Raw genomic sequence first — 57,671 nt, forward strand, 5'->3', positions numbered from 1 at the left:
AGTCTTGGGATTTTTGCACCAGAACCCTTTTTCCTTTGTGACCTAACTAACACTTGATTTTCGTCTCCCATATTCCTACACTTCCTTTTCGTTTTATAAAACATTTTTTTATTCTAATAATGCGTTTTTGTATATAATAACCATTATACGACTATCATCTATTTATTTCGATATACTCATGAAATTGACACATTTCATTTCTATACTAGAATTATAATATAGCAACGTGAGGAGGATTCCTATGGAACATAATATTTTACAGGTCATTGCATTAGCAGAAAAACTAAAATACGAAATGCGACACAGCTGGCTCTCTAACGGACGTCAAGAAAGTGTTGCAGAACATACATGGCGTATGTCGCTAATGGCCATCTTAGTTGAACCTTATTTAGATCAAAAAGTAAATATAGAAAAATTACTTAAAATGGTCATTATTCACGACCTTGTTGAAGCTGAAGCAGGTGACATCCCCGCCTTTGACACGATGAATAGCCGTGAATTACAATTACAAAAACAAAAAAATGAGCAAGAGGCCATTTTAAATATTAAACGTACATTAGAAGGTCCTCTTGGGGAAGAATTATACGATTTATGGATGGAATTCGAAGCGAAAGAAACGTATGAAGCAAAAGTTGCTAACGCACTTGATAAACTTGAAGTGAAAATTCAGCATAACGAAGCTGACATTGATACGTGGCTACCAATTGAGCATAAGATGACTTTCCAAGTTGGTAAACATACAGATTTTGACTCTTTCTTATCCAAGTTACAAAAACTCATTGAACAAGAAGGAGAAAAAAAATTACTCGCTGCTGGCATTGACGTCGAAGCTTGCAAACAGTAACCGTTTAATTATGAAATAAGACACTCAACATGAGTGTCTTATTTCATAATTGTTGATACTGCCTGTTTGTAAATAAGTTGTTGCTTCCCATCTACTAACATTAAAATTGTAAATTTATCTACCCCAACTACTTCTCCTACAATTCTTACTCCGCTCTTTAAAAATATAGTAACTGTACCTTTTTCTTCTTTTATTTGTTTATACAATTCTTCTTGTAAACGTTCCAATAACTGTTCTCTCCTCCTTAAGTAAATAATCCTAATATAAAGAACTAAAGATTATTCACTTATACACTTTGTCTTTTATATTCATAAACTTGTTAATTAATATATCTAAATCTCGACTAAATAACAAAACTTTATTATGTCCTAATCCATAAGTTGCAACTAGTCGAATTAATTCTTGCTTATTATTTTCTATAGTATCCTGTAGATTTCTCATCTCCATCTCTTTACAAGCTCCCTTTTCCCATAATATTACTTGTAAAATTATAGTACATTTTTACACATAAAAAAATATAAAAATGGTTTTTTTACAAATTTTATATTTATGAAGAGAAAGTTTAACGTAATTGTAAGTTACATCACAATTTATTTAACAATTCGTTCACTTATTATACACTTCCATGTCATCTTACCACTTATCCCACTATTTGCAATCAGTAATACTCCCTATTCAAAATACGATATGACGTATATTGAACATCAGACCTAGATGAACTCACAGGCTTTTGTCTAATTAGAAGTAAGACTTGTTCCTTTTCCATATAAAAAACATACTGTATACAGTAATCCATTAATTATATAGATTAATTTACTAAAAAGGAGAAAAAAACATGAGCTATGGTGGTAGCTGCGCTGGTTTCGGCGGTGGATTTGCTTTACTCATCGTACTATTCATCCTTCTAATCATTATCGGATGTAGCTGTTGGGGTGGAGGCGGAGGCGGATATTAATATAAAATATCCTTTCCATTAAGCTCAAAATGAATGAATGCGTTAGCTAAAAACAAAACATCGTTTAATATGGAATAAGAAACATTTTTACTAAGGAGGATTATAATGATTGAAGGTCTTTATGAAGCACATTTACCTGTCCGTAATTTAGAAAATCCGATACCTTTTTATGAATTACTGGGGCTAAAATTATATAAAAGAGACAAGGATATCGCCTTCTTTTTGGATTGTAGAAAATGAAAGTTAGCTTGGGCTTTGGAAAGGAAAAGAATACAAAGTTAATTATCATCCTTCTTTACGGCATATCGATTTCTAAGTAAACTTATACGATTTAGAAAACGCGATACACTGGCTCAAACAGAAAGGAATTCCAGCGTGAAAAGACTTCGGAATGGGGCCACTTGAGCCAATCGTTTTTCCTGAACTAGCACACGCCCCTGTATATTTTAACGATTTTGATGGAAATAGTTTAGAATTTATTGCAAAATTACCTATTGGACTGCCCAAGGCAGAAAAATGTATTTAAGCGAATAGAAAAAGCATGTACAAACATCACCAATAGGTAGGGATTAGTTTTTATGTCAGCGCAATCAGTTTCTTATTCCACACTGCTTAAAACAAATAAAAACTTCAAAAAACTATTTTATGGTCAAACGTTAAGCGTACTTGGAGATTGGTTTCATACTGTAGCTTTATTAACATTCGTCTATAGCATAACAGAATCTCCATTACGGATTTCTTATTCAATTATCTATGTTTATTACCGGATGACTTTTCTTATTTTATCGAGGGGAACTAAGTGAAGAATCTAAAATAGCTTAATAGCATGTTTATGTACATGCTATTTTTATTTATGTCGAAATCCACAGGAAAAAGGCGATTTATTTCTCTTACGTTCCAACTTTTTAGAATATACAATAAATTTAGATTATAAGAAAGGAGCTGACATAATGTTTAAGGATCGACTTACCATTTCAGCTGAACAGCAAAAACTAATTTCCAATGCAACTCGCATTCAAATTCTTCATCTATTAAAAGACGAAACACTTACAGCAAAACAAGTAGCTACTAAACTAAATAAATCTGCCGGTAGCGTTCACTATCACATTCAAATTTTATATGACGGAGGGTTACTTGAATTAGTAGATACAAAGGAGAAACGAGGAATTATCGAAAAATATTATAAAGCAAAATCTGCTCATTTTTATATTGAAGAAGCGGGCACGGAAGGAACAAATACAGGGAGTCATATTATATCTCATTTATTTTTAACTCCAGAGGAATTACAACAACTCACCTGGGAGATTTCACAAGTTTTATTACGATGGGAAAACAAAACCGCTCGTCAATCAAACTCTGAAAAGGAATACACTATTTCCTGCCGTATAAAAAAACAATGAAAGAAAGGTCCATATGCCCATGAAAAATAAACTATTATTATTGTCGGGAACAGGCATTTCTCGTTTAGGTGATTTTATGTACCTCATAGCTCTAAACTTAATGGTGTTAAATAGTACAAACTCTCCCGCTGCTGTAGCAGGATTATGGATCGTTGGTCCAATTGCCACCGTTGTTACAAAAATATGGTCTGGTAGTATAGTAGATCGTTTAAACAAACGGTCAATTATGCTTATCACAGATATTATTCGAGCAGTGTTCATCGGCTGTATTCCACTATTTGATTCTATTTGGGCAATTTATATTTTTATCTTTTTGACTCGTATTGCTACATCATTTTTCGATCCAGCTTCATTCACTTATAAAACCATGCTCATACCAGCTGAAGAACGTGCTCAATTTAATGCTTGGAATAGCCTGTGTACAAATGGGGCTTTTATTATTGGTCCGGCTCTTGCTGGAATACTTCTCACTACATACTCGGCAGCCTTTGTTATTTACTGCAACTCAATTTCATTTCTACTTTCTACCATTCTCATATACTTCTTGCCAAACATCACATTACAAACAAAGCAAAACAAAGAAGTTACAAACACTTTCGTACAAACATTACGAAGCGATTGGAAACAAGTCTTTTCATTCGCACGGACTGAAACATACATTATTCTCGTATTCGTTCTATTCCAAGCCACAATGCTTGTCTCAATGGCACTGGATTCACAAGAAGTTGTTTTTACAAGACAAGTACTGTTTTTATCAGATGTAGAATATAGCATACTCGTTAGTATAACCGGGGCAGCTTACGTTTGCGGTTCATTTCTTGTCTCTCTCTTTGTAAAACGATTACCGATTAAATATTGCATCGGCTATGGTATGATTTTTACAGCAGTAGGCTATGTGATTTTCGCCTTTTCAAATTCATTTATGATCGCAGCAAGTGGTTTTATTTTACTTGGAATCTCTTCATCATTTGCCGGTACTGGATTTATAACATTTTATCAAAATAACATCCCAGTACATATGATAGGACGTATCGATAGCGTATTTGACTCAATAAAAAACTTTATCCAAATCTTTTTCATTTTAGCAATTGGAGCATCTGCACAGTTTCTTTCCGTTCAAATTACTGTGATAAGTAGCTCTTTACTCATCCTTCTCCTTTCCTGTTTATTAGCAATCCGGGTAATGACTCCTTCAAAAGAAAAATATTTTAAACCTACAGGATCATCATTAGAATACTAACTAAACGGAAAAAGCGGCTATTATGCCGCTTTTCACATTAAATATTTTATAAATAAAAGACCGCATGGTACTATGACATACATATTGAAAAATATAAAAAAACCTTTTTCAAAATCCTTATATTTTTCTTCTTTTACTCCACGCTACTTTAATTTCATAATAATCATAGTGATTTCGTTTTCGTGCTCTATACTTCCAAATTGTATATATTTTTTACTATATTTAACCCCGTATACGTTTTTCATTTTTTTATGTTGCGAGATTGCTTGAATATCTTCTATTAATATACTGTATTCATTTACCTTTTTAAAATAACAATCTAATCCTTTCATCAGCAACCTTTTATTTGTTAAAACAATATAATAGTAAAATCAAAGCTTTCTTCATGCTATCTCCCCCTCTACAACTATTCGAAAACAATCACACTTCTCCTCTAAAAAAAGACAAACCCACGTCTCAGGTTTGTCCTTTTTACTTATTTCTTATTAAATCCTTTCTCACTCAAAAACTCTTTCATATGCATTCTCTTCTCTTTGGCCATAAATGAACTCATTGATTCCGTCCATGTTACGTTTTTTTGATTTGACGATCTTTCTTTATAATACGCGCTCATCGTTTCATCGTATTCGTTTAACAATTCATCATATTTCTTTTCATCATATCCATTTTCATGAAGAATAGCTGCTACTGGTAACCGCGGTTTAACTCCATGATCTTCATCTGGTACACCGACTGTCATTCCGAACACAGGATATACTTTATCCGGTAAATGAAGCAATTCGCTCACTTCTTTCGGATTGTTACGAATTCCACCGATATAGCAAATGCCGTATCCTAATGATTCTGCTGTAAGTGCTAAGTTTTGTGCAAATAATGAGGCATCTACTGTTGCCACGATGAAGTCCTCTACTCCCTCATGCTTAATCTCTGTACCGTGTTTTTCGCATGCAATTTCGAGACGCTTTAAATCCGCACAACAAATAAAGAACGCCGCGCAATCTTTCACATGACGATTTCCAGATAGCTCTGCTAATTTAACTTTTAGTTCCTTATCTGTTACATAAATAACCGAATACGCCTGGACAAAATGTGAAGAAGCAGCATGCTGAGCAGCTTGCACCATTCTTTCCACTACATCTTTTGAAATTGGTTCTTCTTTATATTTACGAACTGAAACGTGTTGCTCCATTTTATGTATAATCTCATTCATGAAAATCACTCCTTTTTTCTCTTCATAATGAAAAATTAACACATCTTTTTTAATATTCACAACTTATAAGCACAAAAAGAGCAATTCTTTGCGAATTGCTCTTTTTTTTAATACAAATAAATACGGTAAATGAAATTACATTGACGTTTCGACAAGGACTCTCGAATTACCGAAAAATAACGGCAGGTTTAAATGATGTTAATGCCTGTTATGTAATTCTTGTTACGCCGCTTTCAAAACTTTAATTCCTTTAACGATATTCCAAATGAAGTAGTAAATTCCTACAAGAATAAACACTGCATACGTTATAACCATCCCAATTCCAACGCCCTCAGACTGATTGAAACTTAAACCGTATACCCCGGATACAGCTAATCCTCCAAATAAAATTGCGTATGGGAAAACGTGTGACCAAAATGCTTTTTTTGCATGATGTTTTACTTCATCTTCCGCAACGAAGTAAACGATAATTGGCAGTAAAAATGGTGCAAAAAAGATACTAAAGTAGCATAGTGAAGATAATATATTATTCCCTTTCATACGATTCACCTCTAAAGTTTTTTGTTACCTTCATTATGTCAGGAAACCACTTTAGAAACTATCGCTTTACCTTTCATTAAGATGACATATTTGTAAGATTTACATTAAGGTAAATCCCACCTGAAATTTCAGGTGGGATTCAAGTTGATTATATTCGATTTAATAACCAATATTGTGTGATCGCTAAATATTCTCTAACGTTCGATTGGATGATAATTGGTTTCGGTGTTTTTGCCGAGAGACCTTCTAATGTTAATCCTTGTTTTTCCGCAATCTTTTTCGCTCGAAACATATGAAAATCGTTCGTTACAATCATCCCTTTTTTCATATGTTCAGAGATAAGAGGTTTTGAGAATTTAATATTTTCATCCGTACTCGTCGAACGGTCCTCCATTATTATTCGGTCTTCTGCAATATTTTGTTTCATTAATCCTTGTTTCATCGCTAAAGCTTCTGAAATATCTTCGCCTTTTCCTCGCCCTCCAGATACGATAGCAATTGTTTTCTCATGTGATTTTAAATACTCTGCAGCTTTATCTATACGATATTGCAGTGAATAAGACGGTTTCGTCCCATTTACTTTCGAGCCTAGTACAATCATGTAATCCGCTTCATCTGGTGCTGTCATATGACCATGCTTATAAATGTTATATTGTAAAAATCCCACATAAACAGCGCAAATCATCAACATAACTAAACTATACTTAATAATTTTTTTCTTTAGCATTCGCATATACTCCTATTTTCTCTATTTGTTCATCATAATATCCACTAAGTCGTTTGTATACAGATAAATTCCAATTAAGTCTAAATTCCCCTCTAAAAGTAATATTTATCATATCTTTGGGAATAGTAAGTACAACTTCACACGAAGGAGTGTACATATTGCTCGTCTTTTTATGTAATGTATCGTTCTTTTTTATTTTATTTTTAATATCACTTAAGTTATTAGGGAAATCCGCACTAGCGCAACTAACTCCTCATGATTTTGGCGCAATTATCTTTTTATCTTATTTGGCCTTTCAAGCGATACCAGTCGACGGTGCTTTGCAAGCTTTTTCCGGCATGGTTGCCATTACATGCTTACATCTACTACTTACAAAGCTAAGCTTATTAAATAAATTGAATCGCTTCATTCTCGGGCATCCCATTATTCTAATAAAACATGGAGATATTATTTTTGAAAACCTAAAGAAGAGTAGATATCCAATTGCCGAATTACTATCCAACCTCCGTGTTGCAGGCTATCCGAGTGTTCATGAAATTGAATATGCAATTTTAGAAGCAAATGGATCTATAAGTATTTTGCCAAAAAGAGAACTCATACCATTGACTCCGAAAGATATGAATATAGATGTTAAGTATTCCGGATTACCAATTGCTCTTATCGTTGATTCACAAATTCAATACGATAACTTAAAGTTAATCCATAAAAATGAAAAGTGGTTACATGCAGAGTTACAGGAGAAAGGCGTTACAAATATTAAAAACGTTGCTTTCGCTTCTGTGCAGGAAACAGATGGATCTTTTGCCATTAGTTTAAAGGAATGAAAAAATCCCCTTAATTGTTTTCAAGGAGATTTTTTCATTATATTGCTTCTTTCTTTCCTGCCAAGTTTAATGGAACAGGATGTTTCATACGATTCATCGTAAATACAATGATTGCTGTCAATATTTCTGCTACTGGCATAACGAGCCAAATTCCATTTACACCAAATAATTTCGGCATAATCCATAACAATGGGATAATAAATAGTAAACCACGGCTCAAAATAATAAGAACTGATTTTGTCGTTTGTCGCACGGATTGGAAATACTCTCCATACACAATGTTATAGCCTAAAAATACATATTGGATAAAGAATAAACTAATACCTGTTAACGTTAACTCCAATAGTTCTGGCGATTGAACATCAAATAAACCAATTATATATTTCCCGAAGAATAAACCGACAACAATTGCTACGCCTCCGAGTACAACTGCAATTTTTACAGCTAACCGTAATCCTTCACGCAGTCTTTCTGATAAATTTGCACCATAATGGAAACTAGCAATAGGTTGTAATGCGGCACCAACACCGAAGAATAATAGTAATGTCATTGCATGAATACTATTGACCATCGCATAAGAAGCGACACCTACTTCTCCTGCATATTGAACAAAAGCGATATTAAAACCAACCGTTACAATCGCTACTGTAATTTCAGTTGTAAAACTTGGGAAACCTATCACCATAATTTGTTTAACCGTATCCCATTCAAAATGGAATTTCGTCCACTTTAAAACACTACTTTTTCTAAAGAAGTGTTTTAATAATACTAGGAAACCAATTGCTGCTGAAAGAATAGTCGCTGACGCAGCACCTGTTACGCCCCATCCAAAGATGAAAATAAAGATATAGTCAAAGATAATGTTCAATACAGCTGTTACGACAAGACCTGCCATTGCTAAGTTAGGATTTCCATCGTTACGTATAAATGTACTTAAAATATTTTCTAAAACGTATATCATTCCAAATGTTAATAGTACGTGTAAATAGTCTAACGCATATGGTAAAACCACTTCATTTGCACCGAACAGATATGCTAAATCTTCTATTCTCCATAAGCAAATAGCCGCTAAAACACCTACGATAATAACCGCCACTGTCATAGATTGAGTAAAAATAGATCTTGCTCTTTCTAATTTATTTTCACCTAGTGCAATGGAATATAGCGTTGCTCCGCCCATTCCAATCCATAATGAAATTGAGAAGAAAATTGAAAACGCTGGAATAGCTACGTTTACTCCTGCTAAGCCGTTCGCTCCAACTCCTCTACTAATCATGACCGCATCAATCATAATATTCACTGACATTAATACCATCCCAAGAACAGCTGGTATTAAATACGAAATAAATAAATTTTTTATCGGTTTTTCTCTTAATTTTTCTGTTGCTTCCATACTAATATGCTCCTTTTTCTCAACGCTCTGTTCACAGTTTAAACCTTCAAGCAACTTGAAGGTCAATAGAGAATTGAAAAATATATACGCCTATTTTTTAGCAACTGGTATTTGAATTTCCGTTACTTGCTCCTTCGGATTTTCTGTTACAGACCAATCAATTAACGCAAGCTCAAGCGCATCTCCGCACACTTCGTATCCTTCGTTATCAATGTGCTTTAATAATTCCGTATACGTTTCATCTGTTTCTTCATATGGTCCATGATGATAAGAACAAGCAAAAATCCCTTCTTTTATTTCATCTGAAGTATGCACTTGAAAAGGCATGTAATCCAATAGAATGAACACACTGTTATACGCTTGAAACTTATTTTGAAGTAATGCTTTTTTTGAAACTGTTACACCGATATCTCCTGAAAATAAACTATTATCAATTTGCTTTATATTTTTTTGCAGCGAATGGATATAATACTCAAACATATCATCCGTTGTATTAGGTGCAACTGCAATTGCTGTGATTTTTCGTTTCGGTATCTTTTTATAAATAATTTGATTCGCTTCTGATTTCGTCGCTTTCTTCATTAAATTGATTTTATGTTCCATTTTTGCTAAAGCATACTCGATTTCTCTTTGCTTTTTCAGCATCATTTCTTGTTGTTTTTCAAGTAAATTCAGCGCATAAGACGGGTTTCGTTCATCAATATATTTCTTGATTTCCTTTAATGGGATATTCAATTGGCGTAAAAATTTAATCGTATCTAATAGTGAAAACTGATCAATTGTGTAGTAGCGATAATTGGTTTGAGGGTCAACAGTTGACGGATGAAAAATTCCTTTCTCATCATAATAACGTAATGTAGATTCCGCTATATTATGCATTTTCGCCATTTCTCCAATTGTAAAACGTTGATTTAATAACATTTTTATTTCTCCATTCATTATATGTAAACTTTATTACTTCTTATTATATAGCTATATCCCCTGTTTCTAAAACGAATCCTCTCATGAAAATCTGCTATTTTTTCGTTGATTTTTTATAAAATATATTATATATTAATTACAGGTTCAAATTACAAGTTCAAAAGAACTTGTAAAGAGACCCTTTGTTTAATGTAATTTTACATATCATCATTAAGCAAATTCCGAGAAATCGTTTAATAAAAATACAAAGTGATAAGGAGCGGATCCGATGGAATTCGAATTTTTCTTTCAAATCGCACTTATTTTATTAAGTACAAAACTTGCTGGCGATCTTAGCGTAAGATTAGGTCAACCTTCTGTACTTGGTAAATTAATTGTCGGTATCGTTATCGGTCCAGCTGTATTAGGTTGGATTGAGAACTCAGAACTTCTAACGCAATTAAGTAATGTCGGGGTTATTCTTTTAATGTTTATGGCAGGACTTGAAACAGACTTAAAAGAATTAAATGAAAACCGCAATTCTTCTTTAGCAGTTGCAGTCGGAGGTATCGTTCTTCCATTCGTAGGTGGCTACGTTGCCGGTCTTGTTATGGGAATGGAACAAGGGAACGCTGTCTTTTTAGGATTACTTCTATGTGCGACAAGTGTTAGTATTTCCGTTCAAACACTTCGCGATTTAGGTAAGATGAAAACACGTGAAAGTACAACAATGCTTGGAGCAGCTGTATTTGATGACATTCTTGTTGTTATTTTATTAGCATTTGCAATGAGTTTCTTAGGTACAGATGATGTTAATTTAACAATGATTATCTTGAAGAAAGTAGTATTCTTCGCTTCTATTATTTTCATCGGATGGAAAGGTGTTCCAGCGATTATGCGTTGGTTATCACCACTTCGCGTATCTGAGTCTATCGTAAGTGCAGCACTTATCATCTGTTTCTCATTCGCATATTTCGGCGAACTATTAGGAATTGCTGGTATTATCGGTGCTTTCGCGGCTGGTATCGCTATTTCTCAAACGAACTACAAACATGAAGTAGAAAAGAAAGTAGAACCAATCGCTTACGCTATGTTCGTACCAGTCTTCTTCGTTAGTATCGGTATGAATATTACATTTGACGGTATTGGTGATCAAATTTGGTTCATCTTAGCATTAACAGTAATTGCTGTATTAACGAAACTAATCGGTTGTGGATTCGGTGCACGAATGACTGGATTTGATGCAAAGTCTTCTGCAATTATCGGTGCTGGAATGGTTTCTCGTGGTGAAGTTGCTCTTATCATCGCAGGAACAGGACTTTCTTCTGGACTATTAGCACAAGATTACTTTACAGCTATCGTTATTGTCGTTATTTTAACTACAATGATTACACCACCAATGTTAAAATACACTTTTGGTGCAAAAGATAAAGCAATGAAAGCAAGTAAATAAGTTTAATATAATAAAAGGAGATTCCTATCTTATAAAATAGGAATTTCCTTTTTCATTTCATCTTTAAACAATCGCATTCGTTTTTAACCATTTTTCAAAAATAGTTCGTGCTTCCTCATCATCAATATCATCACGAAATGAATATACTTTTATACCATAGTCATCTATATATTCACCTAGCTTCATTTTCTCCACCTTTTTATAAAAATCGTCTGCCTCATATTGTGGAATATAAGCACCCCAAATTGGTTCATTTATTCTTTTGTATGCGGTCACTTCTAAGTCATGCCCATCTTCATAATAGCCAATGTGATAATGTTGGTTAAAATCATACTTATCTATTAATACACCCCCTAATCAAAATAATAAACAAAAGCGAGCCTTATATTACAGCTCGCTTTTCTCGTCCCAGTTATTAAATACGTTCCATAGCTGTCTTCAACGTTCCAACAACAAAGGCAATTTCTTCACTTGAAATAATTAGCGGTGGTGCTAACGTTAAGACGTTATTATAACCTGCTGTTGTCATACCGTTTCTTCCTATAATTAAACCTTTTTCTTTACAAGCATTTACAACACTTGCGATTTTATCATTATCAATTGGCTCTCTCGTTTCTTTATCATTTACTAGTTCGATTCCAACTAATAGACCTTTTCCTCTAACATTTCCAACAAGTGGATGTTCTCCGATTTCTTCTTTTAATTGATCTAATAAAAGTGAACCCATTTGTGCAGAGCGCTCAATTAAATTTTCATTTTCCATAATCTCTAAATTTTTAAGCGCTAATGCACAAGCAGCTGGATTTCCACCAAATGTATTTATATGTCTGAAGAATTCATATTCTCCCGTTCCTTTAAATGCTTCATAAATTTCTTTTTTCACAGCTGTTGCTGATAATGGTAAGTACGCGCTCGTAATACCTTTTGCCATTGTAACGATATCCGGCTTAACGTCATAATTCATAAATCCAAATGCCTTTCCTGTACGGCCGAAACCACAAATAACTTCATCACTAATAAGTAGTGCACCGTGTTTTTGACACGTTTCATGAATTGCTTTCATATAGTCTTGTGGCGGCATTAAAATACCTCCACCTGTAATAATCGGCTCCATTATAAATCCGGCTATCGTTTCGCTTAATTCCCACGTCATAACACGATCTACTTCTTTCACACACTCTACATCATAAATATTTTGCGATTCCATTTCTGGCATACGGTAACAATCCGGAGGCGTTACATGTAAAAACCCTGATGCAAATGGCTCATATTGGTATCTGCGCTGCGCTTGTCCAGTCGCCGCCATCGTTGCCATTGTATTTCCGTGATAACCACGATAACGTGACATAAATTTATAACGATGTGGTTCACCTTTTTGAGCATAATATTGCCTTGCTATTTTAAAAGCTGTTTCATTCGCTTCTGATCCACTATTAGAGAAGAATATAACATACTCTCCACCAAGCCACTCGTTTAACTTTTCAGCGAGCTTAATTGCTGGTTCATGTGATTGTGACATCGGAAAGTATGACAATGTTTGCAATTGCTTATAAGCTGCCTCTGCGAGCTCTTTTCGCCCATATCCGCTATTTACACACCAAAGACCACTCATACCATCTAAATATCTTTTTCCTTGTATATCTTCAACCCAGCACCCTTCTGCTTTTGCTCCTACCATTGTACTAGTCGGGCTAAAGGGACGCATTCCGTGCCAAACATATTGCTCATCTTTTTCTAATAATTCATCTGTTTGTTTTGTTTTCATCCTTTCTTCCACCTTCCATAACAACTTATTTTCACAAAGCTGCGCTGGTCCCATGATGAGTTAAATTTCTCCCTGCCTATTTTCATTCCACAAAACCAAGACAAATCCTACCAAAAATAAAGTAATATTTATAAGAAAATGACAAAAGAAAAAGGAGCTTTTCTTATAATTCGAAAAGCTCCTCTTTTTTAATGTGTAGATGCATCACTAATACCATGACCAGTATTAGATTTCACAAGAATTTCATCAAATTTCGCGGCATCTTCTTTCTTGCTAGAGAAAATTGTTCCTAAATATGCGGCAAGGAATCCAAGCGGAATAGAAATAATTCCAGGTGTCGTATATGGGAATATCGCCTCTCCAACAAAAATAGCTTTCCCTGCTACCGGATTCCAAACGTTTGGACTTAACACTACAAGAACAATTGCTGAGATAAGACCAACGACCATGCCACAAATAGCACCCGTTGTATTAAAGCGCTTCCAATATATCGTAAATAATATAACTGGTAAATTAGCACTCGCTGCAACTGCAAATGCAAGCGATACTAGAAATGCTACGTTCAATGTTTGAGCAAACAAAGCGAGTATAATAGATACTATCGCTACTCCAATAGACGCATAGCGGGCCATTGACACTTGCTCTTTTTCCGTTGATTTTCCTTTGCGAATAATCTCGTTATAAAAATCATGAGCAAATGCTGAAGCTGCTGTTAATACAAGACCTGCTACCACAGCTAAAATGGTTGCAAAAGCAATCGCCGATACGAACGCGAATAAGAAATCTCCGCCTAACGCTTTCGCTAACAAAGGTGCTGCCATATTACCGGCTGGATTTGCTTTAATAATTGCCTCATTTCCTACAAACGCCGCCGCACCAAATCCTAAGAAAATTGTCATAATATAAAATGCCCCAATTAACCACGTAGCATATACAACAGATTGACGCGCAGTTTTTGCATCACGTACTGTAAAAAAGCGGACAAGAATATGTGGTAATCCCGCTGTACCAAGAACCAGTCCTAAATTTAAAGAAAGTGTATCAAGACCATTTTTATACTTCACTCCCGGATTTAAAAACGAATCTTTTAATGGAGTAGCTGTTTTCATTTGAGCGAACATTTCTGTCACACTAAAATTAAATTTTGCAAAAACGATAACAGAAATAATAAAAGTACCAGCCATTAGTAGTAAAGCCTTTACAATTTGCACCCAACTTGTAGCCGTCATACCACCAAAAATAACGTATACTGTCATAAGTGTACCAACGATTAATACGGCTGTCGTATATTCAATTCCTAATAATAATTTAATAAGTGCACCCGCACCAACTAATTGTGCAATCATATAAAAAATTGAAATCGTCATCGTATTTAATGCTGCAATCCCGCGAACCTTCTTTGCATCAAAACGCGCCGCAATCATATCAGCTAACGTATACTTCCCTAAATTTCTAAGTGGTTCTGCAACTAGGTACAATACAACTAAGTAAGCAACTAAGAAACCTATACTATAAAAGAACCCATCAAATCCTGTTAATGCTATCGCTCCGGCGATGCCAAGAAATGACGCAGCAGACATGTAATCACCAGCAATGGCCAGACCATTTTGCCAACCAGTTAATCCCCCTCCAGCCGTATAAAATTCACTCGCATTTTTCGTTTTTTTCGATGCGAAATAAGTTATAACGAGTGTACCAAGGACGATAATTAAAAATAGTGCAAAAGCAGTTGTATTCAAATTCAGCCCCTCCCTTTTTGCATATCTTGCAGAATTTTTTGCGAGATTTCATCAAAGGATTCTGCTTTTTTGCTATAAATCATACATAATGCCCATGTCATTATAAATTGCGCAACAGCAAATACCCACGCCCAAGTAATATCACCAAATGCCGGTGTATTGAGCACCTTTGAATACGATGTTAAAATAGGTAGTGCAATAAAAAAACTTAAAAAGAAAATACTCATTGGAACGATAAACTTCTTTTTCCTATTTAATAACAATTGAAATTCTTCTGACTGAACAACCTCTGTATAATTCACCTCATTTTGCAACTTACGTGCTGACGTATCATCTCGTTTCATTCTCCGATCCCCTCTCTTACTTGAAATACAATTCCCCCTTGCACACCTAAAGACTAAATTTTATAAATATTCAGAAACTTATATTTATTTTAGACAATCCTTACGTTCCTGCAAAGATTTTTCGATAGACATTTTTCGTCATTTCTCCCTAAATTTTTAATATACTTTTTCAAAATAAGGTGAAACCTAAATCAATCTTTTCCCTCATTAAGACGCAAAAAAGTAGTGCTATTGCACTACTTCTGTCTCTTTCTTCTTTTCTAAATTACGAGCCGTTTCACTAAGTTCAACATCTTTCCCATCTTTATACGTACCGAATAAAAAATCATACACTGGATTAGAAACACCAAACCAATACTTTTCATTTTTGTAATGATGTAATATATGCTGTTTTTTAAGCCATCTTCCAAACTTAGTAAAGGGACGAATCGGCTTATGTGCAATATAATGTTTCCATTCATAAACGAGAAGCATTATGATCATTCCAATTCCAAAGGAGAGTGTAACTGTAACACTCTTTGTAAATCCGTATAAAACGAATAAATAAATTGCAAAACCAGGTAAACTATACCAAACAGGTAAAAATAATAATTTCAAATCGTCTGGATACACGTGATGATCATAATGTAATCTGCGAAGCATTTTTAATAAAAAACGATTCTTTGGTGGCTTAATGTGAAATAAAAAACGGTGAGTTACATATTCGTTAAGCGTATAAAAAACGACTCCAGCAAGACACGATAAAATACCGATCCATGTGAAAAATTGCATTTTTAAAATAATGATAAAAATTAATAGGACACTATACATAATAACAATATCATGTTGTAAAAAGAACTCCTTTACCACTCTCTTCATCTTTCTTCCCCCTTCTCCAAAAAAACAGCCGCAACCTATCGTTACGACTATTTCTATTTTATTCTTATTATATTCACTTTACAAATTTGCCTGCTGCTCTATTGTCGAGAAAAAAGTGTTCGGACCAAATATATTTTGCTTCGGAATAATGTGTTCCACTGCAAATACTGTTACTTCTCCCCTTTGTACTTCTCCAATAATAAGCCCAAATACTTCATGATTTACCGCAAACGTTGGTTGTTTCGTTTGCAGCAACCTTGCTGCATTGTTAAATACCGCTTCATATAGTGGATTTCTATCAGTAATTTCTTTTCGAATTTTTGGTGCTAAAGTAATGATAATTTCTTTTCCGTCAATAGTGGTTCGATACATAAAAATCTCCCCTTCAATCTTATGTGAACAACTGTAAAGCTTTGTATGCAAAATGGATAGAATATCCCACTAAAATAATACCTGCTCCTGCTGTAATATAGCCAAGTGCTTTTTTCTTTAATAAAGTTCTTCCAAAATGAACAGAAAAAGCAATATTTAAATTCCATAAAATAATACCAACAATAATACAAAGACTGTATAAAAAAGCTTCTTGTTTCGTTACCTTCGTAAGCAATGAGCTAAGTGTACTTCCGTATATACCAAACCAAAAAACAAGATTTAACGGATTGGATATCGCGATTAAAAATCCCGCCATAAAAGATTGTTTAAGTCCACCTACCTCTTCTTGTTTATATTCCATATTCGCGTGAGAAATCCCTTGTTTTACACTTTGAAATCCTAAATAAAACAATAAGAAAAACCCAGTGCAATACATAAAAGCTTGTACATATGTATACATAAACACAGAAGATAAACCGAAATAAATAAGAAGCATAAACAAAATATCTGCAGTCATTCCCCCAATTCCAACAATCCAAGCATGCCAAAATCCGCGTTCAATTCCTCTTTTTAACATCTCAATATTAATCGGACCTACCGGTGCAGCTAATGAAATACCTAATACTATTTGCTGTATAATCGCTCCAAACATCGCTCTATCCTTTCTACTTCCTTTACTACTAAGTAATGATGCAAATATGAAAAATAGACTCGCTTCATAAGAAATATCCACTATTAAAATACCCTTTTTTATCCAAAATATGCAAAAGAGCCATCCAGTTGATGGCCCTCATTTCTCTACCTTATCCCGCTATTTGCGGGATAATAATCAGTGGGGGATGAACCCTCCCCGTTGATTAAAGTTTCACTTTATGATGAAAAGGACATTTACCTTTAATCAGCTCAATATCATCCCCAATAAAATACTGTTTCCATTCACGATGATCTATATCACCATAGTGGCTAATGTTAGGATGCTTCGGCAACTGATCCCATCTTTCAACTCGCTCACGGACCATTTGTCTGGAATATGCACCTTTAGGACGATCTCCTTCTAATCCATCGAAAATAGTGCGTGGCTGGAATCCAATAACAAGGGAATTTCCTAAATGCCTAGTCTTTCGCTGTTTATAAGCCGGCGCATTCCCAAACGCAAATATCGGTTCACCCCCAAATGAAAATTCCCACAAATAATGGTCTGGATCTTTCGGAATTTGCTTCGGCCATGTTTGATTATCTTTTTCATGTAAATACTGTAGTACTTTCCAAAAATAATCACGATAATATTCGAGTGGCTGCTCTTCACGTTCAGGTTCTACAAAAAGAAAAAATCCTCTTCTTACAATTGGTCGCTCTTTCATTAACTCTAAGAAAGATAACATTGTATTCGGCAAATGACTCCAATCATTACGAGAGAGAAATGAATAACGAAGCTCATTCTTTTTTAAAGCTGTCAAACCGAAATAACATGGAAAAGTGGGTTCTAGCACGACATTCGAAAAATTATTAAATTCTTTCGCAACCCAATTCGGTATATCGTCTCTATTTTTCATTCCTTCATTATCTAATAAATAAGACTCACCCATTCTTTCACCTCATTATGTACAGCATTCATTTAAGAATATTACATAATCAGCTTGTCCTATACCTTTTTATAAATTTGAACGAAAAATTATTTAAAAATACAAAAATTTAAAACCGCTTACTTGACTAAATTCTACCAATTCGTGTATATTTAAATTAATCATTTAGCAGAATATTCGAGAATATAGCATTTTTAATTTATATTATCTTTTCAAATGAATTTCACTAAATGAAAAAAGTAATCGTTTTTTAGGAGGAATTGTAACATGCAAGGAAAAGTAAAATGGTTTAACAATGAAAAAGGTTTTGGATTTATCGAAATGGAAGGCTCTGATGATGTATTCGTACATTTCTCTGCTATTCAAGGCGACGGCTACAAAGCTTTAGAGGAAGGTCAAGAAGTATCTTTCGACATTACTGAAGGAAACCGTGGACCTCAAGCTGCTAACGTAGTAAAACTTTAATCCAACATATGACAGGAGGTTACCTTACTTGGTAACCTCCTTTGTTATTCCTTTGTATATTTCCGTTTTACAGAGCAAAAACTATGTGAAATGCGCAAAATACAAAGGAGGCAATAACAATGGGTTCACATGTAAATGATTTTGAAGAAGTAAAATTCCGTGTAGAAACAGCACAAAAAATGGTCGGTTCTGCAACAATTTCAATGGATCCAGACACATTAGAACATGCCACTACTGCAGTAGAAGCGGCTCGTTCTCAGCTGGAAATTATGAAATCCGTTGCGACGGATTTAGATGATCCATTTCTAATGAATGAAGAAAAAAAATTAAGTAAATGCGAGCGTCAATTACACGAAGCGAAGCACTAAAAAACATCCAGAGAAAATTCTCTGGATGTTTTTTCATGACAATTGCTCCCCATACTTTTTCAATTTCTCTCCAACCGTACATTGCCGTATACAAAAAGAATGGGCATAGTATTTACTATGATTTCTCCGATTATGTTCCTGCAAGAAACACCCTTCGCAATACGTTTCTAATAAGTCATTTACCTCTGTAATGAGTTGCTTTTTATTCACGTGTGCACCTCTCTATTCGGTTATTTCTTTATGACTATCAATTGTCGTCCCTTCTAATGCTTGCGCTGCTAATTGATGTGCCTCTTTATTTTGTTTTCTAGATATCGGTTCACAAACAAACTTTAATTTCATTTGCTTCGCTTTTTGTTCAATTTGATCTAAGTAATGATTTAAATGTTCATCATAGCAAGGCCATTCACCAGCTAATTGCTGCAGTACAACTTGGGAATCTCCACGAAGTGTAACTGCTTCATATTTAATTCCTAATTCCTCAAGTATATTTATCCCGTATAATAATGCTGCATACTCCGCTTCGTTATTATCATATATGCCTTCTATGTATGCATTGCGACGAATTCGATAATTTGTATTTCCTTTTTTATAGTATACACATATGCCAACCCCAGCTTCTTTCGTCTGCACATCATAGCCACCATCAAAATAAACTTGAATTTCTTGAATCTCTTCCTCCACTTGCTTACTCAATTTTTTCATTTCTTTTAATGACCATTCCGCGTCCATTTCATCGTAAAATAAAAGCTCTTTTACCCTTCCTGTTTTCTCAAAATCCTCCGCAAATTGAAGCACTTCTTCTATGTTCATATAGTCTGTTGTTAATTCAGTTTGTAAACCGCGCTTCGTTTTATACAACCAATGCATTTTATATTTCATACTAGATTCCCCTTATATAAGACTTCTTATATTTATTTTATTATATTTTATCAAGAGTGACTGTATTATATTCAATATAATCACATACAAAAAGAGCCATCCTATATAAGGAACGGCTCTTTCACCTATTACATAAATCTTTCAAATTGTACTCGCTTATTAATCCAGTACATTACAGGCATACCAATCGCCATTACAACAAATTCACCAACTGCACACGTTAGCCATGTTAATAAAAATGGCAGATCAAATGCAAGATGAAGTTCGATTGCTATCATAAACATTGTGACTGTAAAGATCACTGTATTAAAAATCATACGAGCCCAAACACCTTTAATGAAGCGCATAGAAATAATAGTTGCAAGTAATGCAAGAATTGATTGCCCTACTCCAAATACTAAATCGTAAGCGATCATTGGTGAGAAAAAGAGATTCGTTAAAAATACACCTAATACAATCCCGTAAATTGCTTTCTTATTGAATACAACGAGATGGTTAAACATCTCTGAAATACGAAACTGTACATTCGTAAAGCCAAATGGCTGAATAAGCATAGAAACAGCAATATATAATGCCGCTAAAATACCATTACCGACTAATGTTCTTATATTCATGACAAAATCTCCTTAGTTTTTTTACGTGGGATGGTTTCGAACCACGTTATTCGTTTTTAGGCAACAAGATTACATTTTACGCAATATGCACTCTTTCGTCAATAGATTCCTATCATTAACTACCCTTTTTCTTATAGAAGACGTATAATATAACGTATGAAAGATTTAGGAGGTTCCATTTCATGACAGTAACAATTCAAAATGAAAAAGTGATCGTTTCCATTTCTGACAAAGGTGCAGAATTACAAAGCGTTCGCTTAAAAGAAGACAACACAGAATATTTATGGCAAGGTGATTCTACTTATTGGGGACGTCGTGCACCAATTTTATTCCCAATCGTCGGTCGATTAGTAGAAAATACATACTACGTAGACGATAAACCTTATTCATTAACACAACACGGTTTTGCTCGTGATATAATGTTCTCTGTACAAGAACAAAGTGAAACAAAAATTACTTATATCGTTACTAGTAATGAAGAGACATTAAAAAACTATCCATATGAATTTGAATTACTCGTTTCTTATGAAGTAGACGAACAAAATATACATGTTAAATATGAAGTAAACAACCCCGCTTCAAAAGAGATGTTCTTTTCAATCGGAGCACACCCTGGATTCAACTGTCCTTTATTAGACGGCGAATCATTTGCAGATTATCATCTATCATTTAATGGATCTGAACGTTTAGAAACTAGTATATTAGAAGGCCCTTTTCTTTCAAATGAAAAGCAACTAATCGCTGAAAATACAAGAGAATTGCCACTTACATATGATTTATTCAAAAATGACGCACTTATTTTTGAAAATATGAATACGAATGAAATTTCAATTCGTTCTCATAAACATAATAAATTTGTAAAAGTAGCATTCGATGGTTTCCCATTTGTCGGCGTTTGGACACCAGGAGATAACGCACCTTTCTTATGTATTGAACCTTGGTACGGAATTGCTGATGAAATAAAGCAAGCAAAAGATTTTAAAGAAAAAAAAGGAATTCAATCGTTACAAGCGAATGAAACATTTACATGTCGTTATAGCATTACAATTGGATAAGTACTCTATTCCCTACTTCTAAAAAGTTTTCACGTAGGGGATAACCTTATAAATGGAGGTTTCTCATTTTGATTGAAGTATATATCGATGGTGCATCAAAAGGAAATCCTGGACCTTCTGGAGCGGGAGTTTTTATTAAAGGCATACAGCCACCTGTACAATTATCATTACCACTTGGGACAATGTCCAACCATGAAGCTGAATACCACGCTTTACTTGCAGCATTAAAATATTGTGCAGAGCATAATTATAGCATTGTATCTTTTCGCACAGATTCCCAACTTGTTGAGCGAGCTGTTGAAAAAGAATACGCAAAAAATAAAATGTTTGCACCACTTCTAGAAGAAGCACTGCAATACATAAAAAATTTCGATCTCTTTTTTATAAAGTGGATTCCAAGTAGTCAAAATAAAGTCGCTGATGCGTTAGCTAGAAAAGCTATTTTACAAAATTAACGGGGGTATGATTGTGAAAAAAGAGTGGATTGCTCCTCTCGCTTTATTATTTGTCTCTTTCATTTGGGGAGCTACGTTTGTTGTCGTTCAAAGTGCTATGTCTTTTGTTGGGCCATTTACTTTTAATGGAATTCGCTTTTTATTCGCTGGAATTATTTTATTATTCGTTCAAATTATTTTCTCCCAAAAACCTTCAAAACAAGATATAAAACAGAGTGGTCTCGCCGGATTGATTGTTGGATTCTTTTTATGTGTTGGCTATTTATTACAAACATTCGGTTTACTCTATACAACCTCTTCAAAAGCTGGTTTCTTAACAGGACTTAGTATCGTTATGGTTCCAATCCTGTCTTTTATCTTTTTAAAACAGCGAGCTACAATTTTCATCGTACTTGGTATTACTGTGGCAACAGCAGGTTTATACTTATTAACAGCTGGTGATTCTTTTCAATTAAACATTGGAGATATACTCGTTCTCGGTTGTGCTGTCGCTTTCGCTGCCCATATTCTTGTTAACGGTTTCTTTTCTAAGAAAATATCACCATTATTACTAAGTACCTCTCAAGTATTAGCTGTCGGTATGTTTTCTTCTATTTGCGCTTTTTTGTTTGAAGATTGGGAAAAATTATTTTCAGTATCACTATGGACGAATCATTCCTTTTTATTCGCTCTATTTCTCACTTCCCTGTTTGCGACATCAATTGCTTTTTTCATTCAAACATCTGCACAAAAACACACTTCTCCAACGCGAGTAGCAATTATTTTCGCAATGGAGCCTGTTTTTGCAGCATTAACAGGCATTCTAGTTGCAAACGAACAACTTTCTATTTCTGCCATTATCGGGTGTCTATGCATTTTCCTAGGTATGGTTTTTGTTGAACTGCCTTCAAATGCCAAAAAAGAAGCGCGGGCTGCGTGAAGTTACGCTTGTAACTTCTGCATAAAAGCCTTAGCGCTTTTTTTATCTGTAATTTCTTCTTCTTTCAATCGTTCTAATAACGCAACAAAATAACTGCCATCAAACTGTAGTTGATGTTTGATCGTCGCTTCTATTGCCGCATTCACAATTCCATCAGATGCGCCAGTATATCCTTGTCCAAACATAATAAACCCTTGCGCTTCCTCTGATAACTTAAATCCTTTCGTATGTAAGAATGAAAGATAATCTTCTACTGTTTGCATGATATTCCCACCTACTCAAAAATTCTCCACCTCCTATCATACATGTTTTTACACTCTATGAGAATGGAGTTTCTTTGACAACTTTGTAAACAGCTCGCCTACTCCTATAGCAAAAGAGGATTCTTCTACAATATTACGGAATATGTAAAGTGATAATTATTTTGTATTAAAGGAGAGACATAATGAAACAAGTACTATTAATTATTGATGCTCAACAAGAATTAATTGATGGGAACGAACAAGAAAATGAAGTTTTCCGTAAAACCGAGCTATTAGCTACACTAAATACCGCTGTACAGCAAGCAATAGATTCAAATGCCCTTATTGTGTTCGTAAGAGATACTGATGTTGCTTCTGGTACAGGAGAAGGATTTGAAGTACATAATCAAATTAAAATGCCTCAATCTGCAATACTTATTAATAAACAAGCAACAAATGCATTCTACGGCACCTCTTTATATGAACTTTTAAAAGAAGAGAAGATAAATCATCTCGTTATAGGTGGATGTAAAACAGAACATTGCATCGATACTGCTGTTAGGACAGCAACTGTACAAGGATTTGATGTTACATTAATTAAAAATGGTCATTCAACAACTGATTCTAACGTATTGTCTGCACAGCAAATTATCGAGCACCATAATAAAACATTACACGGTCATTATAACGTTGATCATTTTTCCGTTGTTAGAGATATTGAGGAAGACCTCTTTCAACCTACTCATGGCCAATATCGTGACTAAATTAACTATAAAAAAGAATCCTTTCGTGAAAAGGATTCTTTTTTATCCAAAAATTTGCGCTGCAATACTATATGGCTCATTATTCCTTTTTAATAATTGATCACTATTTTTCATCATAATTGGTGGTTTATTAACCTTTTGAAAACCAGTAATCTCCAATTCTTTCATGAAATTCCCCTTTCCTTCTGGTACATCAATTCTTAATTTACCATTATGCTCTCTTGCTAAATAATGAACAATTCTCATTGCCATCGCATCATTTTTAGCAAAGACTGGTCCTATTATTTTATTTTCTGGCGTTTGTATACTCATACCATATCCTAATACATTTTGTTGTATATCCTTTATAACAATACATTGTTCACTTTGTATAATTCGACACTTTAAAAACTCTTCTCTATTTGTTCCAAATGCATCTTCATCTATTTGTATTATTTCTTCTAAATCACATTCTTCATAATTCACAATATACTCTTCATTTCCTACACATTTATAATTCTTATTGTACGAGTTACATATGTATTTAGAAACATAGCTCACAGTCCTGAATCCTAGTTTTTCATATAAAGGCTTCCCCTCATCCGTAGCAATAAGCACTATTGGAGTTTGAGTTGATACGCTTTTAACGCATAAATCCGTTATCGCCTTTCCAATCCCTCTTCCTTTATAATCTGGATGTACAATTACCATTCCGATAGACGCTAACGTCTCTCCGTATAATATAATTGCCGCGCTTGCAATAAGCTCTTCCTTCTCATTTACCACACCATATACTATACCTGTATTCAAAATTGTTTCAATCTCTTCTCTATTATAATCCCAGCCAATATAAGAAGATAATGCTACAATATCCTCTATTTTTTCTCTCCTAAGACGCTCCACTCTAATTTCCAATTCAATCATTCCCCTATTCCTACAATAAGTACTTCCATTTTAGATATGATTCCAGCAAGTTTACAATTTGTTAACGATACTGTCTTCATTAATGGGAAACGCTTTATACACATCACTCCTCGACATATACAAAATTACTTTTGGACCTATATTTGGTAGTAGTATTCCAAAAAAATAAAAAGCTTGTAGTTTGATAATATCAAACTACAAGCTTTTTTTCATTCCATGGACTACACTCCCTCTTTTAAATCGAATTCATTACATCACCTAATACTTGTACAAAGCTTTGCAAAGAATAGAATATCTCAAGTTATTTTACTCGTAATAAGCTGACCAGCTTCATTTATAGTAACTTTCCATTTCACTCCACCAGAAGTCTTCATAATCACACCTTTACTCGCTTCTAGTTCAATATCTCCAAACATTCTTCCACCAGTTGTCGCCAACCAAGCATTCCCATTTTCCATAGAAGACCTTGCAAAAATACGATTAATTCGAAAACGCTTATGGTCTTGAGCATAACCGCTTAATGTAATTCTTACTTTATACAGCTGACTCGCCTTCATATTCGATATAATTGTATCCCCAACATTTAACGGGACATCCGATGCAATAACCCAACTTCCATTTGCACTTAATACATATTCAATTTTAATTTTCTTAGGACTCTCTCCCCATCCAAAATACATCCCAAAACAATTCAACATTTTTATCGGATTTTTTGTAAAGTCCAGTTCAATAACAACTGGATTACTATACGGAACATCAATATAATTTACACTTTGTTCATCTATTAAATTAAAACAATTAGCGATACTTCCTCCGTACGGTAATTTCCCACTTACTTGCTTAACACTATACTTCTGCTGGGCATTTACTAAAATATCATCTTGATTCCCTATTAAATGTGGTTTATTTAATGTCAATGGTAACTGAATTCGAAGTGATTCCTCATAGGTAGACGTACAAACATTATATTGTCCCATATCTACAATAGTTGTTGAAAGTAAGTTTGAAAAAAGATAATTACGATAGGAATTAGAAGAAAATTCAATTACTATTGGTTCACTACTCATCCGGTACGTATCCCAAATCATACAACCAAATGTATTATACGCACCCGAGCAACGAATTACTTTTTTCGTTTGTTGCCTACATTGTACTTGAATATCCTGAAATGTATTTCCTGAACTTTCATTTGGTAAATCACTATTTCCATCGACTTCTATTCCATACTGACAACCATCAATAAAAATTGATTGAAATACATTTGCATTTATCCAGCAAGGGGTATTAATGTCATCTACATATTCTGTTTTCAAATATATTGCGGTTTGAAAGTTTTTAATTTGAATAAAATTAACTTGAAAGAAACTAATATAATCCCACGCTTTTTGACAATAAAAATGTATAGCTATTCCTTTATATGACGGCGTTACATTTATTATATTTATATTTGATATAACAGATTGATTAGGTATTTCTATTTGTTGTGATCCAGAAACATAAATAACAGGGGATTGAAATACCGGATTTACAACTTGAATGGTACCACCATTTATAGAAGCATTATTTTGTAGTTCAAACGCAGTAAAATCCCCATCAATTTGCACTGTTACAGTAGGATCCAACTCTAACCTTACATTTGATTTAATAACGATCGGATTTAAAACTTTATACGTATTTACTCCTGTAATTCTCACCGTCGAAATCCGATTCGACACACAATAATCAATAGCTTGTTGAATTGCTAATGAACTATCATTCACTAAGTTCGGAACGGCTCCAAAACAATCAATATGAACACTACTTCCTGGTGCACAATTTTCTTGTGATGAAATATATTCTGACAAAATAAATTCACTCCTCATATTGCTCTTTTCATATCATATGCTGTTTTCTTCTTAAGAGTTTCTGTAATAAAAAAAACAAACAACCTCTATGGTCATTTGTTTAATTCATATATACCTTTTGTTTCTTCTACCATTTTAGTTAACGAGAAATATACTTCTGCTTTTTCTCGTGCGTTCACTCTAATATCATTCACCTTTTCTTCATTTTCCTGTAATTCCTTAAGTGCATCTGCAAATAAATAATCGCAATATTCAGGTATCAACACACCCGATTCTCCATCTATTATCGCTTCATTTATTCCTCCGACATCTATCGAAACAATTGGTGTTCCGGTAGCCATCGCTTCAATTACTACCATTGGAAACACTTCACGAAAAGATAATAAAAGTAACGCATCCATATTTCCGATAAACTCATGTGGCTCTGAAATATTCCCTAGCATCTTTACACTTTGTTGCAAACCATATTTTTCTATTTCTTCCATAATAGATTCTTTCTCTGGTCCATCACCAGCAATGTAAAACAAAAAATCTTTTCTCGTTCTCAACACATTTGCAATTTCAACAAATAGTTGATGGTTTTTTTCCTTTGATAATCTTGCTAATATACCTATCTTATAAACAGATTCTTTCTTTTTCTGTTGGAATAAAAATTTTTCAATATCCACACCATTATAAATTGTTCTTATCTTTTCTTCAGCTACACGAATTGAAATTAAATTATTCTTTTCAAACTCACTTACTGTAATAATATTATTCACATATTCATTCATGAAGTAACGAAAGACCCTTGGTATTTTCTTTTCTAATATGGTTACATTATGTTTCGTATACACGACTTTTATCTTTCTTTTAATAAACTTTTGAAGTATGAAAGCATACAATACCATTCGCAAACTATTCGCATGAATGATATCTATCTTTCGTTTATAAATTTCTTTTCGTAAGTAATATATATTTCTTAAATGATTCGATCGACTAAGTAAAATAAAATTTTCTTTTCTAGCAAGAGATTGATATAATTCCCCTTCGCCTGCAGCTGTATAAATTGTAAAACTCTCGCATTGTAAATTATTTTCTAATTTACAAAAGTAACTCTCGGCTCCCCCAGTTATCAATTTATCTGTCATCAACAATATATTCATAATCTTGTCTTCTCCATTACATTAATTTTATTTTTTCTATAAGCATGATAAGCATACTTACTAAAATAAAAGAAAGTTTGCACTAAATTAAGAGGTTTTTGCGCTCTTAATAACTTCCAATAACGGAAAGCCGCTCTTATTTTATTTCTTGAAACGGAATTTGTAACAATTCGATATTTTGCTAACATTTGCTGTATCCCGTTCGCTTCATATCCTTTATATAACAATTCTAGCCATAACGCTGTATCTTCAGGCTGTACGCTAGGCATTTCAATATAAGGGACTTTCTCACGATCAATCATCACCGTTAGACACCCAATAATTGTATTTCCCATTAAATAATGATAATCAACGGATTTCGGTACGTTCACCTCTCTATTCAGATCATCACTATTTTCATCTATTAAACTATAAGAGGTATACGAAAACGCAACATTTGTTTCTTCCATAAATAACAATTGCGTCTGCAATTTATTCGGTAGCCAAATATCGTCACTATCTAAAAAGGCAATATATCTTCCTCTCGCTTCTTTAATCGCCATATTTCGAGCTTTAGCAGCACCCATATTTTCATTTAATGATAATAACCGAATTCGTGAATCCCCTTCTATCATCTCTTTAATCTTTACAGCTGAGTGGTCCGTTGAAGCATCATCAACGATAAGCATTTCCCAATTTTCATAAGATTGACTCTGCACAGATGTGATTGTCTCACCTATAAAACGTAGACTATTATAAGAAGGTGTTATTATAGAAACTCGAGGCGTCTCGTTATGTACTGATAGACACTTTACCATCTATCGTTCCCCTTCCTTCATATATTGAAATGTATTTCATAACAACTGCTAAAAATAGAAAGAAAGCTTCGTTAATAATAAGTGACAATGAGATCATCTGAAATAAAAATGCAATCATAGTCAATAAAAGATATGGCTTTTCACGGAACAAGTTATACTTAGTCAACTTCACCATTAGAATACATAAAAAAGCACTGTATAAAAGGAAACCAATTGTACCCGATTCAGATAAAATTTCTAAAAATGTATTGTGCACATATAGTTTTTCATTGAACTGATACTCATAATAATTCGAAAAATTAAACGCACCGATACCGATATATGGATTAGATAAAAAATATTTGAAAGCAGCTTCCCATAGTGTAAATCTGCCACTCCCATTATCGTGCGAAAAATCAGAAATCCGATTATTCAATATATCATCTAGTTCTCCACCCATTAATACATTCGATAAACTAGAAACAACAACACTAAACAATACTAAACCCATTATTAGTTTTACTTTTTTAGCAAAACTGGACATGCATACATATACAAAAATGACGAGTACAATCGCTAAAATACCACCTCTTGAAAAGGTTAATAAACTCGTTGTAACACATAGAATCAATCCTATTAGATTGGTTATATTATTTAAATTAGTCATATAATACATAAAAAATATTGTATTATAAAAAATAAAGATATTGGGATCATCTAATAATCCGATTAATCTTGGATACCCTCTATCTACTAATAATCCAGCATAAACCTCTCTCTCTTCTCCGCCATGTAATCCAAAATGTTGTAATCCGACTATATAGAGTATGAGACTCACAATATTAAATATTAAGCCTACATAGACAATGGCTGACTCGAGTACTACTATTTCGGTGTTACCCAATAAATTCCTCATAATAAAATAACACCCTAAAACAAGTAATACGCCAAAAATCATACGAATACTAGCGCTTAAATATATAGAAAGAATGCCACTTAAACAATAGATGAAATAAAACAGCAAAAATACAACTTCATGAAAATATAGCTTTCGAATATAAAAATCTTTAATTGTTAAACAAAAATAAATGACTAGAAAAATCATGTATATCTTCAAAGAAAATCCGATATATATGTTGTATTTACTTAACATAACAAACAAGATTAGAAGAAAAATCCATTTCATCGAAATTTGCATATTATTTTCCATAGGCTATATCCCCTGCTTCGTAATATAATCCTTTTCTCGTGTTTTTCTTATAAATGAAAGAATAAGTTTTTTTAACTCATAATCATATAGGAATATACCAACTACTACGATAAACGTATTAAGAACAAGTGCAATCAAATTATATGTCTGTAATACATATTGCACCCCCATAAAAGTTACCCCAAAATAAATTGTATACGGTATTACAATTTTGAATACAATTTTTTCCCTCACTACACTTACCGCTATATATCCAATCAAAGCCACTATCTCAAATAAAACCATCGCATAAGCCGCTCCTCTAACTCCACCAATGCTACTGAAGCTATATAGCATAATTCCTCCAATCACTAAAGCAACACACTGTACAGCAGTTCTTTTCTTTTGACCTCCACTCGTTGTCAAACCATCTGCAATAGCAATATTTATACTTTGTAACACAATAAGAAAAGATAATATTTGAAGTGGCTCTACTGCATTACTCCATTCCTCATGAAAAAACATAGAAATAAAATAGGGTGCTAAATTATATAAACCTATCGTCATACAAATTCCCACGACCGCCATTGATTTTATTTGAAGCATATTTAATTTCGTATGCCCCTCTATATTATTCTGGTTATAATGTTTAAAGAGCACTGGGAAAAATGCCCCTGCAATTACCCCTGGCACTTGATATAAAGCTGCTGGCATCCGATAAGCAACCGCGAATACACCTACCATACTTAACGGTAATGTATAATTGAGTAAGATGGGTGCTAATTGTGGCGTACTCATTATTAAAAAACCACTAACAATAAAAGGACCTAATTGCCAAAACAATCCTTTATGAATTACTACTTTCATATTAATGTTCGTCTTTTTTCTCATAACGTATATGCTAAATAAACCACCAATCATATAACCAAAACCATATAAGCGAGCTGTTATATACACTGGTAATTCTCCGAAAATGCAAAAGCATGTAATTATAATGACAACTGATGCTGATACAACTTTAATTAGTGCTATATATTTCATACGTTCCATAAGCTGAAAATAGGCAATCCCTATATTTTGCCATGTGAGGCCTATTAACATCAGAAACATTACGTTTAACATCATATAAATTAAATCCTTATCATCGTACACATAATGAATAGTTATATAACCAATTACAGAAATAAAAATAAGAAGAAGCATCCTTATTTTTATGTATGAAGATACAATCTTCCCTAAATCTACTCCATCCTTTGCTCCTTCTCGAAGAAATGTATTACTAAGCCCTAAATCTGTAAAAAACAACATTACAAACGTAAATGCTATCGCAACACTAAACATCCCATAATTTTGTGCATTAAAAAAGTTGGCTAAAGCAATTAAGCTAATGGCTTGAAGAAGATTAGCTAAAATCGTACTATAAAATAGATGTACAATATTATTTAGAATGGATCTACCCATACCAGTTCTCCTTTGCATGTAACCTACCTATATTTGTATACAATTATATTTACTATGTTTTTTATCTTGCACCATTCCCATTCAATACAATAAAAACTGTCTTACATAAAATACGAATATCCATCCTAATCGTTTTCAATTCCACATATTCCATATCCAACTTCAACTTTTCTCTCGGATCAAGATTATATCCTCCATTTATTTGTGCCCATCCTGTTAGCCCTGGTTTCACTAATAAACGGTTCTTGAATTCTGGAATATTAGCTTCAAATTTTTTATAAAAATACTCTCTCTCTGGTCTAGGGCCAACAAAAGACATATCACCTTTTAAAATATTTATAAGTTGTGGTAATTCATCAATTCTCGTTTTTCTTATAAACAGTCCAACCTTTGTAATTCTCGGATCGTTTTCATTTGCCCATTGTGGTCCGTTCTTTTCAGCATCACTAACCATCGACCTTAATTTAAATAATTTAAATCCCTTTCCATCAATCCCCAATCGTTCTTGAAAGTAGACTGGAGACCCCGATGTTTCTAAAGCAATCAAAATACAAAAGAACAACATAATTGGTATCGTTAATAGTAACAATATGAGTGAAAATATTACATCAAACAAGCGTTTTACACTTCGATTCAAAATGCTATTCTTTTCTTGAGCCGGAATAGTATACAACTTAGCTTGATTTGTTTCACGAATCATGGATCGTTACCCCCAAATTCAAGAATATAAAACTATACCTAGCAATTCACATTCTTTCCGCTTTATGTCCGCGATTACTTTTTGTACTGCACTCAATGAATCTTTTCGTTTTTTGACTACCAAAATTACTCCATCACATTTCTCCGCAATAATATGCGTAACAGGAAGCTCAAATACTTCAGACGAATAAAAGAAAATGTAATCAAACTCTTCTTTCCACTTGTCTATTACATTATCAAATTCATCCATAGCAACTAAGGGCGTTCCAATATGTACAGTCTTTTTTGCAGGAATACAATATAAGTATTCAGAAAGATCACTAGAAAAAGATTCATAATTTAAGGTAGAAGAGCTTATTATATCGTTTACTGTTGTCATATGATTACTTTGTAACAATAGATGCAGCTTAGGATCAGAAAAATTCACATCGACAAGTAACACTTTTTTCTTCATTTCCGCAAAAACTAATCCCATATTTACTATTAGTAAAGCAACAGCGTCTCTATCCTTAGTCGAACTAACTGTGAATACTTGTTTTCCCGATTTTTTCAACTCATGATATACAGTATAAAATTGCTCTTTCATTACAGCATCATGCGGATCGAACTTCAGCTGTTTCTTCCTCTTAAACATCGACATGTTCACCTCCATATATAGATGATTGCGTTTCAACTTCTGTAGATTTTCTCTTTCTTTTTGGCTCCATATTTATGTGACCAATAACAGAGACTGTTGTTATTTTCTCTAAATCCTGTTCCACATATATACGATCATCAAAATAATCCCGAAGTACAGCTAAACCAATGCCAACAAAAAAACTAACAATTAAAGAGATAGGAATAATAAGTTGTAATTTCGGAAACAATTTCTCCGCTTTTTCCTGTAACTCTGGACTAATCAATATTTTTACGCCCTGTACATTCGTATACTGTTGAAAGCTTTTTTGAGATTGTTCTGCCAATGTCTTTACAATCTCTTTAACGACTTGAGGATCTGAATCTTTTACTGTTACAGTAACAATTTGCGAGTTGTCCGTATTCACCACCGAAATTTTTTGTGCTAATTCATAACTTGATTGTTCTAATTTTAAAGTGTTTTTTACTGTCGAAATAATTAGTGGACTTTTTAAAATATCAACAAACGATGTTACGAGTTGCTTATTTTCTTGTGTTTTATTCGCTGTATTCTCCTTATTAAACTCATCTAAATTCCCAACAAGAATTTGCGTTGAATATTGATACGAAGGCTTTAGCACATACATAGAGAGAAGAACTAGAGAAACGGTTAAACAGCACATCGTCAAAATGATCGTTATAAATCTTCTTTTCAGTAACTGTTGAAAATCTTTTATACTCATTTCTTGCTTCAATTATTTCACCGCCTTTGTCTGAATAATGTCCTGTAAGTCATTTTCTACATTTAACTCTTTCTTCTCTATATCCGTTCGCTTTGTTACATACTTTCCGACTTTGAATGCAAATTTTTCTACAAATACATACGAAATCGTTGCAAGTATAAACGACATAATAAGCGACATAATTAAAACAATAGGTAACGGTAATATTTCATGGAGCACGTATATAAGAGAAAATAAAGATATGATGTGGTATAAATAAAGACTGTAAGAAATCTTCCCCAAATATAACAAGTATTTATTATGCAGCAAGGACGACAAAGTTGATATTGACAAGCTTAATATGACAAATAGACATGCACTTATCGCTACTACGTAGTCTCGAAATATAAAATTATTGAGCACTTTAATTCCTCCAATAAGCCCTTCATACATAAAAAGTAAAATCGCAAATAAAAACCATGCAATTTTCGTGTTTTTAGTACAATTACTATAAAAAACTATTAAATTATTTTTATACTTCGCTACTAGTGCTCCTAGTAAAAACAGCACTGTGTAATGCAGCGTTAATGCATAGCTTGTTAATGTTAAACTCGAGCGAAATAAGAATAATATCACGACAGAACATATACTAAAACTAAACAATGATAGTAATGAATATCTTACTGTGTTTCGTAAACAAACCATCAAAACTAACGGAAAAATTATAGATATTCGCATTTCATGTACAAGTGACCAAATCACGCTGTTATATGTATCTGTATTATATTTCCCAACCAAGAAAACATGTTGTGCTATTAGGCTTAAAGAACTTTCAATCGTCCATGAACGATTAAACCATACACTTAAATAAGAAATACCATATTCACTAATTGTAGCCTGGCATATAATAGCTATACTTATTGCCACAAGATATGGAATGTATATTCTGCATATACGTTTTAAAAGGTATGAAGCATAACTACTATAGTTATTTTGAATGGATCCATACAAAACAAATCCACTCAAAACAAAAAAGATAATAACAGATTCGTTACCACTACTAAAAATAAGACGTGCAGGTGTTTCTTTTAATAGATATACAACAAGTGGTTTATTATCTTCATAACTGTAATTTTGAAATGCTGAGAAAATCATCAAATGATGACCAATCATTACTACCAACGAAGAAATTCCTCTTATAGAATCCAGTTCTTCATGCCTCTCCATCGTTTTACATCAACTCCTAATGAAATGATAATAATCATTTCAATGCGACATCTTTATTCATATTCCTCTCCTTTCTTTTCATTCCAATTTTTCATATTAAAATGATTTTATAGTATAAATTTGAGTGTATTGTAACATTTCTTGTAATATTTTGGATATACAATCCCAAAAATTGGTATATGCCAATTTTAATCTCGAAAAATGAAAAATATTGATAGAAAAAAACTATAAATATACCTTGCATATTTATTAAATTTATAAGGAGAATAGATTTTTTTGAATATAAAATAAAAAAAGATAGCCTTTAAAGGCTACCTTTCTTTATTTTATTTAATTATTAGCACCACTATATGCTACATGGCGTTTCTCAATTCGTTCTTCAATCTCTCTCATATTTTCTTTATTAGTTAGTAGGGATTGTTTATTTTCTATTAATAATTGTTTAAAGGATTTTCTCACTTTTTTTCGCATTTTCATTTTCCTCCTTGGGGGATGGTTTATATAAAAGATAAGGAATTATCTGTGTGTTCTTATAATAATTGATTGTTGTGAAATCTATTTGAACTTCATATGAAAACCGAGTTTATTTTCTGACAACTTTGTGAACAAAAAAGAAAGGTAGATCAAAAATATATTTGATCTACCCTTCTATACTCTTTAAAGCATATTAATTAATATTTCAGGTCTTCCCCAATTCATTTCGTTGCAAACGAATCGTAGCTTTTCTTCATCCATTGTGTGTAATCCTTCTTCTAACGAGCATGTAATTGGAACTTCACAATGAATTTGCGCTAATTGTAAAGAGATATTTAAGTTCTCCAAATCACTTTCAATTTTTGTGCGCTGCGCTTTTGTTAATGATGCTATATTTTCTAGTACAGCTGATACTGTTCCGTGTTCTTGAATAAGCTTATACGCTGTTTTTTCACCAATACCTTTTACACCCGGATAATTATCACTTGTATCTCCCATGAAAGCTTTCGCATGAACAATTTGCCAAGGTTCTACACCTTTCTCTTCCATGATTTTCTCTGGTGTGTAATACTCGTAATTTCCAATTCCTTTACGAAGAAGCATAACTGTAACATTCGTATCAACAAGTTGAAGTAAATCTGTATCACCTGTCAAAATATAAACTTCCGCTTCATTGCAATATTGTTTTGCAAGCGTACCGATACAATCATCCGCTTCGTAACCTTTCATACCGATGACAGGCATAGATAATTTCGCAGTCATTTCTTGCACTAAATCAAATTGCGGAATTAATTCCTCTGGCGGTGCTGCACGATTCGCTTTATAATTCGAGAACGATTCCGTTCTAAATGTCGTACTTCCCATATCCCAGCACGTTACAATGTGCGTTGGTTTGATTGCTTGTGTTGCTGTTAATAAATGCTTCATATAACCATGAATCCCATTCGTCGGGGTACCATCTTGTCGTTTCATAAATTGTCCATAGACACTTGTTGCGTAAAAAGCACGAAATAATAGTGCCATACCATCAACTAACAATACTTTTTTCATAATTCCTCTCCTACTAACAAAAAATAATAACCTCACGTTATCACGTAAGGTTATATAAATAGATTACCATTCTACGTTTTTGTTCAACTTTGTCTATTATACATTGTTTTTGTATATTTAGCATCATTAACACCTTAAGACGTTCTACCACAACAAGTATGAAGTATTCCTGAATACGTATTTTTACCTGTTGAAACAACGACAGCCTTTGCATTGCCACCAACAATATACGTACCTTTGAAACAAACATTTTCAAGCTCCAGTGGATTATAGTCTTTCATCCGTTTTAATGGAATAAATCGTTTACGTTCAATATGATAGCAACTTTCAAATTTCTCAATACTCGCATCGTTTCCTGTCAGCACAGATTCATTTACTAATAAATCATTTGCATAAATAATACGTACATCTGCCGGTACTGTATCACCTTCGGAAAGAAAAATCATATCTCCAGGTACAAGCTCTTGTACTGGTAGCTTCATCATTTTCAATTCATTGTTTAGCCCTGTTACGTTACAGCCTGCTACTCTAGAAACAGTAACTGTTTCACATTGTGATTCATCATTCACATTTTTTTTTGAAAGACCTGGAATCATTCCACTTAGCTTTATCATCACTTCTGCAAGAAGCGCTCTTTTTGAAATTAATTCATTTCGACCGTATACTTGAATACGTTTCTGTGCTTCTTTCACAGGTAGGCCGTCTCTTGTTGTTTTAAAATACGCAAATACAGATTTTACATCTCTTGTTGCAATTTCAATTAATAAATCTTTATTTTTTTGGAGCATTATTTGTTCTTTCATTGGTTTTTCACTTGGTTTATATGACGTGTTACCCACAGTTTTATTTGCATATAACATATTATCGTCTCCTCCTTTATAACATAGGAAGAAACGCTTTGTTTCTCGATTTATCCACTTTATCGTGAAAGTGTCTAGCGCTTAACTACTCGAATAAACGCTACATTATGATAAATATAGAGGGAGGAACAAGTCGTTTCCTGCCTACATCATATAATTTTGCTTTGAAGTATATGGGTAACGGAACCGAGTCAGAATTTGACATGTTCCTCACCTCCTCGTGTATTTTATAGTTATAATCTATACTATGAAATTACTCATAGCTTGGTAACAAAAAAGACCCCACTCATAAGAGAGCAAAGGTCATTACATGCACAAATAAACGATTCCTAATATAATTAGAAATCTATGGACCTCTCCCTCGTCGAGCTTTAGCACTGTATAGCATAGGTATATTACCAGCTACGTTAAGAAAAACCTTAATTCGATCATTCCTGTTGACCCATTGGCGTCTCTCGACATTTTTGGGCAGTAGCATTTCTCTATACAGGAGCCTCACCTAACAGAGACTTATTTTAATTACATAGAAAATGTTACTCTTATTTAAAATAGATGTCAACACTTTGTATGGAAACTTTTCCTTATTACAACAACTAATTCTAATGTAGTACGGTAATATACATCACATTCATCCTTCGACTATTTAAATTAATCGAACATATTTTTCAAGAATTAGCGAACAATAAAAACCTTACGTTTAAAACGTAAGGCTTTTAATATGTTACACAGCCAGCAATTACAATTCCAATTGAAAGTGATAAAAACATAAGGAAAAGACCGACTGCCTGATTATCTTCTTCCAGACTCTTACTAATATTGAAACGTGGTGTAAGCCATTCCGCTAAATAATAGACAACAATTTGTGCTAAAATCCCAACTGCTCCCCATGACACCATATCAAGAAGTGAAATAGAATTAGCAGCCGTTGAATATAAAACGATAGCAAGACCAAGTAATCTTCCTCCAAGTACGTAGCTTACCGCTTTATTCCCTTGAGCCATTAACTTAAATTCCTTCACTTTCGTTGTCACTTCCATAAGGAAAAGACCGATACATAAAAGTACAAGTGATACTGCTAAGTATAGTAAAAAATTAATCATTTATTTTCCTCCTTCTTAATACCTACCGGTAAATAATACGATTCATTCCCCGTAATTTTTTCCCCGGCACGTATACCGATACTACTCGCTTTTCCAGCAATTAAAAATGACCCAAACACATACGATAATTTTTCAATTCCTTTTTCAGTTTCCAAAAATACAACTGGAAGATCTATATATTTTTGAAATATAGGAAGTGACGATTTATACGTTTGATGTACATTTCGAATCATAATGTTTGTATCCTTATCACGAATAGTAATCGTGTCACCCTCCCTACCGAACGATGGCTTTTGAACGAAAGAATCTTTCCCTAAAAACAAATTTGGTTCTAAATATGTAGGTAGCATATATTCCGTAATCCACTGTTGTTCCTCTCTTGTATAAAAAGCACCTTCTTCTGCTAATCCCCAAATAAGACATTGAATGGATTTAGGCTGAAGTAAAAAAGCTGATACAGGATTTATAATAAAAAGCTTCTCTTCCTTTACAAGTTGTAAAAGTTCTACTCCTACTAAATCCCCTGTCTCAGGATCTTGATCCTCAATCAAATCTTCAATTGGATACGTTTGGCGATACAGAACATCAATTGGCATTCCATCTCCGTCCACTAAAGCATCACCTGTAATTCTAAGCTCTGACATTGACATCACTTTATTTTCAACATGACATAGTTGACTCAAATACATAGTCGTATTCCAATCTTCTATATGTTCATGATGAGCTGTAAAAACGACATTTGGATTTTTTATTCCTTTTGCAGCTTCCATTACGGCTTTTGTAATACCAGAAGAAAGTAAACGCTCTTGATTTGTATTCGGATCATCATAGTCTAGTTGTTCGCAAACTTTCCCATTCATTTGAAAGCATTCCACAATAAAAGTTGGCGTATCACTATTAAACTCAAGCATTTTAATACGATTATCTTCTGTTAAGGCAAAATCAAATCGTGAAATAACAGCTTCAGGATACCTACCCTTCATTCTAATAAAAGGCAAGCTTGCCGATGGAAAACCAAGTTCAAGAAGCTGTTCATTGGATAAATTCCGTAGAAGTCTAGCGGTCTTAAAAAATATTTCCCCCATTCGTTCAGTTGCTAATTGTAGTTGTTTCATAGTTTGTTCTGTTATCGGAAAAACATGAAACAAACTATACTCACACTCATATAAATCCGACCAAAAATGCGGATAATTTGAATAAAACCCTTTTCGTTTCTTTATGTATTGCGACATCTTTTATCCTCCAAATCCACCCTTTGAACCGCTTCCAATACCACCTTTAAATTCTGCCGAAGATTGATAAGATTTAAACTCTGATGAATTTTTGAAAGTGGATTTATTTTGATAGTATTTACCACCATAAAAGTAATGCCCACGATACCCTGAACTACTGTCATCACACTGCCAAACACCAAGTTCATCATCCCAATCCCAATCAGAACAACTATTATCATTCGGTTCGGGCGGAATATCTTGCGCACAACCAAATAGAGTCCCCGTCATTAATGACGTCAAGACACTACCTACAAGCCATTTCGTTTTTGTCACCCTTGCACTCCCCTTTTTAAATTATATTTCTATTATATAAGAAGCCATGATAAAGTAGAAGAAAAAGGAAGAAGAGGGATAAAATGCGATTAGAATATCGACTCAATGATGAAACTAACGGGTATCCTGCTTTATGGAACTATACAAACATTTCTATTTCTGAAATCGTCGCACGCATGACTTGTGAATATTTTATAAAAGATGAGAATACGTACGTTGTTACTGCCACTTCAGTAGATCCAGACGGAACGGGAGTTATATATATTCAAAAAGAAGTTTTTTCTAACGACCCTTCAGATCCTACATACTCCCACATAGGTTTTGAAATTAGAGAACTACAGAAAACGAGTTCCATTATAATAGAAAGTAAAGAAATATGGAATTATGAAGAGATCTTACCGTCTCTCCATTCAGATATTATATATATCCAAAGAGATGGAAGACATATGGAATTCACCCTAGATTCAAGAGAAATTGATGAAGACCGCAAGTGCTATATTTATTATGGAAATTTCACAGGTGAATCGAGATAATATGTACATATTTATTCAACAAAAAAACCTTACGTATAAAACGTAAGGTTTTTATATAGCCCCACATATGCCGTTATCTATAGATGTCCATAAACCTGCTCTCACAGGTGGATGTTCTCACAAATGTTTGTAGCTTCCTTCTTAAAAAGATGGCCTGCTATCTACATTTAAATATTGAACTTCCGTATTATACTTATTGGTTTAAGACATACACAAGCTACGTACACCGTAGGAATTTTATATAATGTTAGTTGAAATAAGACCCCCGCACGTGCCGTCCCTCGTAAATGTCCAAAAACCCGCTACTCGCAGGTGGATGCCCTCACAGTTACCGTATATCTTCCTCCACAAGGAAGGCTTGATAATGGTCGCTAAATATTGAGCTTCCGTATAACTAACATCGGTTTTAGACATAAATAAGTTACGTACACCGCAGGATGTATTATTTACTTGTCGTTATATTATCACATTGTTTCCAATGTGTAAAATATAATATTTTTCAAGCAATCTCTTGCTTGTGACCTTATTTTAATACAAATTATTTTTGCATGCAAGTGGTTAATCTTCTTCTTTTGCAATTTGATTTTCTGGATAAGAAATCCAATCACTCCAGCTACCTGCATACAATTTAACATTTTGAAAACCAGCTAATTTTAATGCAACTATGTTCGGACATGCTGTAACACCAGAGCCACAATATACAATTGTTTCCTTATCTTTCGAAAGATTTTTGAAACGTTCTTGTTGCTCAACCTCATTTTTAAATTGTCCTGATTCTAGAATTCCATCTTTCCAAAAATAATTTACTGCTGTCGGAATATGCCCTGCCTTCGAATCAACGAGTTCTTCTACACCAGCATAACGTTTTGGCTCTCTAGAATCAATTAACGTAATATCTGCACCTGCATGAATATTTTCTCTGACCGTTTCCATCGTTACAAGCATATTATCTTGTATGTTTGCTTTGAAGGTTTTTCGTGCAACAACAGGAATTTCCGTTGTTGTATGTAATCCATTCTCTTTCCAAGCAGGAAACCCGCCATCTAGTATATATACTTTCTCATGTCCTACATAGTTTAATAACCACCATAAACGAGAAGCCATTGCACCAGCTTGACTATCATACGCAATCACTGTTGTATGTTCATCAATCCCAGCTTGTGAAAGCTTGTCTGCAAACTGCTCTACATTTGGTAATGGATGACGACCACCATGCTCAATTACAGGACTTGATAAATCTAAATTTAAATCAAAATATAATGCATGTGGAATATGTTCTTCCTCATACTTCTCTTTACCCCAATTTGGATTCGCTAAATCAAAACGACAATCGACTATACGGACATGTTCATCTTCTAAATGCTCACGCAACCATTCGACTGTAACAATCATCCTTAACGCCCTTCTTTCTCTTGCGTGCGATCTACATACTCCATAACCATATCTGCTGTAACAAGTTTACGCTGCGGTGCAACGCCGCGTTTTGCAAGGTCATTAATTTGCTTTGTTACCATATTTATTGCATCAACTGAGAAATGTTTTCCATTTGATGCAAGTGCGATTGCAGCCTCTATTGCTGCTTCACGTTGCGCATCTAATTGCAAAAATATTTTTACAATTTCATTTTGTTTACGAGAATGTGCTGTAATTGCTTTATGTACTTCCATCTTCTCTTTCCCCCTAAATAATTTATACTTATTTGTTTAATTCCATTGCAAGCCGAATCATATCACGACATACAATTCCATTTTCAATAATCTCTTCTTCATAATGCTTCGAAAAGTAATCAAAATCAATAGAAAAAATCCGAAATCCACATTTTTGATATAACGCAAGTTGTGAAACGCTAGAATTACCTGTACCAACTTCAAGCTTGTACATATTATATTCTTTAGCAGTTTCTATTGCATGCAACAATAACTTCTTACCAATACCTTTTCCTTGCATATGTTCTACAATCGCAATATTCATAAGTTCCATTGTCTTTGGTCTTGTTTCCAAAAGCACATATACACCGATAACTCTTTCCTCTTGTTTAGCTACATACATAAGTCCTCTTTGCACATATGCATCAATTTGACGTTCACTTGGATCAGCAAGGAGCAATAAAGATTTCGGTATAGCTTCTTTCGAAATACGCTCTATTACAACAGACATAAAAATTCTCCCTTCCCTATTGTTCTAATCCCTCCTTGTCTACCATAAGTAATAGAAAGGAGGGATTCACCATGGACAACAATGAGAAAAAATGCAACGTCATCTCCATTGATGGAAAGAAAAAGAAGAGCGACACATATTCCTATCCAAAATTAGTAGTAGAAAACAAAACATATGAATTTTCTTCATTCGTCTTATGCGGTGAAACACCAGACGGCAGACGATTAGTTCTTACCCATATGATTTCTACTGATGAATTTGCAGGGTTCGTAAAATCTCTAGATACTGTACTACAAAAGAAAATTGAACGAATCTTTTTTTCATAACGACTATATAATATAAATTTCTTTTTCAATTTCTACTAACTGCTTTTGTAGTTGCTCTTTACTTTGTTCATATAGTGTTACGTCAATTGTTTCAGCTAAAGCGAATAATATACTTTCATAATAATTCTCAATATCTTGCTGCATCACTTCTTGGAATAAGTTCCATTTTGCATCCCACTCTTGCTTATAATGATGAACGAATAATCCTTCTTCATCAGCTACATAGTTTGATACGAAAGGTTCTAGCACTCCTTTAGCGTCTTCTTGCATAAAAGCTTTATCATTTTTTTCAAAAAAGCTTTTCTCATTTTTAAAATGCGCTAATGCCTTTTTGAAATCTTTAATTTCTATTGAAGGAAACGGCTCTTTATGTGTAATAACTTTATATTCATAATCCACTGTTCCACTCATAGAAATCGATTCATTTTCTACTTTGCAGTTCACAACAATTTCATCCCTTGCACGCTTCATCGCTTCATCTATCCATTTTTCAAGACGTAATGATGTCGCACGCATTTCTTGTAATAAATCATGTTGAATAAATGAAACTAATTCCATTACACACTGTTGCAACTGCGCTTTTACATTCCCATCTGTTCGAAGCGACGCCGGATTAATAAATTCAGTAAACACATCGTTATAACGTAAAAATAGACGTTGTTGCACGTAATAAAGCAATTCTTTCACTTCATTTTGCATTGCTTGCTCTTCAGCAAGTACACTATATGATGAAATAATATGAAGTAGCTGATCACGCTCTGCTTCATATTTTTTTGTTTGCTTCTCCTTCTCATCATTTCCCTGCTTCGCGCCATTTATCATATTTACAAGAAGCTGATTTGCACCTTGCAATGCTCCGTATAAAGCATGCACAGACACAAGCATTAAATCCCTCATCATAAAGGACGTAAATGATTCTTCAAACTTAGCAATCCCAGAGTTTTGTAAAATACCATACTTTTCTTTTTCAATACTTTTCCCTTGTTTTTCTTCAAGCGCACATAAACTTGAAATTGCAAATAAACGTGGATTTCTAATACCGTATTGTAAAAGCTGATCCGCAATATAACCTTTCACCATTTCAAGTTCTTCTTCAGATTGTGCTAAATCGGCTGCATTAATTAGGAAGAACATTTTATCAAGTGCAAACGTATCCTTTACACGACCAAGCTGGATTAAAAACTCACGATCTGCACGAGAGAAAACATGATTATAGTATGTTACAAATAAAATAGCATCCGCATTTTTAATATACTGGAATGCAACATCCGTATGGCGGGCGTTAATAGAATCAGCTCCTGGTGTATCTACAAGAGCTACTCCTTGCCTTGTTAAAGCACAATCGTAATAAAGCTCCATATACTCAACAAAACATGATTTTTCTTCATTAGCTACATAATCAGAGAACTCTTCTAACGTGACTTGTACTTGTTCCCCTAAATGAGTAGCAACTGCCTCATATCCTTTTTGTACCGCTCGTAAAAAGCTAAATGTTGCTTTTTGCTTCCCGCTTGGTGAAGGGTATTTCATAATTTTATCAATTTGCATTAACGCTTCTTCTAGCGTAGCAATTTCATAATGAAACATTTTATAAACAGCTTTCATATCTTCTAATAGCGCTTGCTCGGACTTAAACTGAACAATTACCGTTCCATGCGGCTTTTCTTTTGTAACCGGCAAAATTTGATTAATTGTTGCTGTCGTTGGATTTGGTGATACTGGAAGTACCTTTTCACCAAGTAACGCATTGGCAAATGATGATTTCCCTGCACTAAAAGCTCCAAATAACGCTACTGTAAATTGCTTCGTTTCCACGCGCTGTCTTTTACTAACTACTTCTTGCTGTAAATGTTTAAGTGTCGGCAATGGATCTAATATTGTTTCAGCCTTCTTCACTTTTTCTAGTATGCGCTGGATATTTAATGTTGCCGTTCCTTTAATCTCTTCCCCACTAACCGTTACGTTATCATTTACGTTTTCTTGCTCTTGTAGTGTGAATTTCTCACTAACGATTTGTTTTTCACTTTGTAATATTTCGTCTATTCGCAATCCATCTGGTGTAGAAACACGTTCATACCAAACATCTTGTAAATAGCCCTCATATTTCTCATACGTCTTAATGTATTGTAATTTCGTTTCTTTCGCCGTTTGTAACATCGTGTATTTTTCAATTTCTTCTTCAATACGAGCAATCTCTATCTTCACTTTCTTCTGCAGTGCACCCGTACTTTTTTCAAAAATTTGCTGAGATTTCATAAAGTATCTTTTCTTCAACTCATTTGCAACATCAGCAGTATAAAGAAGTAAGTAATCGCCTGTAAACCCAGCCCCTTGTTTAATTGTTTCAGCCAACACTTCTGGTCCGAAAGCAATTTCTAAAGCATATATGTCTTTCACGATTTCCTCTGTAAATAACCCTTCTTCTTTTAAGAAGGCTACAATAAATTCTTTCACATGAAAATCAAGTTGCGTTTCAACAGTCTTTTGCAAAGCAGAATAAAAAGCATCTACACGTCTCTGTTTTTCTTGCTCCGTCTTTCCTTTTGCAAATAACAAACCAACTTTAAACTTCGTTAATTTCGTTTCTAAATACTCATTCGCCAGCTCTCTCATTTCAAATGGCATTAAATACGCGTTATCTAATATAGCTTGTAAACCTTTTATAAATTCATTTCTCACATCAGATTCTTTACTAGCCGCGCGATGTTTATTTTCAGTTAACTCTTCCTTTCTTTCAACTATCTCTGAAAGTGACAGTGGTGATGTTAACTCTTCTTCATATTTCATGAGATGTTTTTCATTTTCAGAAAGAATGAACGAGCAATGTTCTTGCAGTAAATGTTCTGTTTCTCGCTCCATTCCCTTTCTTACATACTGCTCTTTTTCTTTCATAATAGAAGAGATTAATGTCTCTAAACTTTGAATCTCATTGTATGGATGATTCATCATTCGCAATGATGTATAAAAAATACCATCCACTTCAATATCCCAGTTAGAAAAGGATTGTTTTACACTATCTCTATAATCTTCAAATGATAGTTCATTTTCTTTATGTTTATCTATTTGGTTTACAACGAGATAAACCGTTTTATTACGTTGTTTCAATTCTTTAACAAACTGTAAGTTCACTTCTGATTGGACATGATTATAATCCATCATGTAAAAAATAACGTCTGCAAGATGCAAAGTTGATTCTGTTGCTAATTGGTGGGCATCATCCGTAGAATCAATTCCTGGTGTATCAACTAGCATAACCCCATCAGGAATTGGCGCATCATTTCGATAAATATGAACACCAATTACTTCATCACCATCTTTACAAATTTGTTTTAATTCTTCTGCTGAATATGCACCGTCATATTCATACTGTTCTCCAGACTTAATCGTTACAACAACGCGATCAGATCCTCTTTCAATTTTAACGACGTTAGCACTCGTTGGAATCGGGCTTGTCGGTAATAATTGCGCTTTATATAGGTGATTCATCATTGTCGATTTTCCCGCAGAAAAATGACCACAGAAAGCTATCATAAGCTGTTCTTGTTTATATTTTTGAATCACCTCAAACAATTTCAAACTATTTTCCGTATCGCCGTGTTTTTGCCACTCTTCATAAAAACAAACAAGTTTTTTCATACCGTTTGTCTGTACTATGTTTGTCATCCCCTTGTTCCCCTTTATCCAAGATGTATATACCTTATCCCACTATTTATGGGCAGTAAAAACCCAATTGATGCGGGCTATAAATCAGCAGGAGATGAACCTCCTCACTGATTAAAGTTTCACTTTATTATCATACTAAATTTTCAGCATATTCTCATCAAAAATAAAAAATCCCTTTCATTCTTTTTACAAATGAAAGGGATTTTATGTCATATCGTTCATTTTGTTGTTCCTACTCCATTTAATACATACTTTGTAACACCAATATATATAGCAACCGTTCCTGCAACAAGTGCATATACCATATTAACACACCAACCTTTTTTTGATAATGATTATCACTTTTGAATATATTTTATCATTAAAGAGAATCATTATCAACAATTTTCTAAAAAAGAAAGCTCCTTCGGGAAAAGGAGCTTTACTGCCTGTTTTAAAGAAGTTTAAAACTTGTTGTGCACTCTTATTATATCTCATAATACACATCTTAACAGTTTTAAAAATTGGAAATCTCCCCTAGCTCCGCTATCTTACATTTTGTATAATAAAAGGGAATTACTTATCAAGGAGGAAAATAATGACACAAAATCTTTCACAAGGCGATAGGATACACTCCATCGATATTATTAGAGGCATAGCTGTACTTGGTATTTTTCTTGTTAACTGGCCAGTTATCGCTGGTGTTGACTCTCGAGAAATTTCAGGCGTTTACGAGGGACTAGACAGCTATATTCGCTTATTTTATGACATGTTTATTCAAACGAAGTTTTATACTATTTTTTCATTTTTATTCGGATTAGGTTTCTATATCTTTATGAATCGTGCTGAGGCGAAAACAGATCGTCCGAAAACTTTATTTGTTCGCCGCCTGCTCATTTTATTACTATTTGGTTTCTTGCATTACGTTCTTTTATGGGACGGAGACATCCTACATAGTTATGCCATCGCTGGATTTTTCTTATTCTTATTTTATAAGAGAGAGCCTCGTACTATTTTAATATGGGCTTTAGTTTTACTAAGTGTTTTTCAATTTTTCATGCTAATCGCTAGTATAGTGGTTGCCTTAGTACCAAAGGCAGAGTTAGGATTTTCCTTACCGATCATGCCACTTGAAGATTGGATGTCACAAATACAAAATCGTTTCCATGCATTTTATTCTGAAGGAATTGGACTAAATGTATTCATGCTCCCAGAAACAGTTGGGCTATTTTTACTTGGTTTATACGCTGGCAAAAAAGATATTTTCCGCCGCACGAAAGAGTTAGATCCAAAACTTAAAAAGTGGCAAATCATTATGTTCATTTTGACATTACCAATGTGGTTCTTCATGGTCCGTTACTTCTTATCAAAATCATCTTATGAACCATTTTATATGCAAGCCTTTACAATGTTTAGCGGAAAAACATTATTTATCTTCTACATTTTCACACTGATGCGTTTGTTACAAAAAGAAAGATGGCAAAAGATATTACGCCCGTTCCAATATGTCGGACGAATGGCATTAACAAACTATATTTCACATACAATTATTACGTTAATTGTATTCGGCTTAATTTTGAAAAATTATTATCCTGCCCCATTATGGGTTGGACCACTATTTTGCATCGGGTTCTACACATTACAAATCTTTGTTAGCCATTGTTGGCTTTCTCGTTACCAATACGGGCCACTTGAATATATATGGCGCTTAGGTACGTACGGAAAGATGATGCCACTTAAAAAGAAAAGCAAGGTCTCATAATGAGACCTTGCTTTTTTATGCTTCTCTTACCGCACTTTGCATCGGGACTGGCTCTTCTTTTACTTTCACTTTGCGCTGCGGCACCATATTAAATACGATATTTAATAGAACTGCTGATGCACTTCCTAGTACAATTCCGTTATCCGTTAAAATACGAATGCTTTCAGGCAGCTGCGAGAATAGCGTTGGAACAACTGTAACACCAAGCCCGATTCCGACAGAACATGCAACAATTAATAAATTTTCTTGTTTTCCAAAATCAACACTACTTAACATTTTAATGCCATAAGCCATTACCATGCCGAACATTGCTAACATCGCACCGCCAAGTACTGATTTCGGAATAATTGTTGTAATTGCTGCGATTTTAGGAATAAATCCAAGAGCGATTAACATACCACCACAAGTATAAATAATAACGCGATTTCTTACTCCAGTTAATTGAACAAGACCTACGTTTTGAGAGTATGTTGTATACGGAAAAGCGTTGAAAATACCGCCTAATATCATTGCTAATCCTTCTGCACGATAACCTTTTGTTAATTCTTTTTCACCAATCTTTTTATTGCAAATATCAGATAATGCAAAATATACACCTGTTGCTTCCACAATCCCTACGCAAGCAACGAGAATCATCGTAATAATTGGTGTTAATTCAAACGTTGGTGTACCGAAGTAAAATGGCTGAATACCGTGGAACCAATCCGCTTCTCCAACCGCTTGCAAGCTTACTTTCCCCATAAATGCTGCAACGATTGTACCGAACAAAAGACCCAGTAATATAGAGATTGAACGGATAAATCCGTCAAAGAAACGATACATAATGATGATAAATAATAACACCCCAAATGCTAGTGCTAAATTTTCAAGACTTCCAAAATCTTTACTTCCTACTCCTCCAGCCATATCATTAATAGCTGCTGGAACAAGTGTAACCCCAATGACTGTAACGACAGATCCTGTTACAACAGGAGGAAAGAGTTTTACAAGCTTCCCAAATAATTTCGCAAAAATAACAACAAATAATCCCGCAGCAATAATTGCTCCATATATAGAGGACACACCGTATTGTTTACCAATTGCAATCATCGGTCCAACAGCTGTAAACGTACAACCAAGTACAACCGGAAGGCCGATACCGAAAAAGCGATTTGATAGTGCTTGTAAAATCGTTGCAACGCCGCACATTAATAAATCAATTGATACTAAATACGTTAATTCTTGTTGATTTAAACCAAGTCCCCCGCCGACAATAAGCGGAACAATAATTGCGCCAGCATACATGGCAAGCATGTGCTGAATACCAAGCGATGCGATTTTAAATGGGTGCTGCTTCATTGTTAGTTCACCTCCGCAGTTTCTTGCTGTACAAATGTAACTGTGCCGTTATCAAGTGATGCAATTTCTGCTAGTGATTCAACACGAACACCCTGTTCACGCAGTTTCTTTCCTCCATCTTGAAATGCTTTTTCAATAACAATTCCAATTCCCGCAATACTTGCCCCAGCTTGCTCTACTAAGCTCATCAAACCTAAAGCAGCCTGACCGTTTGCTAAAAAGTCATCAATGATTAACACGCGATCATTTTCATCGATATGATTTCGAGATAATGAAATTTCGTTCGTTTCTTGTTTTGTAAATGAGTATACTTTCGCAACATACATATTATCTTGTAACGTTAACGATTTACGCTTTCTTGCAAAAATCACTTTTACACCAAGCTCTAAAGCAGCCATAACTGCTGGTGCAATGCCAGAAGATTCAATCGTCACGATTTTTGTAATGTTATCTTCTTTAAAACGTTTAGCAAATTCTTTTCCGATTTCTTGCATAAGTACTGGATCAATTTGATGATTTAAAAATGCATCTACCTTTAATACATCACCAGATAAAACCTTTCCTTCGTTCAAAATCTTTTCTTGTAATACTTTCATGTTTGTTCCCCCTCTTATGCAATAAAAAAACTCCAAAAGCCGCCACCACTCGTTACAAGTGAGAGACGTGCTTTTGGAGTTTTGCAAAAAAGAATGCTAAACAAGCAAATATATTCGTCCTCACTCATAGTCAAAGTATTTACGGTACTTCGGTAGAAACTTGCAGGCCATATCCCCGCGATTATATGAGTGTAGCTAACTATTTATTTTATAGAAGGATTATAACGCACTTTTTATACTTTGAAAAGTATTTATCAAAAAAACACGTACGAATTTTATAAAAATACCATTTTTGTTCGAGTTTTGTAAACTCTTACATTTCTTATTACTGCGCCGTTAAGATGACTGGCCCATCTTTTGTAATTACAATTGTATGCTCATATTGAGCAGATAATTTCCCATCCATCGTTCGTGCAGTCCATCCGTTTAAATCTACTTTAGAATATCGCATACCAACATTTACAATCGGTTCAATTGTAATTACCATTCCTTCTTGTAATTCTGGTCCTTGTCCTGTCTTCCCAAAATGAAAAATTGCTGGTTCTTCATGAATCTCTTTACCAATCCCATGTCCCGTAAAATCTCTTGCAACAGAAAAACCTTCCGCAGCTACATAACCTTCAATTGCATAGCCAATATCTCCTACATGATTACCGATTACCGCCTGATCAATTCCTTTATACAAAGCACCCTCAGCTACTAACAATAGCCTTTTTGCTTCATCAGAAATATCCCCTATTATATACGTCCATGCAGAATCTGAGAGAGCGCCATTTAAGTTTACTACCATATCAATTGTTACAATATCTCCTTCCTGTAAAAGTACATCACTAGGAAATCCGTGACACATTTCATCGTTTACAGACGCACATATCGCGTACGGATAGCCGTTGTAACCTTTCTGTTCAGATATTGCACCATGCTTTTTTAAATACATTTCTACAAACGTATCAATTTCTTCTGTAGTTATACCTGGTTTCATCATTTTGGCAATTTCTCTATGACATGAAGCAAGTAACTTCCCAGATTCATGCATCAAATCTATTTCATTTTTCGTTTTAATTGTAATCATGTTATCTCTCCTTGCTAAACTTGCTATTTGCTACTTAAGTTCAATCATACACACCCTCTTCCAAAATTTCAAAACTTCAAATTACACCAAGTATAAAAACAAACATCATTTATTTCTACTTTTAACACCAAAATAAAAAACAGAAGAGTTCCTTCTGTTTTTTAATCATTTTTACATAGATAGTTCATTTTCAAAAACTCAAAACAACTGCCATTTGTTTTCTGAATAAACGTCCCAACTGCTTCAAATCCTGCCCTTTTATATACTTTAATTGCTCTTTCATTAAATGTCGCTACTGATAATGCTATATAATTGCAGCCGTATTTTTCTTTACTAAAATCTAGTCCAGCGTTTACGAACTTTAAACCCAATCCATTGCCAGTTATATCAGGTCTCATTCCAAGTCCCATATCAACCGTTCGATTATTTATTTTACAAAAGCTAAAGAAACCAATTGTGGTATCGTTTCCCTTCACCGAAAATGTATGATCTCCCCTCATCTCACCATTTAAAAACTCAGCTAAATCTTCTTGATCTGCCTCCATATTATAAAAAGAATACTCCCCTTCATAATGCCAGTTGTGTGCAATTTCTTCTGCTTCCTTTTGCGTCATTACTGTAAAATCATATCCCATCACTACGCTCCCCTTTCAAAAAAAAAGCTGCAATTAAGCAGCTCTTTTTTTACAACTCATAAATTTCTTTATACTTCGCTTCTAAATAATCAGCTAAGTAGTTTGCATTTAAACCTTCACCAGTCACATCTTCTAAAATTTCAAGTGGCTTCTTCGTTTTACCATATTGGTGAATATTCTCTGTTAACCATTCACGAATTGGTGTCACGTTTCCATCTTCTAATAATGCATCAAAGTTCGGAATATCTTTTAACATCCTCTGTTTAAATTGCGCTGCATACATATAACCAAGCGCATAAGATGGGAAGTATCCAAAGGAGCCACCAGCCCAGTGAACGTCTTGTAATACACCTTGCGCATCGTTTTCCGGACAAATTCCTAAATACGTTTCCATCTTATCATTCCATGCTGCTGGTAACTCCTTTACTTGCAGTGTGCCATCAAATAATTCTTTCTCCAGCTCATAGCGAACCATAACGTGAAGCGGATATGTAAGCTCATCTGCTTCTATACGAATGAATGACGGCTTCGATTCGTTAATCGCATCATAAAACTCATCCACTGATATATCATCAAATTGACCATCGCTATATTTTTTTAATAAATCATAATTTTTCTTCCAGAATGATTTATTACGACCGATAAAGTTTTCAAAGAATAACGATTGTGATTCGTGAATACCCATAGATGTTCCACTGCAAAGCGGTGTACCTTCTAATTCCTCTGCAATGTTTTGTTCATATACAGCATGACCACATTCATGAATCGTGCCGAAAACAGCCATACGGAAGTCTTTCTCATCATAGCGAGTCGTAATACGAACATCTCCTCTATTTAATGTAATTTCAAAAGGATGTACCGTTTCATCAAGACGACCCGCTTCAAAGTTATAATTCAACTGTTTCAATAACTCTAAAGTAAAGTTCTTTTGTTGTTTTTTTGAAAAATGTTCGGATAAAGAATTTGTTTTCAGTTCTTTTTTAGACTCAGAAATTTCTTTTACAAGCGGAACGATCCGTTCACGCAATTGACCAAATACATGATCTAATACTTCTACTGTGATTCCCGGCTCATACATGTCTAATAGTGTATTATATTTATACGTTTCGTAACCCCAATATGTAATAAACTTCTTTTTGAATTCAACAATTTTTTCTAAATACGGACGGAACATTTCGAAGTCAGATTTTTCGCGAGCTTCTTCCCATACACTTTCCGCTTTCGCTTCTAATTTCACATACTCTTCATATTCCGCTTGTGGAATTTTCTTATTTCTATCATATTCTTTACGACACTCTTCAACCATTTTCTTTGTCGTTTCAGAAAGTTTATTTTCAGCAATTAATGATTCTAGTTCAGTTAAATAGTTCCCCATCTCATCTGAAGTTGACATTACAAACACTTCGGATGAAAGCATTCCAATTACTTCTGAACGCTGGTCTACACCTTGCTTTGGTGCACCTGTTCTTAAATCCCAAAACATTAAACTTAATGCTTCCCCATAATTCTCTATCTTCTTCACATATGCTAAAAATTGTTTTTCTACTTCATGTGTAGCAACTGTCATAGTATAAAAAACCTCCTTTTTCTACCTCAAAATTATTTCGACATTAAAACATAAATTCCTTTTCTAATAGAAAAAAAGCTTGGCAAGCGCCAAGCTTTTTCCTATAACAAATATTTTTTCACTTATAGTACTTTTCCTTCTACCGGAAGCACTTTCTTCACTGCTTCAATCACTTTCTCATCTTCCTTATCGGATAAGAAGATTGATATAGCACCTTTATCTTCACTTGTACGAATTAAACGTCCAATTCCTTGACGAAGACGTAAAATCATATAAGGCACATCTACGTCCCAGAATGGATCATTTACATGTTTACGCTTCGCCTCAAACACAGGATCGTTTGGAGGGAATGGTAATGACCAAATAATAACATGTGATAATGATGAACCTGGAATGTCTAAACCTTCCCATAAATGAACGGCACAAAGTACAGTCTCTTCTTCATTTTGGAAACGAGAAACGAGCTGACTAATTTCTTGATCTCCTTCATATAGGAACGGAACTGACATTTGCTCTTTACTTACATATTCTTTAAACGCTGCAAGTTCTTGCGTTGTACGGAATAATACGAGTGTACGTCCATTTGTTTTTTGTATATTTTCAAGTGTATATTGACACTTTCTTTCCCATTCATTTACTTCCGCACACGGAAGTAAGTTTACTGTCATTTGCTCTTCATAATCAAACGGCGAAGCAACTGAGAATGATAAGTAATCTTTTACCCCTAGACTATTTGCAGTAAATGCGAACGAATCGTTGTCCGATAATGTCGCAGAAGAGAAAATATACGGAATCTTTTTCGAGAATACTTTTTCTTGTAACACTTCTTCAACTGCACGCGGCATAATAACTAACGTGAAGGCACCATCACCTTCTTCACCCCACGTAATTACATTTTTCTCGTGCATAAAAAGACGAAGTGAGTGCTCTAACACATCTAAATGCTCATCAACGATATTTAAATCGTATGTGTTTACTGTATGCATTTCACTTTCAAATACTAATGCGTCACCAACCTCACCGATTTTTGCATAAAGTCTATTCGCTTCAGCAGTTACCTTTTCCGTTACAGTAATTTCTAAACGATCAGAACCTTCAATTTCCTTTTTATTCTCTTGTAGTACCTCAAAGAATCGTTCAGTTTGCCAAATTGTTTCTTCTATTAAATGTGCAAACTCTTCACGAATATCGTTTTGTAACAATCTCGTTAAAAGTTGTTCCATCATTGTTTGCTTTAAACGATATGTTAAAGCTTTTTGCGCTGCATACTCCACAAGATGTCCTTCATCGAATACAACACAGCTACTTTCAGGTAATAACGGAATTTGCCCTTCACGTTTACGAGCATCATACGTCCAAATATGATCCATATAGAAGTCTTGAGAACAAATAATTAGATCTGCAGCTTTACGATAATGTTCACGAGAAAGTGTTTGACCACAACGATGACGAGAATCACAAGTGAAGCAATCTTGGAAGTAATCCCAGTTTACTTTTGACCATTCCTCGTCATTTAATAGTGGAAATTCTTTTCGATCACCATAGTGAGTAAAGTTTTGCATCGTACCATGATCGAATACGAACTGAGGTAATTCGTAATATACATCTTCAATTACTTCTGGAGCTCGTCCACTCATAACATCTTCAAGCTTACGTAAACATAAATAATTATCCATTGATTTCGCAAGTCTAACATCAACAGATAGTCCTAATGCTTCAGATAACTTAGCAATGTCTCCTTCTTCTTTCACAAGCTGCTCAATTAACGTTTCATCTGCGCAAGCGATAATAGCCGGTTTTCCAGTATAACGCGCGTAACAAATTGCATATAGAAGATATACAATTGTTTTCCCTGTTCCTACTCCCGCCTCTGCAAACATAACTTTCTTCTCTTGGAAAGCACGTTCTAACTGAAACGCCATAAAAATTTGCTCATCACGTTCTTCGAAGCCTTTTTCCGGAAGGATGTCGTAAAACACATCTCCAATCCACTCATTCAACTTATCATAAAAATTATCTTGTTTTCCTACTTCAAATGGTAACCTCTTCTCAGTAAACATCCTTAGCCTCCAACCAAAAAGTTTTTCTATAAAAAGATATAGCAACTGCTACTCATACGTGCGCAGTTGCTTTTCCCCTGTTGTGATACATAAAAATACACGAAAAAAATTTCCTTTCGAAAAAGGAAAATTTTTTTCTATATTAATGACTTTAAATACCTTATATCAATCGCTGTTTCATGTGACAGTGCCGATAAATACTCTTCCTGCGCTTTTTGTATTTCATCCGCAATTACGCCGTGACTATCCACTTCTTTTCCGAGCTCATCATACGTACGGTGAATAGCCTTTTGAATCATTGATAATTGGAAACCATCCATATCGCTTCCTCCTTTTACGCATTACATAATAGCCAGTATATGCGCGCTGGAGGAGTTTTATACTATGAGTTACGCGGTGGACGTTTTCCGAAGTATTGATAGTAATCTGTACGGATAAAGCCGTTAAACAGCTTACGCTTCTTCGATGCATCTTTACCGTAACACTTCTCAAATGCTTCATAACTTGTTAATAAATACATTGACCACGTATCTAATGGGCGGAATACCTCTCCCATTTCTTTATATAATTTTTCAACAAGCGCTCTTTCACTTAAACGTTCTCCGTATGGAGGATTCGTTACAACATAGCCATAATCCTCTTTTGTCGTGAAATCTTTTACTTGCATTTGTTTAAATGATATAAGATCCCCTAATCCAACTTCTTCTGCGTTATCTTGGGCAACTCTTATCATACGGTGATCAATATCAGACCCAATGATTTGCAATGGTTGATCATAATTTGCTAAATCTTCAGCTTCTTGACGAGCTTCACGCCAATTTTGTTTACCAACCCAGCCCCATTCATCCGATGCAAAGCCTCGGTTAAATCCTGGTGCGATATTTTGTCCAATTAATGCAGCTTCAATTGGAATTGTTCCAGATCCACAGAAAGGATCAACGAAAGGACGATCTGGCTTCCAATTTGTTAATTTAATTAAAGATGCAGCTAACGTTTCTTTTAAAGGAGCTTCCCCTTGATCCACACGATATCCACGTTTATGAAGCCCAACACCACTCGCATCAATTGTTAATGTCGCAATATCTTTTAACATTGCGATTTCAATACGAAATAGTGGACCGGTTTCTTCAAACCAAGTTGTGCGTTTGTATGTTGTTTTTAATTTTTCAACAACCGCTTTTTTAACAATACGTTGGCAATCCGAAACACTAAACAATTCAGATTTTAATGATTTACCGATAACAGGAAATTCTCCATCCTCCGGAATATAATCTCCCCAGTTTAATGCTTTTGTTTTTTCAAATAACTCATCGAATGTCGTTGCTTTAAACTCACCGACTTTAATTTTCACACGGTCCGCAGTACGTAACCATAAATTCGTACGACAAATCGCTTTTTCATCCGCTTCAAATGTTACCTTTCCGTTTTCCACTTCACATTCGTAACCAAGATCGCGAACTTCTCGGGCAACTAACGCTTCAATACCCATTGCCGCTGTTGCAATTAAAGTAACTTTTCCCATTTGCATTCACCTCTTATGTATAATCAAACAATAATTAATAACATGTTGTCCTATTAATTATTACATATTACAAAGAATCTTCTCATTTACCATTTTAACTTACTATTTATAACTTCATACAAATAAAAAGCCCTCCTCTAACAAAGGAGAGCTGAGTTATTTCATAGTTGGTTCATAACGTTCTGTAAGCCATGTTCTGTTCCTTTGTACTGCAAACGGCCCACGCCTCGTACTCCGGTGGCAATCATCTATCTACAGGTTACAAAAACCTGTCCTTTCCCATCGTTGATTTCCTTAGGAAAGATTCCCCTACCATTATTTGGGTTTCTCGCTCGTGGGGTTTACCTCGTTCCACTCCTATCATTTCTTCAAGGACTTCGTCACTGTGGCACTTTAAAGGTAGTCAAACCATATCCGAAAGGACTTAGGTTTTTTCCCTGCCGTTAAACCAGCCTTACAGCCAGAATACCCTAGCTTATGAATTGGCTAGGCACGAACACTACAGCCATCTCAGGCCGTGCGAGCATGGACTTTCCTCTACAACGTTGGCGTTGCAGCGATTACCCAAACGTTATGACATCCATTATTATAGTGGAAACAAAAAGATTTTGCAATGTTTTTTTCTATGTAAAATGCTTTAACCTTTTTGTTACCTTAAATTATTCGTATAACTTGCTTCCAAATACAGCTTTTTCTAAATTAGATAGACGTTTTAAAATATCCGTATTCGTATTGTTATATACCGGTTGTGCAACTGGTGCTTGTACCGGTTGTTGCGGAGCTTGTGTTGCCGCTACTTTCTGTTCTTCTAATTCACGTTTCAAACGAGCATTTTGTTGTTTTAATTGATCAAACTCCTTATGAAAGGCTTCATAGTCTTTAATAATCATATCAAGAAACTTATCTACTTCTTCTTGCTGATAACCTCTCATACCTGT

General features: G+C 34.3%; 62 protein-coding genes, 3 other RNA genes, 3 pseudogenes and 3 riboswitches (1 of these 71 running past the window's edge). Of the genes and pseudogenes, 16 read left to right on the top strand and 52 right to left on the bottom strand.

The window, feature by feature from the left end:
* Nucleotides 1-241 precede the first annotated feature (241 nt).
* A complete protein-coding gene (locus tag U860_RS0101590) occupies nt 242-844 on the top strand; it encodes an HD domain-containing protein (RefSeq protein ID WP_025147147.1) in 603 nt (200 codons plus the stop codon).
* A 38-nt stretch (nt 845-882) separates the two neighbouring features.
* On the opposite strand, the gene hfq is transcribed toward U860_RS0101590, so the two are convergent.
* Both hfq and U860_RS0101600 read right to left on the bottom strand, forming a co-directional pair.
* Nucleotides 883-1,071 (bottom strand): RNA chaperone Hfq, encoded by a 189-nt coding sequence (gene hfq, locus U860_RS0101595; protein ID WP_025147148.1) that lies wholly within the window; start codon nt 1,069-1,071, stop codon nt 883-885.
* 55 nt (nt 1,072-1,126) lie between these two features.
* A pseudogene (locus U860_RS0101600) lies at nt 1,127-1,343 on the bottom strand (aspartyl-phosphate phosphatase Spo0E family protein).
* 336 nt (nt 1,344-1,679) lie between these two features.
* Between U860_RS0101600 and U860_RS31025 the strand changes: the two are divergent.
* The 4 genes and pseudogenes from U860_RS31025 to U860_RS0101620 all read left to right on the top strand — a co-directional run bounded on the left by U860_RS31025 (nt 1,680) and on the right by U860_RS0101620 (nt 4,439).
* Nucleotides 1,680-1,799 carry a YjcZ family sporulation protein gene (locus U860_RS31025; protein WP_033795352.1) on the top strand — a complete coding sequence of 40 codons (120 nt, stop codon included), beginning with the start codon at nt 1,680-1,682 and terminating at the stop codon, nt 1,797-1,799.
* A gap of 105 nt (nt 1,800-1,904) precedes the next feature.
* A pseudogene (locus tag U860_RS34860) lies at nt 1,905-2,333 on the top strand (VOC family protein).
* Between the two features lie 416 nt (nt 2,334-2,749).
* Nucleotides 2,750-3,199, top strand: coding sequence for a winged helix-turn-helix domain-containing protein (locus tag U860_RS0101615; RefSeq protein ID WP_025147149.1), 450 nt, complete (start codon nt 2,750-2,752; stop codon nt 3,197-3,199).
* 19 nt (nt 3,200-3,218) lie between these two features.
* Nucleotides 3,219-4,439: an MFS transporter gene (locus U860_RS0101620; protein ID WP_025147150.1), complete on the top strand. Its 1,221-nt coding sequence runs from the start codon at nt 3,219-3,221 to the stop codon at nt 4,437-4,439.
* A 32-nt stretch (nt 4,440-4,471) separates the two neighbouring features.
* Here the strand turns inward: U860_RS0101620 and U860_RS31035 are convergent.
* From U860_RS31035 to U860_RS0101640, 4 genes and pseudogenes are all read right to left on the bottom strand, one after another.
* Nucleotides 4,472-4,810: pseudogene (locus U860_RS31035) on the bottom strand (flagellar motor switch protein FliG); the annotation flags it as partial.
* A 104-nt stretch (nt 4,811-4,914) separates the two neighbouring features.
* Nucleotides 4,915-5,649, bottom strand: a complete 735-nt coding sequence (gene nfsA, locus U860_RS0101630; protein WP_025147152.1) for an oxygen-insensitive NADPH nitroreductase — start codon at nt 5,647-5,649, stop codon at nt 4,915-4,917.
* Nucleotides 5,650-5,871: 222 nt separating this feature from the next.
* Nucleotides 5,872-6,189, bottom strand: a complete 318-nt coding sequence (locus U860_RS0101635; protein ID WP_025147153.1) for a DUF4870 domain-containing protein — start codon at nt 6,187-6,189, stop codon at nt 5,872-5,874.
* A 148-nt stretch (nt 6,190-6,337) separates the two neighbouring features.
* Nucleotides 6,338-6,916: a YdcF family protein gene (locus U860_RS0101640; RefSeq protein WP_025147154.1), complete on the bottom strand. Its 579-nt coding sequence runs from the start codon at nt 6,914-6,916 to the stop codon at nt 6,338-6,340.
* A 158-nt stretch (nt 6,917-7,074) separates the two neighbouring features.
* Between U860_RS0101640 and U860_RS0101650 the strand changes: the two genes are divergently transcribed.
* Nucleotides 7,075-7,740, top strand: a complete 666-nt coding sequence (locus tag U860_RS0101650) for a DUF421 domain-containing protein (RefSeq protein WP_025147156.1) — start codon at nt 7,075-7,077, stop codon at nt 7,738-7,740.
* 37 nt (nt 7,741-7,777) lie between these two features.
* Here the strand turns inward: U860_RS0101650 and U860_RS0101655 are convergent, their stop codons facing one another.
* Nucleotides 7,778-9,133, bottom strand: a complete 1,356-nt coding sequence (locus U860_RS0101655) for an MATE family efflux transporter (protein WP_025147157.1) — start codon at nt 9,131-9,133, stop codon at nt 7,778-7,780.
* Nucleotides 9,134-9,223: 90 nt separating this feature from the next.
* Nucleotides 9,224-10,054, bottom strand: a complete 831-nt coding sequence (locus U860_RS0101660; RefSeq protein WP_025147158.1) for a MerR family transcriptional regulator — start codon at nt 10,052-10,054, stop codon at nt 9,224-9,226.
* A gap of 268 nt (nt 10,055-10,322) precedes the next feature.
* On the opposite strand from U860_RS0101660, the gene U860_RS0101665 reads away from it, so the two are divergent.
* Nucleotides 10,323-11,486, top strand: coding sequence for a cation:proton antiporter (locus tag U860_RS0101665; protein WP_025147159.1), 1,164 nt, complete (start codon nt 10,323-10,325; stop codon nt 11,484-11,486).
* Between the two features lie 63 nt (nt 11,487-11,549).
* On the opposite strand, the gene U860_RS0101670 is transcribed toward U860_RS0101665, so the two are convergent.
* The 8 genes from U860_RS0101670 to U860_RS0101705 all read right to left on the bottom strand — a co-directional run bounded on the left by U860_RS0101670 (nt 11,550) and on the right by U860_RS0101705 (nt 18,150).
* A complete protein-coding gene (locus U860_RS0101670; RefSeq protein WP_025147160.1) occupies nt 11,550-11,828 on the bottom strand; it encodes a DUF3986 family protein in 279 nt (92 codons plus the stop codon).
* 73 nt (nt 11,829-11,901) lie between these two features.
* Nucleotides 11,902-13,251, bottom strand: a complete 1,350-nt coding sequence (locus tag U860_RS0101675; protein WP_025147161.1) for an aspartate aminotransferase family protein — start codon at nt 13,249-13,251, stop codon at nt 11,902-11,904.
* Between the two features lie 188 nt (nt 13,252-13,439).
* Nucleotides 13,440-14,990 (bottom strand): sodium/solute symporter, encoded by a 1,551-nt coding sequence (locus tag U860_RS0101680; RefSeq protein WP_025147162.1) that lies wholly within the window; start codon nt 14,988-14,990, stop codon nt 13,440-13,442.
* A gap of 2 nt (nt 14,991-14,992) precedes the next feature.
* Entirely contained in the window at nt 14,993-15,334 is a 342-nt protein-coding gene (locus U860_RS0101685; RefSeq protein ID WP_002171232.1) for a DUF485 domain-containing protein, read from the bottom strand.
* A gap of 228 nt (nt 15,335-15,562) precedes the next feature.
* Complete coding sequence (locus tag U860_RS0101690; protein ID WP_002171231.1) at nt 15,563-16,192, bottom strand: sterol desaturase family protein; 630 nt, start codon at nt 16,190-16,192, stop codon at nt 15,563-15,565.
* Nucleotides 16,193-16,270: 78 nt separating this feature from the next.
* Nucleotides 16,271-16,564 (bottom strand): hypothetical protein, encoded by a 294-nt coding sequence (locus U860_RS0101695; RefSeq protein WP_002171230.1) that lies wholly within the window; start codon nt 16,562-16,564, stop codon nt 16,271-16,273.
* Nucleotides 16,565-16,583: 19 nt separating this feature from the next.
* Nucleotides 16,584-17,216 carry a LysE family transporter gene (locus tag U860_RS0101700; protein WP_025147163.1) on the bottom strand — a complete coding sequence of 211 codons (633 nt, stop codon included), beginning with the start codon at nt 17,214-17,216 and terminating at the stop codon, nt 16,584-16,586.
* Between the two features lie 205 nt (nt 17,217-17,421).
* Nucleotides 17,422-18,150, bottom strand: coding sequence for a YqcI/YcgG family protein (locus tag U860_RS0101705; protein WP_025147164.1), 729 nt, complete (start codon nt 18,148-18,150; stop codon nt 17,422-17,424).
* A 264-nt stretch (nt 18,151-18,414) separates the two neighbouring features.
* On the opposite strand from U860_RS0101705, the gene cspB reads away from it, so the two are divergent.
* Both cspB and U860_RS0101715 read left to right on the top strand, forming a co-directional pair.
* A complete protein-coding gene (cspB, locus tag U860_RS0101710; RefSeq protein ID WP_002171227.1) occupies nt 18,415-18,612 on the top strand; it encodes a cold shock-like protein CspB in 198 nt (65 codons plus the stop codon).
* 119 nt (nt 18,613-18,731) lie between these two features.
* On the top strand, nt 18,732-18,980 hold the full coding sequence (locus U860_RS0101715; RefSeq protein ID WP_025147165.1) for a DUF2564 family protein: 249 nt from the start codon (nt 18,732-18,734) through the stop codon (nt 18,978-18,980).
* Between the two features lie 33 nt (nt 18,981-19,013).
* On the opposite strand, the gene U860_RS31040 is transcribed toward U860_RS0101715, so the two are convergent.
* The 3 genes from U860_RS31040 to U860_RS0101725 form a co-directional block, all read right to left on the bottom strand.
* A complete protein-coding gene (locus U860_RS31040; protein WP_033795353.1) occupies nt 19,014-19,190 on the bottom strand; it encodes a zinc-finger domain-containing protein in 177 nt (58 codons plus the stop codon).
* Nucleotides 19,191-19,202: 12 nt separating this feature from the next.
* The gene (locus U860_RS0101720; protein ID WP_002171226.1) at nt 19,203-19,862 is read right to left on the bottom strand and encodes a ribonuclease H family protein; all 660 of its coding nucleotides are present in this window, start codon (nt 19,860-19,862) and stop codon (nt 19,203-19,205) included.
* A gap of 128 nt (nt 19,863-19,990) precedes the next feature.
* The gene (locus U860_RS0101725; protein ID WP_002171225.1) at nt 19,991-20,476 is read right to left on the bottom strand and encodes a QueT transporter family protein; all 486 of its coding nucleotides are present in this window, start codon (nt 20,474-20,476) and stop codon (nt 19,991-19,993) included.
* A 6-nt stretch (nt 20,477-20,482) separates the two neighbouring features.
* Nucleotides 20,483-20,527: riboswitch (PreQ1 riboswitch) on the bottom strand.
* A 131-nt stretch (nt 20,528-20,658) separates the two neighbouring features.
* Here U860_RS0101725 and U860_RS0101730 point away from each other — a divergent pair.
* The 3 genes from U860_RS0101730 (at nt 20,659) to U860_RS0101740 (ending at nt 22,905) form a co-directional block, all read left to right on the top strand.
* Complete coding sequence (locus tag U860_RS0101730) at nt 20,659-21,531, top strand: aldose 1-epimerase family protein (RefSeq protein ID WP_025147166.1); 873 nt, start codon at nt 20,659-20,661, stop codon at nt 21,529-21,531.
* Nucleotides 21,532-21,599: 68 nt separating this feature from the next.
* The gene (locus U860_RS0101735; protein WP_025147167.1) at nt 21,600-21,986 is read left to right on the top strand and encodes a reverse transcriptase-like protein; all 387 of its coding nucleotides are present in this window, start codon (nt 21,600-21,602) and stop codon (nt 21,984-21,986) included.
* Between the two features lie 13 nt (nt 21,987-21,999).
* Nucleotides 22,000-22,905: a DMT family transporter gene (locus U860_RS0101740; RefSeq protein WP_025147168.1), complete on the top strand. Its 906-nt coding sequence runs from the start codon at nt 22,000-22,002 to the stop codon at nt 22,903-22,905.
* 2 nt (nt 22,906-22,907) lie between these two features.
* Here the strand turns inward: U860_RS0101740 and U860_RS0101745 are convergent, their stop codons facing one another.
* A complete protein-coding gene (locus U860_RS0101745; RefSeq protein WP_025147169.1) occupies nt 22,908-23,168 on the bottom strand; it encodes a DUF6123 family protein in 261 nt (86 codons plus the stop codon).
* Between the two features lie 182 nt (nt 23,169-23,350).
* On the opposite strand from U860_RS0101745, the gene U860_RS0101750 reads away from it, so the two are divergent.
* On the top strand, nt 23,351-23,911 hold the full coding sequence (locus U860_RS0101750; RefSeq protein WP_025147170.1) for an isochorismatase family protein: 561 nt from the start codon (nt 23,351-23,353) through the stop codon (nt 23,909-23,911).
* 42 nt (nt 23,912-23,953) lie between these two features.
* Here U860_RS0101750 and U860_RS0101755 read toward each other — a convergent pair whose 3' ends face one another.
* The 16 genes from U860_RS0101755 to U860_RS0101840 form a co-directional block, all read right to left on the bottom strand.
* Nucleotides 23,954-24,814, bottom strand: coding sequence for a GNAT family N-acetyltransferase (locus U860_RS0101755; RefSeq protein ID WP_025147171.1), 861 nt, complete (start codon nt 24,812-24,814; stop codon nt 23,954-23,956).
* Nucleotides 24,815-25,110: 296 nt separating this feature from the next.
* A complete protein-coding gene (locus U860_RS0101765) occupies nt 25,111-26,658 on the bottom strand; it encodes a hypothetical protein (RefSeq protein ID WP_025147172.1) in 1,548 nt (515 codons plus the stop codon).
* Between the two features lie 92 nt (nt 26,659-26,750).
* A complete protein-coding gene (locus U860_RS0101770) occupies nt 26,751-27,803 on the bottom strand; it encodes a glycosyltransferase family 4 protein (protein WP_025147173.1) in 1,053 nt (350 codons plus the stop codon).
* Nucleotides 27,800-28,600 carry a glycosyltransferase family 2 protein gene (locus U860_RS0101775; RefSeq protein WP_025147174.1) on the bottom strand — a complete coding sequence of 267 codons (801 nt, stop codon included), beginning with the start codon at nt 28,598-28,600 and terminating at the stop codon, nt 27,800-27,802. Before U860_RS0101775 ends, U860_RS0101770 begins: the two co-directional genes overlap by 4 nt.
* Nucleotides 28,575-29,789 (bottom strand): O-antigen ligase family protein, encoded by a 1,215-nt coding sequence (locus tag U860_RS0101780; RefSeq protein WP_025147175.1) that lies wholly within the window; start codon nt 29,787-29,789, stop codon nt 28,575-28,577. Before U860_RS0101780 ends, U860_RS0101775 begins: the two co-directional genes overlap by 26 nt.
* 3 nt (nt 29,790-29,792) lie before the next feature.
* A complete protein-coding gene (locus U860_RS0101785; protein ID WP_025147176.1) occupies nt 29,793-31,229 on the bottom strand; it encodes an oligosaccharide flippase family protein in 1,437 nt (478 codons plus the stop codon).
* A 61-nt stretch (nt 31,230-31,290) separates the two neighbouring features.
* Entirely contained in the window at nt 31,291-31,929 is a 639-nt protein-coding gene (locus U860_RS0101790) for a sugar transferase (protein WP_025147177.1), read from the bottom strand.
* An 18-nt stretch (nt 31,930-31,947) separates the two neighbouring features.
* Nucleotides 31,948-32,568 carry a CpsD/CapB family tyrosine-protein kinase gene (locus U860_RS0101795; RefSeq protein ID WP_025147178.1) on the bottom strand — a complete coding sequence of 207 codons (621 nt, stop codon included), beginning with the start codon at nt 32,566-32,568 and terminating at the stop codon, nt 31,948-31,950.
* On the bottom strand, nt 32,555-33,298 hold the full coding sequence (locus U860_RS0101800) for a Wzz/FepE/Etk N-terminal domain-containing protein (protein ID WP_025147179.1): 744 nt from the start codon (nt 33,296-33,298) through the stop codon (nt 32,555-32,557). Before U860_RS0101800 ends, U860_RS0101795 begins: the two co-directional genes overlap by 14 nt.
* Nucleotides 33,299-34,492, bottom strand: a complete 1,194-nt coding sequence (locus U860_RS0101805; protein ID WP_025147180.1) for an acyltransferase — start codon at nt 34,490-34,492, stop codon at nt 33,299-33,301.
* A gap of 330 nt (nt 34,493-34,822) precedes the next feature.
* Nucleotides 34,823-34,963: an FbpB family small basic protein gene (locus U860_RS31045; RefSeq protein WP_002171219.1), complete on the bottom strand. Its 141-nt coding sequence runs from the start codon at nt 34,961-34,963 to the stop codon at nt 34,823-34,825.
* A gap of 186 nt (nt 34,964-35,149) precedes the next feature.
* The gene (locus tag U860_RS0101815) at nt 35,150-36,016 is read right to left on the bottom strand and encodes a 5'-3' exonuclease (protein ID WP_002171218.1); all 867 of its coding nucleotides are present in this window, start codon (nt 36,014-36,016) and stop codon (nt 35,150-35,152) included.
* 134 nt (nt 36,017-36,150) lie between these two features.
* Nucleotides 36,151-36,876 (bottom strand): cation-transporting P-type ATPase, encoded by a 726-nt coding sequence (locus U860_RS0101820; protein WP_025147181.1) that lies wholly within the window; start codon nt 36,874-36,876, stop codon nt 36,151-36,153.
* Nucleotides 36,877-37,224: 348 nt separating this feature from the next.
* Nucleotides 37,225-37,390: riboswitch (M-box (ykoK) riboswitch) on the bottom strand.
* 199 nt (nt 37,391-37,589) lie between these two features.
* On the bottom strand, nt 37,590-37,976 hold the full coding sequence (locus U860_RS0101830; protein ID WP_025147182.1) for a DUF350 domain-containing protein: 387 nt from the start codon (nt 37,974-37,976) through the stop codon (nt 37,590-37,592).
* Nucleotides 37,973-39,208 carry a glutathionylspermidine synthase family protein gene (locus U860_RS0101835; RefSeq protein WP_025147183.1) on the bottom strand — a complete coding sequence of 412 codons (1,236 nt, stop codon included), beginning with the start codon at nt 39,206-39,208 and terminating at the stop codon, nt 37,973-37,975. Before U860_RS0101835 ends, U860_RS0101830 begins: the two co-directional genes overlap by 4 nt.
* Before the next feature lie 3 nt (nt 39,209-39,211).
* Nucleotides 39,212-39,523, bottom strand: coding sequence for a hypothetical protein (locus U860_RS0101840; RefSeq protein WP_025147184.1), 312 nt, complete (start codon nt 39,521-39,523; stop codon nt 39,212-39,214).
* 83 nt (nt 39,524-39,606) lie between these two features.
* Between U860_RS0101840 and U860_RS0101845 the strand changes: the two genes are divergently transcribed.
* The gene (locus tag U860_RS0101845; RefSeq protein ID WP_025147185.1) at nt 39,607-40,056 is read left to right on the top strand and encodes a hypothetical protein; all 450 of its coding nucleotides are present in this window, start codon (nt 39,607-39,609) and stop codon (nt 40,054-40,056) included.
* Nucleotides 40,057-40,110: 54 nt separating this feature from the next.
* On the opposite strand, the gene ssrS (U860_RS32605) is transcribed toward U860_RS0101845, so the two are convergent.
* The 5 genes from ssrS (U860_RS32605) to U860_RS0101860 all read right to left on the bottom strand — a co-directional run bounded on the left by ssrS (U860_RS32605) (nt 40,111) and on the right by U860_RS0101860 (nt 42,213).
* Nucleotides 40,111-40,294, bottom strand: a non-coding RNA gene (gene ssrS / locus U860_RS32605) — 6S RNA.
* 21 nt (nt 40,295-40,315) lie between these two features.
* Nucleotides 40,316-40,498: non-coding RNA, 6S RNA (gene ssrS / locus U860_RS32610), on the bottom strand.
* Nucleotides 40,499-40,614: 116 nt separating this feature from the next.
* Nucleotides 40,615-41,448, bottom strand: coding sequence for a sulfurtransferase (locus U860_RS0101850; RefSeq protein WP_025147186.1), 834 nt, complete (start codon nt 41,446-41,448; stop codon nt 40,615-40,617).
* Between the two features lie 2 nt (nt 41,449-41,450).
* Nucleotides 41,451-41,723: a DUF2533 family protein gene (locus tag U860_RS0101855; protein WP_025147187.1), complete on the bottom strand. Its 273-nt coding sequence runs from the start codon at nt 41,721-41,723 to the stop codon at nt 41,451-41,453.
* A 28-nt stretch (nt 41,724-41,751) separates the two neighbouring features.
* Nucleotides 41,752-42,213 (bottom strand): GNAT family N-acetyltransferase, encoded by a 462-nt coding sequence (locus U860_RS0101860; RefSeq protein ID WP_025147188.1) that lies wholly within the window; start codon nt 42,211-42,213, stop codon nt 41,752-41,754.
* 71 nt (nt 42,214-42,284) lie between these two features.
* Here U860_RS0101860 and U860_RS0101865 point away from each other — a divergent pair, with 71 nt between their 5' ends.
* Nucleotides 42,285-42,539, top strand: coding sequence for a DUF3931 domain-containing protein (locus U860_RS0101865; RefSeq protein ID WP_000369740.1), 255 nt, complete (start codon nt 42,285-42,287; stop codon nt 42,537-42,539).
* A gap of 3 nt (nt 42,540-42,542) precedes the next feature.
* Here U860_RS0101865 and U860_RS0101870 read toward each other — a convergent pair whose 3' ends face one another.
* Nucleotides 42,543-46,202 (bottom strand): dynamin family protein, encoded by a 3,660-nt coding sequence (locus tag U860_RS0101870; RefSeq protein ID WP_025147189.1) that lies wholly within the window; start codon nt 46,200-46,202, stop codon nt 42,543-42,545.
* Nucleotides 46,203-46,779: 577 nt separating this feature from the next.
* Between U860_RS0101870 and U860_RS0101880 the strand changes: the two genes are divergently transcribed.
* Entirely contained in the window at nt 46,780-47,943 is a 1,164-nt protein-coding gene (locus U860_RS0101880) for a DUF418 domain-containing protein (RefSeq protein WP_025147190.1), read from the top strand.
* 15 nt (nt 47,944-47,958) lie between these two features.
* Here the strand turns inward: U860_RS0101880 and pbuX are convergent, their stop codons facing one another.
* From pbuX to gpsB, 10 genes are all read right to left on the bottom strand, one after another.
* Nucleotides 47,959-49,281 (bottom strand): xanthine permease PbuX, encoded by a 1,323-nt coding sequence (pbuX, locus tag U860_RS0101885; RefSeq protein WP_025147191.1) that lies wholly within the window; start codon nt 49,279-49,281, stop codon nt 47,959-47,961.
* A gap of 2 nt (nt 49,282-49,283) precedes the next feature.
* On the bottom strand, nt 49,284-49,877 hold the full coding sequence (locus U860_RS0101890) for a xanthine phosphoribosyltransferase (protein ID WP_002171210.1): 594 nt from the start codon (nt 49,875-49,877) through the stop codon (nt 49,284-49,286).
* Nucleotides 49,878-49,984: 107 nt separating this feature from the next.
* A riboswitch (purine riboswitch) is annotated at nt 49,985-50,086 on the bottom strand.
* A gap of 116 nt (nt 50,087-50,202) precedes the next feature.
* On the bottom strand, nt 50,203-50,949 hold the full coding sequence (locus U860_RS0101895) for a type I methionyl aminopeptidase (protein WP_025147192.1): 747 nt from the start codon (nt 50,947-50,949) through the stop codon (nt 50,203-50,205).
* 161 nt (nt 50,950-51,110) lie between these two features.
* The gene (locus U860_RS0101900) at nt 51,111-51,584 is read right to left on the bottom strand and encodes a GNAT family protein (protein WP_025147193.1); all 474 of its coding nucleotides are present in this window, start codon (nt 51,582-51,584) and stop codon (nt 51,111-51,113) included.
* Between the two features lie 49 nt (nt 51,585-51,633).
* Nucleotides 51,634-53,151: a carboxypeptidase gene (gene ypwA, locus U860_RS0101905; RefSeq protein WP_025147194.1), complete on the bottom strand. Its 1,518-nt coding sequence runs from the start codon at nt 53,149-53,151 to the stop codon at nt 51,634-51,636.
* 122 nt (nt 53,152-53,273) lie between these two features.
* Nucleotides 53,274-55,211: an ATP-dependent DNA helicase gene (locus tag U860_RS0101910; RefSeq protein ID WP_025147195.1), complete on the bottom strand. Its 1,938-nt coding sequence runs from the start codon at nt 55,209-55,211 to the stop codon at nt 53,274-53,276.
* 137 nt (nt 55,212-55,348) lie between these two features.
* Nucleotides 55,349-55,531: a DUF3921 domain-containing protein gene (locus tag U860_RS0101915; protein ID WP_025147196.1), complete on the bottom strand. Its 183-nt coding sequence runs from the start codon at nt 55,529-55,531 to the stop codon at nt 55,349-55,351.
* Between the two features lie 62 nt (nt 55,532-55,593).
* Nucleotides 55,594-56,733 carry a class I SAM-dependent RNA methyltransferase gene (locus U860_RS0101920; RefSeq protein WP_025147197.1) on the bottom strand — a complete coding sequence of 380 codons (1,140 nt, stop codon included), beginning with the start codon at nt 56,731-56,733 and terminating at the stop codon, nt 55,594-55,596.
* A gap of 180 nt (nt 56,734-56,913) precedes the next feature.
* Nucleotides 56,914-57,305, bottom strand: an RNA gene (gene rnpB / locus U860_RS32620) — RNase P RNA component class B.
* An 87-nt stretch (nt 57,306-57,392) separates the two neighbouring features.
* Nucleotides 57,393-57,671, bottom strand: partial view of a cell division regulator GpsB gene (gene gpsB / locus U860_RS0101925; protein WP_025147198.1) — the 3' portion only. 57 nt of this gene lie beyond the right edge of the window; only the last 279 of its 336 coding nucleotides appear in the window; the start codon falls outside the window, past its right edge; its stop codon occupies nt 57,393-57,395.

Origin of the sequence: Bacillus sp. H1a (assembly GCF_000633475.1) — a bacterium.
Classification (GTDB): Bacteria; Bacillota; Bacilli; order Bacillales; family Bacillaceae_G; genus Bacillus_A; species Bacillus_A paramycoides.

Coding starts and splice junctions, on each gene's coding strand:
- U860_RS0101845 (WP_025147185.1), top strand. CDS start 39,607: ATGCGATTAGAATATCGACTCAATGATGAAACTAACGGGTATCCTGCT.
- U860_RS0101690 (WP_002171231.1), bottom strand. CDS start 16,192: ATGAAGAGAGTGGTAAAGGAGTTCTTTTTACAACATGATATTGTTATT.
- U860_RS0101705 (WP_025147164.1), bottom strand. CDS start 18,150: ATGGGTGAGTCTTATTTATTAGATAATGAAGGAATGAAAAATAGAGAC.
- U860_RS0101790 (WP_025147177.1), bottom strand. CDS start 31,929: ATGATTCGTGAAACAAATCAAGCTAAGTTGTATACTATTCCGGCTCAA.
- U860_RS0101870 (WP_025147189.1), bottom strand. CDS start 46,202: ATGACAAACATAGTACAGACAAACGGTATGAAAAAACTTGTTTGTTTT.
- U860_RS0101835 (WP_025147183.1), bottom strand. CDS start 39,208: ATGTCGCAATACATAAAGAAACGAAAAGGGTTTTATTCAAATTATCCG.
- U860_RS0101795 (WP_025147178.1), bottom strand. CDS start 32,568: ATGTCGATGTTTAAGAGGAAGAAACAGCTGAAGTTCGATCCGCATGAT.
- U860_RS0101750 (WP_025147170.1), top strand. CDS start 23,351: ATGAAACAAGTACTATTAATTATTGATGCTCAACAAGAATTAATTGAT.
- ypwA (WP_025147194.1), bottom strand. CDS start 53,151: ATGACAGTTGCTACACATGAAGTAGAAAAACAATTTTTAGCATATGTG.
- cspB (WP_002171227.1), top strand. CDS start 18,415: ATGCAAGGAAAAGTAAAATGGTTTAACAATGAAAAAGGTTTTGGATTT.
- U860_RS0101850 (WP_025147186.1), bottom strand. CDS start 41,448: ATGATTGTTACAGTCGAATGGTTGCGTGAGCATTTAGAAGATGAACAT.
- U860_RS0101655 (WP_025147157.1), bottom strand. CDS start 9,133: ATGGAAGCAACAGAAAAATTAAGAGAAAAACCGATAAAAAATTTATTT.
- U860_RS0101830 (WP_025147182.1), bottom strand. CDS start 37,976: ATGATTAATTTTTTACTATACTTAGCAGTATCACTTGTACTTTTATGT.
- U860_RS0101745 (WP_025147169.1), bottom strand. CDS start 23,168: ATGCAAACAGTAGAAGATTATCTTTCATTCTTACATACGAAAGGATTT.
- U860_RS0101910 (WP_025147195.1), bottom strand. CDS start 55,211: ATGTTTACTGAGAAGAGGTTACCATTTGAAGTAGGAAAACAAGATAAT.
- U860_RS0101920 (WP_025147197.1), bottom strand. CDS start 56,733: ATGGGAAAAGTTACTTTAATTGCAACAGCGGCAATGGGTATTGAAGCG.
- U860_RS0101775 (WP_025147174.1), bottom strand. CDS start 28,600: ATGGTAAAGTGTCTATCAGTACATAACGAGACGCCTCGAGTTTCTATA.
- U860_RS0101715 (WP_025147165.1), top strand. CDS start 18,732: ATGGGTTCACATGTAAATGATTTTGAAGAAGTAAAATTCCGTGTAGAA.
- U860_RS0101730 (WP_025147166.1), top strand. CDS start 20,659: ATGACAGTAACAATTCAAAATGAAAAAGTGATCGTTTCCATTTCTGAC.
- U860_RS0101895 (WP_025147192.1), bottom strand. CDS start 50,949: ATGATTACAATTAAAACGAAAAATGAAATAGATTTGATGCATGAATCT.
- U860_RS0101665 (WP_025147159.1), top strand. CDS start 10,323: ATGGAATTCGAATTTTTCTTTCAAATCGCACTTATTTTATTAAGTACA.
- U860_RS0101675 (WP_025147161.1), bottom strand. CDS start 13,251: ATGAAAACAAAACAAACAGATGAATTATTAGAAAAAGATGAGCAATAT.
- U860_RS0101915 (WP_025147196.1), bottom strand. CDS start 55,531: ATGGATGGTTTCCAATTATCAATGATTCAAAAGGCTATTCACCGTACG.
- U860_RS0101860 (WP_025147188.1), bottom strand. CDS start 42,213: ATGTCTGTTGTAATAGAGCGTATTTCGAAAGAAGCTATACCGAAATCT.
- U860_RS0101815 (WP_002171218.1), bottom strand. CDS start 36,016: ATGAAAAAAGTATTGTTAGTTGATGGTATGGCACTATTATTTCGTGCT.
- U860_RS0101615 (WP_025147149.1), top strand. CDS start 2,750: ATGTTTAAGGATCGACTTACCATTTCAGCTGAACAGCAAAAACTAATT.
- U860_RS0101660 (WP_025147158.1), bottom strand. CDS start 10,054: ATGTTATTAAATCAACGTTTTACAATTGGAGAAATGGCGAAAATGCAT.
- U860_RS0101695 (WP_002171230.1), bottom strand. CDS start 16,564: ATGTATCGAACCACTATTGACGGAAAAGAAATTATCATTACTTTAGCA.
- U860_RS0101770 (WP_025147173.1), bottom strand. CDS start 27,803: ATGAATATATTGTTGATGACAGATAAATTGATAACTGGGGGAGCCGAG.
- U860_RS0101635 (WP_025147153.1), bottom strand. CDS start 6,189: ATGAAAGGGAATAATATATTATCTTCACTATGCTACTTTAGTATCTTT.
- U860_RS0101880 (WP_025147190.1), top strand. CDS start 46,780: ATGACACAAAATCTTTCACAAGGCGATAGGATACACTCCATCGATATT.
- U860_RS0101865 (WP_000369740.1), top strand. CDS start 42,285: ATGGACAACAATGAGAAAAAATGCAACGTCATCTCCATTGATGGAAAG.
- nfsA (WP_025147152.1), bottom strand. CDS start 5,649: ATGAATGAGATTATACATAAAATGGAGCAACACGTTTCAGTTCGTAAA.
- U860_RS0101900 (WP_025147193.1), bottom strand. CDS start 51,584: ATGGGATATGATTTTACAGTAATGACGCAAAAGGAAGCAGAAGAAATT.
- U860_RS0101590 (WP_025147147.1), top strand. CDS start 242: ATGGAACATAATATTTTACAGGTCATTGCATTAGCAGAAAAACTAAAA.
- U860_RS0101620 (WP_025147150.1), top strand. CDS start 3,219: ATGAAAAATAAACTATTATTATTGTCGGGAACAGGCATTTCTCGTTTA.
- U860_RS0101820 (WP_025147181.1), bottom strand. CDS start 36,876: ATGTTATATGCAAATAAAACTGTGGGTAACACGTCATATAAACCAAGT.
- U860_RS0101640 (WP_025147154.1), bottom strand. CDS start 6,916: ATGCTAAAGAAAAAAATTATTAAGTATAGTTTAGTTATGTTGATGATT.
- U860_RS0101805 (WP_025147180.1), bottom strand. CDS start 34,492: ATGGAGAGGCATGAAGAACTGGATTCTATAAGAGGAATTTCTTCGTTG.
- U860_RS0101720 (WP_002171226.1), bottom strand. CDS start 19,862: ATGAAATATAAAATGCATTGGTTGTATAAAACGAAGCGCGGTTTACAA.
- U860_RS31025 (WP_033795352.1), top strand. CDS start 1,680: ATGAGCTATGGTGGTAGCTGCGCTGGTTTCGGCGGTGGATTTGCTTTA.
- pbuX (WP_025147191.1), bottom strand. CDS start 49,281: ATGAAGCAGCACCCATTTAAAATCGCATCGCTTGGTATTCAGCACATG.
- U860_RS0101855 (WP_025147187.1), bottom strand. CDS start 41,723: ATGGAAGTACATAAAGCAATTACAGCACATTCTCGTAAACAAAATGAA.
- U860_RS0101780 (WP_025147175.1), bottom strand. CDS start 29,789: ATGGAAAATAATATGCAAATTTCGATGAAATGGATTTTTCTTCTAATC.
- U860_RS0101785 (WP_025147176.1), bottom strand. CDS start 31,229: ATGGGTAGATCCATTCTAAATAATATTGTACATCTATTTTATAGTACG.
- U860_RS0101890 (WP_002171210.1), bottom strand. CDS start 49,877: ATGAAAGTATTACAAGAAAAGATTTTGAACGAAGGAAAGGTTTTATCT.
- U860_RS0101755 (WP_025147171.1), bottom strand. CDS start 24,814: ATGATTGAATTGGAAATTAGAGTGGAGCGTCTTAGGAGAGAAAAAATA.
- U860_RS0101700 (WP_025147163.1), bottom strand. CDS start 17,216: ATGTTTGGAGCGATTATACAGCAAATAGTATTAGGTATTTCATTAGCT.
- U860_RS31045 (WP_002171219.1), bottom strand. CDS start 34,963: ATGCGAAAAAAAGTGAGAAAATCCTTTAAACAATTATTAATAGAAAAT.
- U860_RS0101685 (WP_002171232.1), bottom strand. CDS start 15,334: ATGAAACGAGATGATACGTCAGCACGTAAGTTGCAAAATGAGGTGAAT.
- U860_RS0101725 (WP_002171225.1), bottom strand. CDS start 20,476: ATGAATATAAGAACATTAGTCGGTAATGGTATTTTAGCGGCATTATAT.